This is a genomic window from Paenibacillus polysaccharolyticus (genome assembly GCF_023714295.1).
Lineage (GTDB): Bacteria > Bacillota > Bacilli > Paenibacillales > Paenibacillaceae > Paenibacillus > Paenibacillus polysaccharolyticus_A.
The window spans coordinates 1-57,671 of the sequence record NZ_JAMAUN010000018.1; the positions used below are offsets into that span (position 1 = coordinate 1).

55 protein-coding genes, 1 rRNA gene and 1 riboswitch (1 of these 57 running past the window's edge) are annotated in these 57,671 nt (G+C 46.4%); of the genes, 53 read left to right on the forward strand and 3 right to left on the reverse strand.

Translation table 11 applies throughout. From position 1 onward, the window contains the following. Positions 1-6: 6 nt before the first annotated feature. Positions 7-123 (forward strand): 5S ribosomal RNA (gene rrf, locus M3629_RS26900). A gap of 232 nt (positions 124-355) precedes the next feature. Beyond that, positions 356-796, forward strand: coding sequence for a hypothetical protein (locus tag M3629_RS26905; RefSeq protein WP_251511907.1), 441 nt, complete (start codon positions 356-358; stop codon positions 794-796). A 295-nt stretch (positions 797-1,091) separates the two neighbouring features. Here the strand turns inward: M3629_RS26905 and M3629_RS26910 are convergent, their stop codons facing one another. Continuing rightward, complete coding sequence (locus M3629_RS26910; RefSeq protein ID WP_251511909.1) at positions 1,092-1,616, reverse strand: hypothetical protein; 525 nt, start codon at positions 1,614-1,616, stop codon at positions 1,092-1,094. 412 nt (positions 1,617-2,028) lie between these two features. On the opposite strand from M3629_RS26910, the gene M3629_RS26915 reads away from it, so the two are divergent. The 10 genes from M3629_RS26915 (at position 2,029) to rsmI (ending at position 10,391) form a co-directional block, all read left to right on the forward strand. Beyond that, entirely contained in the window at positions 2,029-2,214 is a 186-nt protein-coding gene (locus tag M3629_RS26915) for a sigma factor G inhibitor Gin (RefSeq protein ID WP_090924590.1), read from the forward strand. Positions 2,215-2,402: 188 nt separating this feature from the next. Further along, on the forward strand, positions 2,403-4,181 hold the full coding sequence (locus M3629_RS26920; protein WP_251511911.1) for an aminotransferase class I/II-fold pyridoxal phosphate-dependent enzyme: 1,779 nt from the start codon (positions 2,403-2,405) through the stop codon (positions 4,179-4,181). A gap of 332 nt (positions 4,182-4,513) precedes the next feature. Further along, positions 4,514-5,164 carry a dTMP kinase gene (gene tmk, locus M3629_RS26925; protein WP_251511913.1) on the forward strand — a complete coding sequence of 217 codons (651 nt, stop codon included), beginning with the start codon at positions 4,514-4,516 and terminating at the stop codon, positions 5,162-5,164. 62 nt (positions 5,165-5,226) lie between these two features. Further along, on the forward strand, positions 5,227-5,556 hold the full coding sequence (locus M3629_RS26930) for a cyclic-di-AMP receptor (protein ID WP_047914178.1): 330 nt from the start codon (positions 5,227-5,229) through the stop codon (positions 5,554-5,556). Between the two features lie 358 nt (positions 5,557-5,914). Then, a complete protein-coding gene (locus M3629_RS26935; RefSeq protein ID WP_251511915.1) occupies positions 5,915-6,358 on the forward strand; it encodes a YaaR family protein in 444 nt (147 codons plus the stop codon). 9 nt (positions 6,359-6,367) lie between these two features. Further along, entirely contained in the window at positions 6,368-7,339 is a 972-nt protein-coding gene (holB, locus tag M3629_RS26940; RefSeq protein WP_251511916.1) for a DNA polymerase III subunit delta', read from the forward strand. A 114-nt stretch (positions 7,340-7,453) separates the two neighbouring features. Beyond that, on the forward strand, positions 7,454-8,254 hold the full coding sequence (locus M3629_RS26945; protein WP_090924595.1) for a PSP1 domain-containing protein: 801 nt from the start codon (positions 7,454-7,456) through the stop codon (positions 8,252-8,254). Positions 8,255-8,282: 28 nt separating this feature from the next. After that, positions 8,283-8,651 carry an initiation-control protein YabA gene (locus M3629_RS26950; protein ID WP_184190182.1) on the forward strand — a complete coding sequence of 123 codons (369 nt, stop codon included), beginning with the start codon at positions 8,283-8,285 and terminating at the stop codon, positions 8,649-8,651. Between the two features lie 75 nt (positions 8,652-8,726). Continuing rightward, the gene (locus M3629_RS26955) at positions 8,727-9,506 is read left to right on the forward strand and encodes a tRNA1(Val) (adenine(37)-N6)-methyltransferase (protein WP_154892098.1); all 780 of its coding nucleotides are present in this window, start codon (positions 8,727-8,729) and stop codon (positions 9,504-9,506) included. After that, entirely contained in the window at positions 9,507-10,391 is an 885-nt protein-coding gene (gene rsmI, locus M3629_RS26960; RefSeq protein WP_251511918.1) for a 16S rRNA (cytidine(1402)-2'-O)-methyltransferase, read from the forward strand. Between the two features lie 237 nt (positions 10,392-10,628). Here the strand turns inward: rsmI and M3629_RS26965 are convergent, their stop codons facing one another. After that, positions 10,629-10,883, reverse strand: coding sequence for an AbrB/MazE/SpoVT family DNA-binding domain-containing protein (locus tag M3629_RS26965; RefSeq protein ID WP_017691383.1), 255 nt, complete (start codon positions 10,881-10,883; stop codon positions 10,629-10,631). A 328-nt stretch (positions 10,884-11,211) separates the two neighbouring features. Between M3629_RS26965 and M3629_RS26970 the strand changes: the two genes are divergently transcribed. The 13 genes from M3629_RS26970 (at position 11,212) to M3629_RS27030 (ending at position 24,241) form a co-directional block, all read left to right on the forward strand. Continuing rightward, positions 11,212-12,489, forward strand: coding sequence for an HD domain-containing protein (locus M3629_RS26970; RefSeq protein WP_251511919.1), 1,278 nt, complete (start codon positions 11,212-11,214; stop codon positions 12,487-12,489). A gap of 371 nt (positions 12,490-12,860) precedes the next feature. Then, a complete protein-coding gene (locus M3629_RS26975) occupies positions 12,861-13,628 on the forward strand; it encodes a TatD family hydrolase (RefSeq protein ID WP_251511921.1) in 768 nt (255 codons plus the stop codon). Between the two features lie 241 nt (positions 13,629-13,869). Beyond that, a riboswitch (cyclic di-AMP (ydaO/yuaA leader) is annotated at positions 13,870-14,123 on the forward strand. A 269-nt stretch (positions 14,124-14,392) separates the two neighbouring features. Then, a complete protein-coding gene (locus M3629_RS26980; protein ID WP_251511923.1) occupies positions 14,393-15,577 on the forward strand; it encodes a ubiquitin-like domain-containing protein in 1,185 nt (394 codons plus the stop codon). A 155-nt stretch (positions 15,578-15,732) separates the two neighbouring features. Then, positions 15,733-16,278 carry a ribonuclease M5 gene (rnmV, locus tag M3629_RS26985; RefSeq protein WP_251511924.1) on the forward strand — a complete coding sequence of 182 codons (546 nt, stop codon included), beginning with the start codon at positions 15,733-15,735 and terminating at the stop codon, positions 16,276-16,278. 4 nt (positions 16,279-16,282) lie between these two features. After that, positions 16,283-17,185, forward strand: coding sequence for a 16S rRNA (adenine(1518)-N(6)/adenine(1519)-N(6))-dimethyltransferase RsmA (rsmA, locus tag M3629_RS26990; protein ID WP_435368283.1), 903 nt, complete (start codon positions 16,283-16,285; stop codon positions 17,183-17,185). Between the two features lie 57 nt (positions 17,186-17,242). Next, positions 17,243-18,139, forward strand: coding sequence for a sporulation peptidase YabG (gene yabG, locus M3629_RS26995; RefSeq protein ID WP_251511926.1), 897 nt, complete (start codon positions 17,243-17,245; stop codon positions 18,137-18,139). A gap of 198 nt (positions 18,140-18,337) precedes the next feature. Continuing rightward, positions 18,338-18,613, forward strand: a complete 276-nt coding sequence (veg, locus tag M3629_RS27000; protein ID WP_090924605.1) for a biofilm formation stimulator Veg — start codon at positions 18,338-18,340, stop codon at positions 18,611-18,613. A gap of 251 nt (positions 18,614-18,864) precedes the next feature. Continuing rightward, positions 18,865-19,041: a small, acid-soluble spore protein, alpha/beta type gene (locus M3629_RS27005; RefSeq protein WP_251511928.1), complete on the forward strand. Its 177-nt coding sequence runs from the start codon at positions 18,865-18,867 to the stop codon at positions 19,039-19,041. A 148-nt stretch (positions 19,042-19,189) separates the two neighbouring features. Further along, entirely contained in the window at positions 19,190-20,044 is an 855-nt protein-coding gene (gene ispE / locus M3629_RS27010; protein ID WP_251511985.1) for a 4-(cytidine 5'-diphospho)-2-C-methyl-D-erythritol kinase, read from the forward strand. A gap of 97 nt (positions 20,045-20,141) precedes the next feature. Beyond that, positions 20,142-20,969 carry a pur operon repressor gene (gene purR / locus M3629_RS27015; RefSeq protein WP_251511929.1) on the forward strand — a complete coding sequence of 276 codons (828 nt, stop codon included), beginning with the start codon at positions 20,142-20,144 and terminating at the stop codon, positions 20,967-20,969. A gap of 188 nt (positions 20,970-21,157) precedes the next feature. Continuing rightward, on the forward strand, positions 21,158-21,442 hold the full coding sequence (spoVG, locus tag M3629_RS27020; protein ID WP_017691372.1) for a septation regulator SpoVG: 285 nt from the start codon (positions 21,158-21,160) through the stop codon (positions 21,440-21,442). 354 nt (positions 21,443-21,796) lie between these two features. Then, positions 21,797-23,188, forward strand: coding sequence for a bifunctional UDP-N-acetylglucosamine diphosphorylase/glucosamine-1-phosphate N-acetyltransferase GlmU (gene glmU, locus M3629_RS27025; RefSeq protein WP_435368284.1), 1,392 nt, complete (start codon positions 21,797-21,799; stop codon positions 23,186-23,188). A 99-nt stretch (positions 23,189-23,287) separates the two neighbouring features. After that, entirely contained in the window at positions 23,288-24,241 is a 954-nt protein-coding gene (locus tag M3629_RS27030) for a ribose-phosphate diphosphokinase (RefSeq protein WP_017691370.1), read from the forward strand. A 108-nt stretch (positions 24,242-24,349) separates the two neighbouring features. On the opposite strand, the gene M3629_RS27035 is transcribed toward M3629_RS27030, so the two are convergent. Further along, on the reverse strand, positions 24,350-24,550 hold the full coding sequence (locus tag M3629_RS27035; RefSeq protein WP_090924609.1) for a hypothetical protein: 201 nt from the start codon (positions 24,548-24,550) through the stop codon (positions 24,350-24,352). Positions 24,551-24,666: 116 nt separating this feature from the next. Here M3629_RS27035 and pth point away from each other — a divergent pair, with 116 nt between their 5' ends. The 28 genes from pth to pabA all read left to right on the forward strand — a co-directional run. Continuing rightward, entirely contained in the window at positions 24,667-25,227 is a 561-nt protein-coding gene (gene pth / locus M3629_RS27040; RefSeq protein WP_251511931.1) for an aminoacyl-tRNA hydrolase, read from the forward strand. Positions 25,228-25,337: 110 nt separating this feature from the next. Further along, positions 25,338-25,568, forward strand: coding sequence for an anti-sigma-F factor Fin family protein (locus M3629_RS27045; RefSeq protein ID WP_251511933.1), 231 nt, complete (start codon positions 25,338-25,340; stop codon positions 25,566-25,568). Positions 25,569-25,905: 337 nt separating this feature from the next. After that, complete coding sequence (mfd, locus tag M3629_RS27050; protein ID WP_251511934.1) at positions 25,906-29,433, forward strand: transcription-repair coupling factor; 3,528 nt, start codon at positions 25,906-25,908, stop codon at positions 29,431-29,433. After that, complete coding sequence (locus M3629_RS27055; RefSeq protein ID WP_251511936.1) at positions 29,417-30,562, forward strand: peptidylprolyl isomerase; 1,146 nt, start codon at positions 29,417-29,419, stop codon at positions 30,560-30,562. The genes mfd and M3629_RS27055 overlap by 17 nt, the downstream gene beginning before the upstream one ends. Before the next feature lie 341 nt (positions 30,563-30,903). Next, complete coding sequence (gene spoVT / locus M3629_RS27060; RefSeq protein WP_251511938.1) at positions 30,904-31,446, forward strand: stage V sporulation protein T; 543 nt, start codon at positions 30,904-30,906, stop codon at positions 31,444-31,446. Positions 31,447-31,871: 425 nt separating this feature from the next. Beyond that, the gene (locus M3629_RS27065; protein WP_251511939.1) at positions 31,872-33,569 is read left to right on the forward strand and encodes a putative polysaccharide biosynthesis protein; all 1,698 of its coding nucleotides are present in this window, start codon (positions 31,872-31,874) and stop codon (positions 33,567-33,569) included. Between the two features lie 318 nt (positions 33,570-33,887). Beyond that, positions 33,888-35,381, forward strand: a complete 1,494-nt coding sequence (gene mazG / locus M3629_RS27070) for a nucleoside triphosphate pyrophosphohydrolase (protein WP_251511941.1) — start codon at positions 33,888-33,890, stop codon at positions 35,379-35,381. Between the two features lie 303 nt (positions 35,382-35,684). After that, a complete protein-coding gene (locus M3629_RS27075) occupies positions 35,685-35,957 on the forward strand; it encodes an HU family DNA-binding protein (RefSeq protein WP_090924617.1) in 273 nt (90 codons plus the stop codon). Further along, the gene (locus tag M3629_RS27080; protein WP_090924618.1) at positions 35,957-36,235 is read left to right on the forward strand and encodes an RNA-binding S4 domain-containing protein; all 279 of its coding nucleotides are present in this window, start codon (positions 35,957-35,959) and stop codon (positions 36,233-36,235) included. The genes M3629_RS27075 and M3629_RS27080 overlap by 1 nt, the downstream gene beginning before the upstream one ends. Positions 36,236-36,419: 184 nt before the next feature. Further along, the gene (gene yabP, locus M3629_RS27085; protein ID WP_123067054.1) at positions 36,420-36,704 is read left to right on the forward strand and encodes a sporulation protein YabP; all 285 of its coding nucleotides are present in this window, start codon (positions 36,420-36,422) and stop codon (positions 36,702-36,704) included. Further along, complete coding sequence (gene yabQ, locus M3629_RS27090) at positions 36,701-37,294, forward strand: spore cortex biosynthesis protein YabQ (RefSeq protein ID WP_251511942.1); 594 nt, start codon at positions 36,701-36,703, stop codon at positions 37,292-37,294. The genes yabP and yabQ overlap by 4 nt, the downstream gene beginning before the upstream one ends. Then, positions 37,287-37,622, forward strand: coding sequence for a septum formation initiator family protein (locus M3629_RS27095; protein WP_251511944.1), 336 nt, complete (start codon positions 37,287-37,289; stop codon positions 37,620-37,622). The genes yabQ and M3629_RS27095 overlap by 8 nt, the downstream gene beginning before the upstream one ends. Before the next feature lie 198 nt (positions 37,623-37,820). Further along, complete coding sequence (locus tag M3629_RS27100) at positions 37,821-38,345, forward strand: S1 domain-containing RNA-binding protein (RefSeq protein WP_056697430.1); 525 nt, start codon at positions 37,821-37,823, stop codon at positions 38,343-38,345. 500 nt (positions 38,346-38,845) lie between these two features. After that, positions 38,846-41,353, forward strand: a complete 2,508-nt coding sequence (gene spoIIE / locus M3629_RS27105; protein ID WP_251511946.1) for a stage II sporulation protein E — start codon at positions 38,846-38,848, stop codon at positions 41,351-41,353. An 84-nt stretch (positions 41,354-41,437) separates the two neighbouring features. Next, on the forward strand, positions 41,438-42,190 hold the full coding sequence (locus M3629_RS27110) for a VWA domain-containing protein (RefSeq protein WP_251511948.1): 753 nt from the start codon (positions 41,438-41,440) through the stop codon (positions 42,188-42,190). After that, a complete protein-coding gene (locus M3629_RS27115) occupies positions 42,174-43,121 on the forward strand; it encodes a protein kinase domain-containing protein (RefSeq protein ID WP_251511950.1) in 948 nt (315 codons plus the stop codon). The genes M3629_RS27110 and M3629_RS27115 overlap by 17 nt, the downstream gene beginning before the upstream one ends. 42 nt (positions 43,122-43,163) lie before the next feature. Beyond that, positions 43,164-44,603: a tRNA lysidine(34) synthetase TilS gene (gene tilS / locus M3629_RS27120; RefSeq protein ID WP_251511952.1), complete on the forward strand. Its 1,440-nt coding sequence runs from the start codon at positions 43,164-43,166 to the stop codon at positions 44,601-44,603. Positions 44,604-44,655: 52 nt separating this feature from the next. Then, the gene (gene hpt / locus M3629_RS27125; protein WP_090924626.1) at positions 44,656-45,195 is read left to right on the forward strand and encodes a hypoxanthine phosphoribosyltransferase; all 540 of its coding nucleotides are present in this window, start codon (positions 44,656-44,658) and stop codon (positions 45,193-45,195) included. Positions 45,196-45,295: 100 nt separating this feature from the next. Next, positions 45,296-47,338, forward strand: coding sequence for an ATP-dependent zinc metalloprotease FtsH (gene ftsH / locus M3629_RS27130; RefSeq protein WP_251511954.1), 2,043 nt, complete (start codon positions 45,296-45,298; stop codon positions 47,336-47,338). 295 nt (positions 47,339-47,633) lie between these two features. After that, the gene (gene nadA, locus M3629_RS27135) at positions 47,634-48,572 is read left to right on the forward strand and encodes a quinolinate synthase NadA (RefSeq protein ID WP_251511956.1); all 939 of its coding nucleotides are present in this window, start codon (positions 47,634-47,636) and stop codon (positions 48,570-48,572) included. Between the two features lie 35 nt (positions 48,573-48,607). Continuing rightward, entirely contained in the window at positions 48,608-50,245 is a 1,638-nt protein-coding gene (gene nadB / locus M3629_RS27140; protein ID WP_251511957.1) for an L-aspartate oxidase, read from the forward strand. After that, entirely contained in the window at positions 50,242-51,108 is an 867-nt protein-coding gene (nadC, locus tag M3629_RS27145; protein WP_251511959.1) for a carboxylating nicotinate-nucleotide diphosphorylase, read from the forward strand. Before nadB ends, nadC begins: the two co-directional genes overlap by 4 nt. 6 nt (positions 51,109-51,114) lie before the next feature. Further along, entirely contained in the window at positions 51,115-51,885 is a 771-nt protein-coding gene (locus tag M3629_RS27150; RefSeq protein WP_251511960.1) for a type III pantothenate kinase, read from the forward strand. Positions 51,886-51,962: 77 nt separating this feature from the next. Next, positions 51,963-52,880, forward strand: coding sequence for an Hsp33 family molecular chaperone HslO (gene hslO / locus M3629_RS27155; RefSeq protein ID WP_251511962.1), 918 nt, complete (start codon positions 51,963-51,965; stop codon positions 52,878-52,880). A gap of 23 nt (positions 52,881-52,903) precedes the next feature. Then, a complete protein-coding gene (locus M3629_RS27160; protein ID WP_251511963.1) occupies positions 52,904-53,854 on the forward strand; it encodes a peptidyl-prolyl cis-trans isomerase in 951 nt (316 codons plus the stop codon). A 398-nt stretch (positions 53,855-54,252) separates the two neighbouring features. Then, positions 54,253-55,191 (forward strand): cysteine synthase A, encoded by a 939-nt coding sequence (gene cysK, locus M3629_RS27165; RefSeq protein ID WP_251511965.1) that lies wholly within the window; start codon positions 54,253-54,255, stop codon positions 55,189-55,191. Between the two features lie 276 nt (positions 55,192-55,467). Beyond that, on the forward strand, positions 55,468-57,111 hold the full coding sequence (locus M3629_RS27170; RefSeq protein WP_251511989.1) for an anthranilate synthase component I family protein: 1,644 nt from the start codon (positions 55,468-55,470) through the stop codon (positions 57,109-57,111). Positions 57,112-57,160: 49 nt separating this feature from the next. After that, a protein-coding gene (gene pabA, locus M3629_RS27175) for an aminodeoxychorismate/anthranilate synthase component II (protein ID WP_251511966.1) crosses the window boundary here: on the forward strand, positions 57,161-57,671 show its 5' portion. It continues 68 nt past the right edge of the window; only the first 511 of its 579 coding nucleotides appear in the window; its start codon is at positions 57,161-57,163; its stop codon lies off the right edge, out of view.

Here is a 57,671-nt window from a genome sequence, read left to right on the forward strand (position 1 = left end):
TGCTCGTTTGGTGGCGATGGCGGAGGGGTTCCACACGTACCCATCCCGAACACGACCGTTAAGCCCTCTAGCGCCGATGGTACTTGGACCGCAGGGTCCTGGGAGAGTAGGACGCCGCCAAGCAAAGAACCACTGCCGATGATGTTCGGTGGTGGTTTTTATTTTGTTTATTTATAGGAGAAAGTGTAAAAGATAGCTCTGATCAAGGCGTAAAGCTCTGACAGCTTCGTTATGGGAAGGTAACATTTTTGTTACGGATGGCAGGGATAAAACCAGTATAATAGGACTATGTTAAATATGCTAAAAGTACCTGACCGAAGAGCTGGATTGTGCAGCTGTGAAAAGGAGGGTGTGTGTGTTAAGTTGGCGGAGATTTGGACTCCACTCACTTCTGTTGCTTTGTCTGGCAATTGTTCTTGCAGGATGCGGTGAAGCTTCAGGATCTGTATGGATCTCATATGAAGGTGCAGTTAACGAAAAGAGTTTCCCTGTACCCAAAGTAGCGAATAAATCTGACCAGTCCGAAAACAATTCGGATATGGATTATGTTCGATATACGTTGTCTGGAATTAGTGAAAGCACGAGTTTGCCTGAGGTATATCTTAACGAGATTAAAAGTTGGGGTTGGACAGAAAGAGAAGCAAAGCGTTCATCCAATGTCTCAAGTAATGTGCATGTTTTCTCTAAGGACGGCCATATTGTACAGTTGGCTGTACATGATGGTTCGTTTACGTTAATGGTTCCCAGAAATGAAACGACTCAGACCACAGTAAAGTCATTGGAAGAAGATGATTAACGGATTGATGTGAAGTGTACGATTTAACATTGTGATGTTCAGATAATTTGAAGTTCTCATCGATGGCGATGAGGGCTTTTTTTGTGTTACTGCAAGTTGAAAACTTCCGTACATGCGGGTTAGTTAAGTATAAGTTGTATTGAGTGAGGCCAAAGTGAGTTAGAGGAGCTTAGTAACCATTCAGGATGTTAAAGGAGAACACACTATTTATGTGGATAAAAGGAAAATAGAAGCATAAAAAAGGTTATCCACTGTGGATAACCTTTTTTGGAGAGGGATAGCCAATAGAACTATTTTATTGCAAGTAATAAGAGATATCCTGATCATTCAATTTTACAAGACCGTCTTTACGTCCACGAGATAAAATGATTATTACGTATAAGCGAGGTCCGAGTAACCATAGATGCCAGAATATAAGGGAAATTGTGAAGGATACTGGAGACCATAGCAGGCACACGGTAATGATACATAATCCAATCCAGCTCATATTCAGATGAACTCGGACAAACATGCGATAACTAAAGTGCTGATCTGGTATATAGCCAAACCAAGGCATACGCAGGTTCCAGTGCCAACGCTTGGCATACGAAGTACGAACGAGTAACAATATAGTCCTGGCAATGACATAATGGATCCAGACGGTGATCGGCCCTGCCAGTAAAAAGAAGAAGAGGCCGTTCCAGGAGAATGCAAGCAGATTAAAGATGAGCATGATAACAGGTAGACACAGGTAGCTGTAAATAACGCTACGAGCGATAGGTTTTTTTTTCAAAAGGCGATACTGATAAAAGGTTGCCTTATTCTCCGGTTCGGCGATCATACGATTTAAAATCCTCCTTCAAGTTACGAGTAAGTAATAGAGTGGTCTATGCATATGTATGGAGAGATAAAGGTGTAGATGAAATAATTAGTGTTGCAGATAGGACTTTGTTATCGTTATCATATCTTATTTATCGGCTGAGTTTCCAAGTTTTTTTAAGGTTATTATATTGTAGTTCGAATCAGTTTGAATCTGCATGGAGAAATCCCTTGTTGTTTCATGGAAGCAGGAGAGGTTGCAGGTTCAAGAATAAACGGAACTTTGAACAATACATTGTATATTTTCTGTACAGACACCTATTAAGGGAGGAGCGAATATATATATTTTATAGAAAGAAAGCACTATGAAAATGTTTAAAATAATAGAAACTGTGCAATACTGATAGTAAACGTAAAACAAGGTGGGATGGTTCATGGAAGAACATGCCGAACACACATGTATCATTTGCGAGCAACGGAAGAGAGAAGGCATTTTTATTGTATCTGAATTCATATGTGATGCTTGTGAAGCAGAGATGGTACACACCGATGCGCAGGATGCGAAGTATAACTTTTTTATTCATCAGATGAAACAGATTTGGGTGCAGAAGAACGCTTAAGGGCGTTATATCCTTCACTTTGATTTTAGAAATGCACATGATTAATTTTAATGAGTATATAGGGGGCCGAGAGGCCTTTTTTTGTTGGAGAGGGGATTACCTTGTTTGACTTGTGAAGAGAGCGTATGCTGAAATAAAGATGGAACATGCAAGTTTTACGAAAATAATAGTTACAGGATGGATATCTCATGAAAGAACATAATGCACCAGGTTTAGGGAAAAATAGAGCTCCTTTATATGAAACGTTGCTTGCATATCGTGATTCGAAGCAGCGTTCATTTCATGTGCCAGGACATAAAAATGGACAAGTCTATCATCAATGGAATAATCAATCCGAGGGGACAGAAGATGCTCTGCAAAAAGGGATAGTAGATCATACAGAAACCGAGGATATTTTAGGAATAGAACAAAGGAGACAGGAGGAAAATGTAAAAGAGGGAGGACAGGCTGTTGTTTCGGCAGATTATTCCCTGAGGACCAGAGATCAATCCAAACATGTTGTACCCGTACGTGCTTATCTGGACATGATGGAGATGGATGTTACGGAGATTACGGGTACGGATGACCTCCATCATCCTGAGGGAGTGATCAAGCAAGCACAGGGATTGGCGGCAGATTGTTTCGGTGCCGAGGAAAGTTTCTTCCTCGTTGGAGGAAGTACAGCAGGCAATCTTTCTTTATTACTCACGATCTGTGATGAACCAGGGAGTATCGTGTTAGTACAGCGTAATGTACATAAATCAGTTATTCATGGGCTAATGTTAGCGGGCGCAAGGGCAGTATTTCTGGAGCCGTGGGTTGACCCTGAATCTGGTCTTGCTGTCATGCCGTCGATTGAGACGGTCCAGGCTGCTGTCCAGAAGTACCCTGAGGCTAAGGGTGTATTTGTCACGTTGCCAAATTATTATGGCATGGGCACGAACCTGACGCCCATTGCTGAGGTTTGCCACAAGGCAGGCATGCCACTACTCGTGGATGAAGCGCATGGCGCGCATTATGGGCAGCATCCGGAGTTGCCTGCGTCTGCACTGTCCTGCGGAGCGGACGGTGTAGTGCAGTCGACGCATAAGATGCTGGCCGCATTCACCATGGGAGCCATGTTACACATTCAGGGACCGCGATTGAATCGATCACTGCTTCGGCAGCGTCTGGCCATGGTGCAAAGCTCAAGCCCATCCTACCCGGTGATGGCTTCGCTTGATCTATCGCGCCGGCTATTGCATGTGCACGGCGCGGATGCTTTCACGGCAGGGCTTGCTGCCGTGAAAGCATTGAAGCGCGGCCTTGCCGAGTTGCCGCGCTTCCAGCTGCTGCAGCCTGCGGATTCGCTGCAGCAAGAGCCGGCCTACGGCATTGACAATCCGGCAGCGATGCCTGGCCGCACAGGATATACCGCACAGGACCCATTTAAGGTCGTCATATATGACGACACAGGGGGACTGAGCGGTTACGGGCTACAGCAGCAGCTAGAAGCTTACGGCTGTGTGCCAGAGATGAGCGACGAACGATACGTCGTCCTGCTCTTCAGTCTTGGCTCGACATTGCAGGATGCCGCGCATGTGTTGCAGGCTTTACGGCATATTAACGATGCCCAGAAGCTAGAGAATTCACTGGAATCATCAGAGTTTGTTAGGATGGCTTCTCAAATTCAAACGGATACTCCAAACTATGTTTCCACGTGGAACAATTTAGAAGAAATTGAACTCTTATCTGAGCCAGTTGCCTTCTCCTTGCAACCCATCATAGAGAGGGATATGATCGAGGTTCCAATTGAAAGCTGTGCCGGATATCAATCGGCGGAGATGGTTATTCCATATCCTCCAGGTATTCCTTTGGTGTATCCCGGCGAACGAATAAGTTCAAAGATTGCCGAGAGAATTCGAATTCTACGGGACGTAGGAGCCAAGTTTCAGGGAATATCAGATCATACGTATCAGAAATTAAAAGTCATGAAACCCGAGGCATAGGAAAAGTACTTATGCAGATCCCAGCAAGCCGTGCCCTGCTTCAAGACAATGGTGGTGGGATCTAGGATCAGAAATAATGTTGAGCATGGATTCCACTTTCCAAGATGATAGCGTATGGTTGAAAAAGGACTAACGTTTCATGTTGGAGGAAAAGCCACCTTATAGTATGATAGAAAGAAAAACTAGCTTGTATTATTTCTGTGTTATTAAATGCAGTTGTTTAACGATACACCTCTGGGCGAAGGAAATCATATCTTGAAGCAAGAGGGTCTAGGCACATGCATAATAGCCATGAATGGATGCAGCAATGAATACAGAAAGCAGGGAAGCATATGCAGGGCAGAGGTAAATTCATTACGCTGGAAGGAGGAGAGGGTTCGGGGAAAACAACGATGATCGGCAGGATCGGTTCTTATTTTGAAAAACGGGGTATACCCTACGTAGTCACAAGAGAGCCTGGCGGAATTGAGATTGCAGAGAAAATACGTAGCATCATCCTCGACCCTCTTCATACAGCGATGGATGCACGGACCGAAGCACTGCTCTATGCTGCCGCTCGCAGTCAGCATCTAGCAGAGAAGGTAGAACCTGCACTGCAAGCTGGAAAAACCGTGATTTGTGATCGTTTTGTAGACAGCAGTCTTGCTTATCAAGGGTATGCGCGCGGCCTCGGAATTGAGAATGTGTGGTCAATCAATCGTTTTGCTATTGGAGATGATCTGATGCCGGACATGACACTTTACCTGGACATTGAGCCAGAACAGGGACTTGGTCGAATTGAGGCTCATGATGGTCGTGAAGTCAACCGTCTCGATCTGGAGAACCTGGAGTTCCATCGCAAAGTACGTGAAGCTTACTTTTTGCTTCAGAAACAGTTCCCTGAACGCATCAAAGTTATTGATGCTTCGCAGACCCCAGATGAGGTGGAGAAAGCAATGATTATGTCGCTGGAAACGGGAATTTTGAAGGATTTTGACGAGTAATTGTCTAATATATAGACAGGGCATTTTATTAGGAGTGCTTATTCTAAAGGAGGTTATGCAGGATGAAACTGATTGTTGCGATAATACAGGATAAAGACAGCAACCGATTATCCAGCGCATTGGTCAAAGCGAATTTTAGGGCAACCAAGCTGGCCAGTACGGGTGGATTTTTGAAGGCAGGCAACACGACGTTTATGATCGGTGTCGATGATAGTCAGGTCGAATCCGTTATGAATGTCATTCGCAGCAGCTGTAAGGTTCGTGAACAGCTCGTAACTCCGGTTACACCGATGAGCGGAACGACCGACTCTTACCTGCCGCTACCTGTTGAAGTCCAAGTCGGTGGAGCAACCGTATTTGTTCTTCCAGTAGATCGTTTCGAGCATTTCTAATCCGTTTCCACAGATGAAATCCATGAGTGTTTTTCATTTATCGATAGCATGACTGCATCTTGCATGATGATAACGAACGATGTAAAAGAACGTATTCCGTATGAATTACGTGGCACTTATGGACGCCCTTGTTGATCGCAACAATCGGTTCACTCTCTCCAAAAGAAGACTTTACTTTGCAGTGATGTACTTTCTTTGGGGAGAGGCGACTTCGGGCAGAACGTAGATAATATCAATTTTATCTACTATTATATATCCAGTGCATCTCAACCCATAAGGTCCATCTTACGCACAGGCGCAATGCGCTCTGTGCTGATGTGCGATTGGCCTAACGATGGTATAGAAAGCAGGCGTATCCATGAAAATCAATCCCGGATTCAGACCGCTACAGAGTGGAATCAATACGAATGATTCAGGTTCTAAGCCGGTTCAATCCAAAAGTTTTTCTGATATGATGAATCACCAGGGGGAGAGGGCTTCTCAAGCAGAACTCAACCGCCGATTTAGCGAAATTCAACTTCAGGGTGACCGTTTGGCTCGATCCATGACGATTCGCGAACTGAAAGCATATAAACAGCTTGTCAAAAGATTTCTGGAAGAAACAGTCCGCCGCGGTGTATCGATGAAAGAGACACGGGGTTGGGATCGCCGGGGCAGAGGTAAACGATACAAACTTATCGATGAGATTGACTCGGCTCTGTTATCTATGGCGGATGAATTATTGGATACAGAAGAAGGGAAAATCTCTCTTTTGCAACAAGTAGGAGAAATTCGTGGAATGCTTATTAATTTAAGCTTCTAAGGAGGAAGTATGTCCTTTCAACAAATTATGGGCCAACAGGCAGCCAAGCAATTGTTACAGAGCAGTCTGAAACGCCAGGCGATCAGTCATGCGTATTTGTTTAGCGGTCCATCCGGAAGTGGACAGTTACAGACAGCTAAGGCGTTTGCCAAGGCAATCTTTTGCACTGAGCTTGAGGATGACGCCTGCGGACAATGTCTTGAATGTCGCAAAGTAGAACATGGAAACCATCCAGACCTGACAATGCTTGCGCCGGATGGCAATAACATTAAAATAGATCAGATCAGGGATTTGCAGCGTATTTTCTCCTATAGGTCGGAAGCTGGTCATCCCAAAGTATATATTATAGAGCAAGCTGAGAAAATGACAGTTCAGGCTGCAAACAGCTTGTTAAAATTTCTAGAGGAACCTCAGGTTCCCGCAGTAGGTATTCTGATTACAGATAATGGACAGGCTATGCTATCTACAATCCGTTCACGTGCTCAGATGGTGCCTTTCAGTGCACTAAATCCGGAGGACATGCTTCAATCGTTGATTGAAGAAGGTTTTCCTGCCAATCTGGTGAGGCCAGCTGTCCATTTGACGTCAGGACTGGAAGCATGTAGAGAAATTCTCCAGCAGAATTGGTTTGCAGAAATTAGAAACGTAATGTTACAATTAGGGAAGGAGTCCCTGGGCAGAGGAAGTACATCTTTGATCTCGGCACAGCAGAAGCTTTTCAAAACAGGACTCTCGGAACACCTGGACATGCTGCTTAGTTTGTTCCATTTGTGGTTTAGGGACATGCTGTATGTTCAGTATGGTAGGCATGAACATATCGTTTTTATAGATCAGTTAGACATGCTGTCTCAGTTGGCACATACCCGCAGCACAGAGCAGTGGGTCTCCTATATGGATTTGGCCGCGGCATGCAGAAAAAAATTGCGTTTTAATGTCAATGGCCAGCTTTGTCTGGAGCAATTTTTGATCGGTTTGGCATAAGGCTGGAGGATCGTGTGGGTTCCAATCCTATGCAAACGGTTATAACTTCGGCGGGTTCCCTAAGAAGTCAGGGCTTCAGACGAAGTGGGGTTGGCTTACAAGGGGGTTAATTTTTTGTACAGTGTAGTGGGTGTCCGTTTCAAAAAGGCGGGCAAAATTTATTACTTCGATCCCCTGGACCTTCCCATTGAGAAAGAAAACTGCGTGATCGTGGAAACGGCGCGAGGGGTTGAGTATGGTAAGGTTGTCGTGGGCAAGAAGGAAGTGGGCGAGGCTGATGTGGTTTTGCCGCTCAAAAAGGTTATCCGCGTTGCAGGCGATACAGATGCCCGTGTGGTGGATGAGAACAAGCGTGCAGCCAAAGAAGCATTCGGTACTTGTTTAAATAAAATTAGAGACCATGGCCTCAAAATGAAGCTGGTCGATGTAGAATTCACGTTTGATCGCAATAAAATTATTTTTTATTTTACAGCAGAAGGTAGAGTCGATTTCCGCGAGCTGGTCAAGGACCTCGCAAGCATCTTCCGGACACGAATTGAACTGAGACAGATTGGTGTTCGCGATGAAGCAAAAATGCTCGGTGGAATAGGGCCTTGCGGTCGTGTGTTGTGCTGCTCCTCCTGGCTGGGAGATTTTGAGCCTGTGTCTATCAAGATGGCTAAAGATCAGAGCCTGTCACTGAATCCGACGAAAATTTCAGGGTTGTGCGGAAGACTTATGTGCTGTCTGAAATTTGAGCATGACAATTATGAGAGCGTGAGAGAAGAGCTGCCAGCTGTAGGCAAACTGGTCGTCACCTCAATGGGTGAAGGCAAAGTTGTCGGAATTAATGCAGGTAACCGCACGGTACATGTTCAACTGTTCGACATCAGTAAAGTCAAAGAACTTCCGCTGGATGACGTCGTTATCAAGTAAACCATAAAGGTTGCTTCGGGGTGGAAACTTGGAAAAGAAAAATCTGTTTACGCACATTCATGAAATGGAAACCCAAATGGGTCAGTTGCACGGTGATTTAGCAGAATTAAAAATGATTGTCAAAGAGTTGCTGGAGGATAATCAGCGGCTTACCATTGAAAATGAACAGTTACGCAAACTGCTGAAGCGTGAAGCGCCGGCAGATCTGCCGATCTCATCTGCTCTTGCTCCTGTCGCAAGACCGGCTGGTCCAGCTGCAGGTGAAGATGTAGTGGGCGAAGGTTATGACAACTTGGCTCGGCTGTATCATGAAGGATTCCATATCTGCAACGTCTACTATGGACATTTGCGGACGGAAGGCGATTGTCTGTTCTGCCTGTCTTTTTTGAATAAATGAAGTGACCGTAGGGATTCCCTACGGTTTTTTTTCAAGGTTATAAACGTTTAACGTACCGGAGGATGAGAGTACCCTATGACAGACCAAGAAGTAATTTTAAAGGAATCGGAGCGGGTCGATGATCTGCTTTCTCATAATTTGCGAATTATTCAAAGTGATGAAGTGTTCAGTTTTTCTATGGATGCTGTATTGCTGGCCCGATTTGCTTCTGTGCCCAAAAGAGGACGTGTTCTGGATTTGTGCACAGGAAATGGGGTCGTGCCTATATTACTGACAACACGTACACAGGCAAGCCTGGAAGGCATTGAGATCCAGCCCAGATTGGCCGATATGGCACGCCGGAGTGTGCAGCTGAATGAATTGGGTGAGTCCATCCATATTCGTGAGGGAGATTTGCGCGAATTGGTTAAAGAAACAGGACATGCAGTATATGATGCCATTACGGTGAATCCCCCGTACATGCCGCTGAATGGAAGTGACCTCAAGATGAACACCCATCAGGCTATGGCACGTCACGAAATCGGATGTACCCTTGAGGAAGTCATCCAAGCATGCAGTCGTCTTGTGCGTAATGGTGGCAAAGTATCCATGGTTCATAGACCGCAACGCCTAGGTGAGATCATATCATTAATGCGCGAATACAAGCTGGAACCCAAACGTATTCGTATGGTGCACCCGCGTGCTCATCTGGAAGCGAACATGGTGTTAATTGAAGCAATGAAAGATGGCAAGCCGGAGGTACGCATGTTGCCGCCACTTATTGTTTACAATGAACAGGGAAGCTACTGTGATGAGATTATGGAGATCTACTATGGTCAGCAGGATGTTGAACGCTCGAAGGAAGGAGGAAACTAGATGTCTTTACAAGTGCAGAAAAGCTTTAATGAGCAGGCCGAACATACAGGTAAGTTATATCTGGTTGGGACACCGATTGGAAACCTGGAGGATATGACCTTCCGGGCCATCAAGACGTTACAGGCCTGCGATATTATTGCCGCTGAAGATACTCGTCAGACGCGAAAGTTGCTCACTCATTTTGAGATTACACCTTCAATGTTGTTCAGCTATCATGAGCACAATAAGGGGGCAAGTGGACCTGAACTGATACGCTATATAATAGAAGGAAAAAATTTGGCACTGGTAAGCGATGCCGGTTTACCGGCTATTTCTGACCCAGGTTCTGATCTGGTAAAGCTTGCAATTGAAGCCGGAATTACGGTCATACCGATTCCTGGTCCGAATGCAGCATTATCTGCACTGATCGTATCCGGATTACCTACGGAAAGGTTTACCTTTGGTGGTTTTTTGCCACGAGAGAAAAAGGACATACGTAAGGTGCTGGAAGCTTTCAATGAGTCCAATGGTACGTTGCTTTTCTATGAGTCCCCTCACCGGATTCGCAAAACGTTAATGTATCTGGAGGAAATTTTGGGCGATCGTTCCATTGTACTGGCTCGCGAGTTGACGAAGCGGCATGAGGAATTTGTAAGAGGTAGTCTGAAGGAGTGCATAGAATGGCTCGAAGAGCACCCACCTCTAGGTGAATACTGTTTGTTGGTTGAAGGAATTAGGGAAGAGGAACGCAAGGCTGAACGGGAGGCTTGGTGGCAGGTTTTGTCGCTGGAAGAACACGTGGAACACTATGAAAATGAAGGAAACAGTCGTAAAGATGCGATGAAAAAAACAGCAACTGATCGAGGTTTGGCAAAACGGGATGTATATAATGCGTTGATTGTGTAGTGTAAATTTAAAAATTCCAAATTTAGTTTTAATTACCTTAAAGAGAGATTAAAATAAACCTTAATATAACCTTAAAATGTAAAAAGAGCAGCACACCAAAATGTGAAATATATGTGTCTGCTCTTAAGGGTGGATAAAAAAAGACCCTCCAGCAGTGCGATAACACCGGGAAGGCCATGAGGAAATATAATAGGGTTAGAATTAACGATTTGAATAATTCCAGTATGCTGTTTTTTCTTATTTTGCTACAGGTGCAGGGATTTCAGAAATACATTCGTTACAAACGATTTTACCTTTGAAGTAAGTTACGTTCTCAGCATTACCACAGAAGATACAAGCTGGCTCGTATTTTTTGAGCATGATGCGCTCACCATCAACGTAAATTTCCAAAGCATCTTTTTCGCCAATACCAAGTGTACGACGCAATTCGATTGGAATAACCACCCGTCCCAGTTCATCCACTTTTCTTACAATACCTGTTGATTTCATCATTATAATCAGTGCTCCTCTCAGCTAACTATCATTGTCATTATTCGACATTATTTTATGTTTTATGATACTCATCATACCAACGATTCCCAAAACAGTCAACCTTAAAATTAGCTTAAAATAAAGGTCGTTTTTCTTAAGCTTACTGGTGGTAAGGGATTAAGAGCAATTTTTCATATTTAAACATCCATGTCAGCTTTGTCGATTTGGAAAACGACAAAAGTGCTTTATTCGACAAAATTCGTCATTTCATGTCGAAACATTGGTGAAAATTGAAGCTGGACACGCTATTCTTTATGACAAGAGAACAATTTATAAGGAGTGAATCGAAATGGAACATCGTCTGACGGAAGAGAAAGTATTTAAAGATCCGGTACATAATTATATTCATGTGCAAGAACCGATGATATGGCAATTAATCAACACACCTGAATTCCAGAGGCTACGCCGTATTCGTCAATTAGGGACATCTTATCTAACTTTTCACGGGGCAGAGCATAGTCGTTTCTCCCATTCGTTAGGTGTATACGAAATTACCCGAAAAATCATCTCTCAGTTTGAACGTAGCCATTATTCGGATTGGCCCAAGGAAGAAAAGCTGGTGACGTTGTGTGCCGCCTTGCTTCATGATCTCGGACATGGACCATTCTCACATTCGATTGAAGAGGCTTTTGACATGAATCATGAGGATTGGACATGCCGCATTATCAAGGGTGATACCGAAGTAGGGGCGATTCTAAGACGGTATGCTCCTGATTTCGATGAGAAGGTAGCTTCCGTTATCCAGAAGACGTATGATAAACCGATTGTTGTGAATCTGGTAACCAGCCCGCTTGATGCAGACCGAATGGATTACTTGCTCAGGGATGCCTACTTTACAGGAGTAAATTATGGCACGATCGACTTGGATCGCATTCTGCGCATGCTGCGTCCATTCCATGGGCGAATTGTAGTTAAAGAATCCGGTATGCATGCTGTGGAAGATTATCTGATGTCACGATACCAGATGTATTGGCAGATTTACTTCCATCCTGTGACGCGCAGCTCCGAGATAATATTACGACAAATCTTTAAGCGGGCAAAAGAACTTGTGAAGCAAGGTTTTCCATTCCGTTTTATGGTAGAGCCACTGCCCAAACTTTTTCATGGAGAGATTTCAGTTGATGAATATCTGCAGCTAGACGAATCGTTAATTCAAACAGCCTTTATGCAGTGGCGTAAGGAGGACGATTCTGTTCTGAGTGAGTTATGCGAACGTTTTATGGATCGCAAGTTATATAAATATGTGGAGCTCGAACAGATCGACTTGGAGATCATTGAAGAGATTCGGGAAGCTTTTGTACAAGCAGGATTGAATCCCGAGTATGATCTTGAAATTGATTTTCCGACGGATAATCCGTATGATGTGTTTCGTCCAGATCAATCTACCGATAAGCAAATTCTACTACTGGATCGGCAGGACAAGTTGCATGAGTTGTCAGAAGTTTCCGATATTGTGCGTTCCATCAGTGGACTTCATCTGGGCAAACATCATTTGTATTATCCGCAAAATAAAGTGGATGCCATCGTTCATGAATTACCGTCCCATATACGCCCCTATTTTCTGTAACCTTGAGTGGATGCAGCAAGGTGCAACATTTTGATATCAAAAGACTTTCTAAGAGAGCTATTTTACATGATACAGTAATCTGCTTTAATGGGGAGGATATGTAGATCGACATAATTTTGTAATCCAAGTGAGTAAATATACAGTTTCTAACGCCTTTTCTTGCAAGATATTGATTTGACTTTTTATTTTCCTTCTATATATAGTTGCTTGAGTGCTAAAACTGAAAATACTGAAATTGATGCTTGTCCCAATCATTTAAAGTTGTAAAAAAAAGAATTTCAAAAGCAAGAAATTCCTTAAAACGAATAAGAGGAATTCCTTGAATAAATAATTGGCATTTGACTTTCGACATGAAGGGAGAACGAGAAAGCATGTTATTCGACACGCATACTCATCTGGATGCACCACAATTCGACGAAGACCGAGAGGACATGATTCAGCGGGCTGTCCAGGCGGGAGTGACTCGCATGATTAATATCGGGTTTAATCGAGAGACCATTCCAACGACGATGAAGCTGGCCGAAACGTATGATTTTATCCACGCAGCAGTAGGATGGCACCCGGTAGATGCTATTACGATGCAAGAGGGTGATCTGGAATGGATTGCATCATTGTGCAAACATGAGAAAGTGGTAGCGATTGGAGAAATCGGTCTAGACTATCATTGGGACACTTCTCCTAAGGAGGTGCAGCACCGCGTATTACGACAACAAATTGCATTGGCACGGGAATTGAATATGCCCATTGTCATCCATAGTCGGGATGCTCATGAGGACATTGTACGTATTTTACGCGAGGAGAAAGCCGGAGAGGTTGGAGGTGTGATGCATTCATTCTCAGGTAGCTGGGAAACGGCAAAATTGTGTCTGGATTTAGGGTTCCATCTGTCCTTTGGAGGACCGGTCACTTTCAAAAATGCGAAGCAACCAAAAGAGGTGCTCGCTAAGGTTCCGATGGATCGATTTTTCTTAGAAACGGACTCCCCGTATCTGACACCGCATCCTTATCGTGGAAAACGAAATGAGACAGCGCATGTACGTCTGGTTGCTGAGGCAGCTGCGGAAATTAAAGGCATTTCGGTAGAGGAAATTGCCGCAATTACCACCAAAAATGCCATGGAACGATTTGGGATTCGTTAAGAAAACGAGTAAATCAGGTGAAAAAGGGAGATACAAAGAGTTAATTTGCTCTTTGCATCGAATAATTGAAGAATATTACAATATTTTAACCAAATATTTAGAAAAACGTACTTGATCCGCGCTTTACAACATGCATCAAAACAGGATATCATCTTTTCAGTGAATTGTTGCGCGGAAAATTGGACAGATGTTCGGGGGATGAACAAAGGGACACTTTCCGATGAGACAACATTACTTTCATGAATCAATCTCGCTGAGTCTCCGTTAACGGAGAGCGGGGGAACCAATAGGGCTTAAACATCGGTGAATCTAGCCGGTGCGCATCGTTCGCTGACCCAAAAGCAGTGGAATGTTTTGCGAAGCCGTATTTGATTTCTTCTTTGGGTCTCGGGGTGAATTCAAGGGCATCCGCCATGAGCGGGTGACCTAAGATAGGGCGGCTCTCTTTCGCCCGAACCCGACAGCTAACCTCGCAAGCGGAAAAAGAGAGGCAACCTCGTGCATGAATTTCCGATATTCAAAATCATTCGGAAGCCACGAAAGGGTCTCTTACACTCTTTCTTTGGCTTTTTTTGTTTTGAATAAAAGAAATATCGTCATCATACGGTAGGTATTCAGGAGGATGACATCATGTTGCGAAGAGGGGTTCATGGTGCAGAACCGGTCATTATCTCTGATCTGTGTTCTGTAGAAAAATTGTTATAGTCGCGTCAAAGACATCATGCATTACTTTAGACGGCGAGGCTATGAAGGAGGACGGAGAAGTGGGCATATTCCAACCAGAAGAGACCCATGAGTCACGATCATCCAGTAAGTCTTTCGCGTTGCGGTGGAAGCATGAGAACTTGCGTCAAATGGCACTGATCGCGATATTCTCAATTGCGCTTGCAATCATGATCTTGTTAGTCGTTTACGGTCAGGCCGGGAAGCAGGTTTCACTGGTTATTGACGGCAAAGCTCAAGTGGTAGAGACTCGTACAGGAATGCTTCAGGAAATGCTGGAGGAGCAGTCGATCACAGTCAGCCCTCACGATAAGGTATCCATGCCCATGAATGGGGCGATTACCGACGGAGACCGAATCGTTATTGAGCGGGCCGTTCCAGTTAACATTACGGCAGACGGAGACACCAAGACTCTTTATACAACCGATTCGTCGGTACAGGGTGTAATTCAGCAAGCAGGTATTGAAGTTGCAAATCATGATAAAGTGTATCCAGCGCTTGGAACCGCAATTAAGGCGGATATGAAGATTCGTGTAGTGCGTGTAACAAAGCATACAGTGGATGTGAAACACCCGATTGCTTACAAGGTTGTGAAAACGGCAGATCCTAGTTTGTTCCAAGGGGATAACCGTGTTGTTGTGAAAGGCAAGGAAGGCACAATCGTGCAACATATCGAAAAAGTATTTCAAGATGGAGAACTCGTCTCCAAAAAAGTGGTGGGTAAGACGGTCGCCTCCAATCGTGTAGATAAAGTAATCGCGGTAGGTACGAAGGCTAAACCGGTTGTGAAGGAACCTGAGGTTCAATTGGTATCGGCCAAAACTTCAACTGCCAAAAAAGCTGTAACAACGAACTCGAAGAAAACATCTGCCTCGGGCAGCAAGGTGATTACGGTCTCCGGGAACTCTTTTAAATATTCTAAAGTTCTGAAAAATGTATCGATGACAGCCTACTCTTCGGAAGAGCCGGGCATTGGTACTAAAACAGCTTCCGGTACTCGTGTAACGGAAGGGCGCACCATTGCAGTTGATCCCAAGGTCATTCCAATCGGCTGGTGGGTATACATTGAGGGCCTCGGCTTCCGTCGTGCGGAAGATACAGGCGGCGCTATCAAAGGCAACAAAATTGACGTTTATTATGACAGTGTGAAGCACGCCCTGAATTTCGGACGTAAAAAAGGCAAAACGGTCTATGTCATTGGTCCGGTTAAGCCGGAAGCGAACTAAAATCGTTTTACTTTGAAATGGGAATGCTATAAAATAGTTGCATGAATGATTCATGCGGAATATGCGGCGGAGGGGCCTGACTTCAGTCTCCTCCGCCGTTTGGCAGAGAAGAGGATATTCCTCTTCTTTTTGCGTTAGAAAGGAAGAAAAGGAACATGATAAAAGAAGTGATTGTTGTGGAGGGGCGTGACGACACGGTAGCGATTCGTCGGGCGGTCGAAGCAGATACGATTGAAACCGGAGGCTCTGCCATTAATCAGCGTATTCTGAAGCGAATTGCACTTGCTCAAGAGAGACGTGGCGTCATTATCCTGACGGATCCGGATCATGCGGGAGAGCGTATCCGTAAAATTATTGCCAATAAGATTCCTGGTTGCAAACATGCCTTCATCCCAGAAGCGGATGCAACGCGTAAGGGAGATATCGGGGTAGAGAATGCTTCACCGGAAGCGATTCGTCATGCACTTGCTCGCGTACACACCTCCTATGAGGGTGCACCTAGTCTAATCGATTGGGAGGATCTCATCGAAGCGGGACTAATTATACACCCTCAAGCAGCCGCACGCCGTATGGAGATGGGTAACATTCTTGGTATCGGGTATTGTAACGGCAAGCAGTTCCACAAACGGCTGAGTGTATTTCAAATTACAAGAGAAGAGTTCTCCGGCGCGTTAGCGCAAATCGAACGTGAAGGAATGTGAGCATATGAAGGATATGGAGCAAACCATTGAAATAGCAACACCCAAACGTACCAAAGAAATTATTCAAAAGCATGGATTCTCTTTCAAAAAAAGTCTGGGTCAGAACTTCTTGATCGATCAAAATATATTGAACAAAATCGTAGGCGCAGCTGATTTGGACGAGTCCAAGGGAGCGCTGGAGATTGGTCCGGGTATTGGAGCACTTACAGAGCGCCTTGCGCGTATAGCGGGTCCTGTTACAGCGGTTGAGATTGACCAGCGCCTGTTACCGATTCTTGGAGAAGTGATGGAACCCTACCCTAACGTACGCGTTCATCATGGAGATGTACTTAAGCTGAATCTGGCAGAACTGTTTGCCACGGACTTTGCCTCCGTTAATAAGGTAAGCGTAGTGGCCAACTTGCCCTATTATGTAACGACTCCGATCATGATGAAGCTCTTGGAAGAAAAGTTGCCAGTGGATAGCATTGTGGTCATGATACAGAAGGAAGTAGCCGAGCGCATGGCGGCTGCACCAGGTTCCAAAGATTATGGTAGCCTAAGCATCGCCGTGCAGTATTACAGTATGCCAGAACTGGTCTGTGTTGTGCCGCCTACGGTATTTATCCCACAGCCGAATGTAGAGTCTGCGGTAATTAAGCTGAAGGTGCGTGAGCAACTGCCAGTACAGGTTCCGAACGAAGCACACTATTTCGAGGTGGTACAGGCTTCATTTGCCCAGCGGAGAAAGACAATCTCCAATAATCTCAAGGCTCGTTTCTTCACCAAGGAGAACAGGGAGCAGGCAGACCTTCTGTTAGAACAGGCAGGCATTCAACCTTCACGGCGTGGTGAGACATTGAGTCTACAGGAATATGCAACCCTTAGCACCGTAATGTGGGAAGCTGGGGTTCGCGGCGAGCTTTAATTTCAATGAACCAATCCGGGTCTCTGCCCATACGATGGGGTAGAGGTGATAATGGTGATGAATATCGGAGACTTGGTCGTTCGGAAGTCATACGGCGGCGATGTGACATTCCGGGTAGAAGGACTCCAGTCGGATGCTGCGGTCATTAAAGGGACCGAGTTCCGCTTGCTGGCAGACTCCCCGGTGAACGATTTGATACAGGTTCCTTATGAACCACAGAGTGCAAAGACACGTCAGGCACATATTAAAGCTCATCAGACGCTCTCACGCTTGCAACAGAATCGCATGGAGCAGGCTGAGCGCAACCGGGAAGGTCTGATGCAAGAATGGACTGCGCAGCAAGAGCCCGCCTATTTTGAAATGCCCGGGAAGGTATTGCATCTGGACGGCGACCCGAATTATCTGAAGAAAAGTATGAATCTATATGAGCAGCTGCGTGTTCCTGCAGAGGGGCAGTATGTACATGAGTCGGCAATGGCAGATACGTTATATCGTTTGCTACCCAAAGTTCGTCCGGATATCGTTGTGATTACGGGCCATGACGGTGTGTTAAAGACACGCCAGCCCTATGATCTCTACAGTCTGGGGAGCTATAAAAATTCGCAAAACTTTGTCTCGGCTATTCAAGTTGCAAGGCAATACGAGCGTCATCTGGATGCGCTGACGATTATTGCAGGAGCATGCCAGTCTCACTTTGAAGCACTGCTGCGTGCGGGTGCGAACTTTGCTAGTTCGCCAGGGCGAATTCTCATCCACGCACTTGATCCGGTTTACGTGGCTGCTAAGGCCTCCTTTACGTCTGTTCGTGATACCGTAAACATGAATGATGTACTGCATAACACCATTAGTGGCATCCAAGGTGTAGGCGGTGTGGAAACGAAGGGCAGTTACCGGGTAGGTTTGCCGGGACTTAACGATTTATCTACGCTAAAAGTGAATCCATCCGCAGTATGATTTGGTCATGTGGCAGGACAATAATGACGTCATACGAACTTCATATTGCGATTCAAAAAGGGCCCTGAAAAGGGCTTTTTTGTTTTGCGAAAAAATTCATTGACAATGAGTTTTTAGTGCTGATATAATATTTAGTTTTGATTTGACATTGACTGTAAAATACAGTATAATGGACAAGAAAAGAGGTGGACGTCCACAATGGCTAAAAATACGCTGTTGGATATCAAACGCAATCTCGATGCACATATTGGTCAGAAAATCACGCTGCGGGCTAATGGTGGCCGCCGTAAGACGATTGAGCGTACAGGTGTATTGGAAGAAACGTACCCTTCTGTTTTTATTGTAAAGCTTGATGAGGAACAAGAAACCTTCAAGCGAGTATCATACAGTTATGCGGATATACTTACGGAGTCTGTGGAAGTCATGGTCTTTGACCCCGGCAGCGAGACTAGCTCTTACAACATGGAGACGTAAGCTTTGGTTTACGGGCGATTCACCTATTAGGTGGATCGCTTTTTTTGTATTCTTTTAATAAATTCAGTTTCTCACAAGCACGAAACCATACATATGCAGGAATGACTACGGAATGTAGGCGGCATACTATGTGAACAAGTCGGGAAAAGCTCACTGTCAAGGCAGGGAGGTTGAACCAAGACTTGGGGATGAACAAATTCGTATCGCGGGGACTCATTGTGTATTGAATAAGATTTGGAGGAGGATGGTTCATGAGTCGAAGAAGAAAAAGTGTCATGTCGGAAGAACTGAAGTACGAACTGGCTAAGGATTTGGGATTCTACGATACTGTTCAACAGGAAGGTTGGGGCGGTATTAAAGCCAAGGATGCCGGTAACATGGTGAAACGAGCGATTCAAATGGCTGAACAGGCAGCGCGTAAATCATAATCAGGTTTATCCAGAATGGAGAGCGGGGCAATTCTCAAAAACCACCCCGCTTTTTCCCCATAGATGTGGAATACAAATGACTTGACAGCCCCATTTTGATATAATATGTTAAGTTGTCTTAGGGAAAAGGTGAGGACGGGTGAACGTCTTGAAAATTTACGAAAAAGCGCCTGCTAAAATTAATTTGATGTTGGATGTTCTACATAAAAGAAGTGATGGATTTCATGAAGTTGAAATGATCATGACGATGGTTGATCTGGCCGATCGACTGGAGATGTCGGAACTTCCTAGAGATACGATTGTCATCTCAAGCCAGGCGGGTTATATCCCGCTCGATGAGAAAAATTTGGCGTTTCAGGCAGCAAGATTGATTAAGGAACGTTATAACGTACGTACCGGGGTTCACATTCATCTGGACAAAAAAATCCCGGTTGCTGCTGGCCTTGCCGGTGGTAGCAGTGATGCAGCAGCAACGCTGCGCGGATTAAACCGTCTATGGCGGCTGAATATACCAGATCAGGAGTTGCAAGAGCTGGGCGCAGAATTGGGCTCGGATGTTCCATTCTGTATCACAGGCGGCACTGCAGTGGCCACTGGGCGTGGGGAGAAGTTAACCCCGATTCCTAACCCGCCTCAATGCTGGGTTATTTTAGCTAAACCTCCAATCAATGTGTCTACAGCAGATGTATATGGACGATTCCGCAGTGACAAGATTGTTCGGCATCCGAGTGCATCCCGAATGGAACAGGCCATTCGCAGTCAATCCTTTACAGAGGTCTGCAATCAGATGGGCAATGTCTTGGAGGATGTGACGCTCAAGCTATATCCGGAAGTGCAGCATCTCAAGGATGCGATGATTCGTCTTGGAGCAGACGGAGTATTGATGTCTGGCAGTGGACCAACCGTATTTGGGCTTGTATCCAAGGAAGCCAAAGTAGCACGTATTTATAACGGACTTCGGGGGTTCTGCAAAGAAGTCTACGCTGTAAGGTTGTTAACGTAAGTTTACTATTTATAATGTACAAACACGTATAAAGGTGGTATATTTTTAAATAATTATTCGGATTTGGATGTTTCCGTGATCGTGAGGATGGATCTCTGTGAAGAAGTTAAAACGAAGCTCAAGGCTGGTTGAAATGACGCAATACTTATTATCCAGACCACATACGGTGATTCCACTCACCACATTTGCCGAACGTTATGGTGCTGCCAAGTCGTCCATCAGTGAGGACCTGGCTATTATCAAGGAAGTGTTCGAAGAAGGTGGGTCAGGAGAACTGCATACGCTGGCAGGGGCTGCTGGTGGAGTGAAGTGGATACCGAAAGTATCGGAAGAGCATGCTCTTGCTTTTGCTGAGCGGCTGTCTACACAGCTTGCGCAACCGGATCGGATTTTACCAGGAGGGTATCTGTATATGTCCGATCTTCTTGGACAGCCGGCCCTGATGAATGAAGCGGGCAAAATCTTTGCAACGGCTTTTGGCGATATGAATATTGATGTAGTCATGACGGTTGAAACCAAAGGCATTCCGCTAGCTTATGCGACTGGAGCCCAGCTTAACCTTCCTGTTGTACTCGTTCGCAGGGACCATCAAGCTACGGAAGGATCGGCCGTAAGTATTAATTATGTATCGGGATCGCACAAAAGTCTGCATACCATGTCCCTATCTCGCCGGGCGATGAAAGAACATTCCCGTGTACTGATCGTGGATGATTTTATGAAAGCCGGGGGTACCGTCCAAGGCATGATTGATCTGCTTGCAGAGTTTAATGCTACGGTGGCGGGAGTTGGTGTGTTGGTGGAATCAGGTTCAGTAGATTCAGAGGAGCGTCTGCTGACGGATTATGTATCTCTCGCGAAGCTGACGGCGGTTGATGCCAAGACCAGACACATTTCTGTCTCGCCAGGTAACTATTTTAACCTGTAGAATAATGACGAATTACATGTCGGGAAAGGTTCTTTTCCATCGACCTGGCACTAACGTTGTCGAATTGTGTATTAAATAAAAAAATTCCTGAAATTAGGATATTTTTATGGTCATAAAAAGAAGGAGTTCGTATAGGCTGTGTGGAATTATACACCAAGTTCTGATGGAAAAAGGTGGTGAACACACACATGCAAATTACGGATGTCAGACTCCGCCGCGTTAACTCGGAAGGGAGAATGAAAGCTATCGCATCCATTACCATCGATAACGAATTCGTCGTTCATGACATTCGTGTCATCGATGGTAACAACGGAATGTTTGTTGCAATGCCGAGCAAGCGGACTCCTGACGGAGAGTTCCGTGATATCGCCCACCCGATCTCTTCTGGTACGCGTGAGAAGATTCAGGCAGCAGTATTAACTGAGTACGATCGTGCAGCTACTGAGGAAGAAGTCATTGAAGAAGGTGCCTGAGAACATTATTGGGGTTCGAAGGAAAAGAGAGCCATGTCTTATGGCTCTCTTTTCTTTTTGATCGGAATAAGATATATTCAGTATTGAGTTTATTCAAAAGAGAACCGGAGCGCATCCTGCGTTCGGTAGCAGAGCGGCATCTTAGGAATCGTTGGGATTCAGTTAAGCTCGCAGGTACACGGCGTTACGATGAGGTCATGATACACTCGTGACTATGTTGTTACGCGTGATTACAGAGACAGCAGGCGATGAACAAGACCGGCTTGAAGCCGGCTGAATGATTCTCATTGGAGATGGAATGTGTAAGGTATTCAATGGGGTTTTCAGAACAGGAGGTCGTTAATTTTGAAACGCATGGCAATTGTTCTTGCCGCAGGGCAGGGCAAACGAATGAAATCCAAATTGTACAAAGTACTGCATCCCGTATGCGGTAAACCGATGGTCGGACATGTGCTGGATGCAGCACTTCGCGCAGGCGTTGAACGTAGCGTAGTTGTTGTCGGTCATGGGGCCGAAGCGGTGCAGTCATTTTTAGGTTCCAGAGCAGAGTACGCACTTCAAGCGGAACAACTCGGTACAGGTCATGCCGTGAAACAGGTAAAATCCTTGCTCGGTAATGAACATGGGTCAACGATTGTAGTCTGTGGCGACACACCACTCGTTACCAGCGAGACTCTGGAAGGTCTGATGAAGCTGCACGAGGAAAGCGGCGCAGCGGCTACAGTACTCACAGCTGAGCTCGACATTCCGAAGGGATATGGACGCGTGATCCGCGGGGAAGATGGTTCTGTACAGCGAATCGTTGAACAAAAGGATTGCACACCGCAAGAGGATGCCGTAAAGGAAATTAATACAGGCACGTATTGCTTTGATAATGCAAAGCTGTTTGCGGCTCTGGAGAAGGTAACGAATCATAACGCTCAGGGCGAGTATTATCTGACAGACGTCGTTGGCATTTTCAAGAGCGAGGGAGAAGTCGTCGAAGCTTATATGTCTGACGATATCGCAGAATCCATCGGAGTTAATGACAGACTTGCCCTTTCACAAGCAGAAGCATACATGCGCGAACGTCTGGCTGTGCGCCATATGTTGAACGGGGTAACAATTATTGATCCTTCATCGACATATATCGGAGCAGATGTTACGATTGGATCAGATACAGTACTGTATCCGGGAACCGTTCTTAAAGGTACTACTTCGATTGGCGAAGCATGTCATATCGGTCCTCATGCAGATATTGAGGATAGTATTATCCAAGATGGTGCTGCGATTAAACATTCGGTGCTTTCCCAGGCAGAAGTTGGCCCGGATGCAACCGTAGGTCCTTTTGCCAATCTGCGCCCTGGCACCAAGTTAGGCCGTAAAGTAAAAATTGGTGACTTTGTTGAAGTGAAAAATGCTACAATTGATGAAGGATCTAAAGTGTCACATCTCAGTTATATCGGGGATGCACAGGTAGGTAAGAACGTAAATGTTGGTTGCGGGGCAATAACGGTCAATTATGATGGATATAATAAGGCTGTAACAACCATTGAAGATGATGCTTTTGTAGGCAGCAACGTTAACTTGATTGCACCGATCACGGTTGGAAAAGGCGCTTATGTCGTTGCGGGCTCTACCGTAACACATTCCGTTCCTGAGAATGATCTGGCGATTGCTCGTCCACGTCAGGAAAACAAAGCAGGTTATGCGGAGAAAATCCGCGGACGTGCAAAAGCCAAGAAACAAAACACCAAACCCGAATAAGGGGTTTTGATAACCAATTGCCTCCCGCTACCCGGGAGGTGCCGACATGTCGCAGACGCTTATAGATTCCAATGAACCAGCACGGAGGGTTTTTATTTTATGACTTATTTTGACTCGAAATTAAAAATATTTACTTGCAATTCTAACCCCAAGCTTGCTCATCAAATTGCTGATTATATCGGGATTCCTATGGGTGAATCTCATACAACCAGCTTTAGTGATGGCGAGATTCAAGTGAAACTCTCCGAGAGTGTTCGTGGCTGTCACGTATATATCGTGCAGTCAACTTGCTTGCCGGTTAATGACAATCTGATGGAAATGCTGGTTATGATTGATGCATTGAAACGTGCATCGGCCAAAACAATTAACGTTGTTATTCCGTATTACGGTTATGCTCGCCAAGATCGCAAAGCACGTTCACGTGATCCGATTACGGCCAAGCTTGTTGCCAACCTAATTGAAAAAGCAGGCGCAACACGTGTAATCGCAATGGACTTGCATGCGATGCAGATTCAGGGGTTCTTCGACATTCCAGTCGATCATCTGCTGGGAGTACCGATTCTGGCTCAGTATTTCCGCTCGAAACAGATTGAGAACCCGGTTGTTGTGTCACCTGACCACGGTGGTGTGGTTCGTGCGCGTAAACTGGCTGATTTCCTGAATGCACCGCTTGCGATTATCGACAAACGTCGTCCTGAGCCGAACGTCAGCGAAGTTATGAATATTATCGGTAATATCGAAGGTAAAACAGCGATTCTGATTGATGACATCATTGATACTGCCGGAACAATTGTACTGGGAGCGAATGCTCTGATGGAAGGCGGCGTGAAGGAAGTATACGCATGCTGTACTCACCCGGTATTGTCTGGCCCTGCGATGGAACGTTTGGAAAATGCGCCGCTGAAGGAAGTCATTGTGACGGATACAATTCCAATTACACATGCAAATCCAACAAGTAAGCTTAAAGTGCTCTCTGTGGCACCATTGCTTGGGGAAGCGATCATCCGGGTTCATGAGGAATTGTCAATCAGCAAGCTGTTTGAAATTGAATAGGATGTCTGCATAAAGTAGTAGAGGGGTTACGTCTTCCGGTTGAACGGAAAATGTAACCCCTGTCGGCGTGCCGTTTTTAATGTGATAGAAACCAACCGCGCTGGCGAATTAATATCCCGGGCGGGAAATAAAGCGGAAGCGACGTCTGTGAAAGAGCGTATCAGCAATTTCGACAAATTGACTATCGAAACGGGTAATCACACCAATCTCGATATGGGTGTCACGATCATACACCTGTACAGGTACGTGATGTTCCAGATGATAAATAAAGTCACTATGTTGAGTCAGTTGTCCGTTATCTTCGCGCAAAACCCGCTCACCTTCCTAGGTGGATAAATGTTCGATACGTACTTTCCTGATATTATATGAAATATAACATTCGAAGTCTATGCCTCACTTAATGGATGATCAAAGGAGGGAACAAGATGAAGTGGATTGTCGGACTTGGTAATCCAGGCTCAAACTATGCTAAAACCCGGCATAATATCGGTTTTATGGCACTGGATCGATTGGCAGATCGCCATAACATTTCCATTACACAAAACAAGTGTAAAGCACTGATTGGAGAAGGCAACATTGGAGGCGTCAAAACAGTACTGATCAAACCGATGACCTATATGAACCTTTCGGGTGAGTCGGTTCGAGCATACATGGATTTTTATAAAGTGAGTCTGGAAGACTTAATCGTGGTATACGACGATATGGATACAGAGATCGGCAAGGTGCGCTTGCGTTATCAGGGCAGTGCCGGTGGACATAATGGGATCAAGTCCATTATTCAACACACGGGTACACAACAGTTTAACCGGGTTCGTATGGGGATATCAAGACCTGATCCGGGACATGCCATTGTAGATTATGTACTGTCAACGTTCATGAAAAAAGAAAAAGAATCGCTAGAGCAGACGATTGAGCAAACATGTGATGCGCTGGAATATAGTTTAACGAATACGTTTGAGCAAACGATGGCCAAATTCAACGGCTGATACATTGCAGTAACAAGGCTAGTAACACTGGAAAAAAGATTATTATGACGACTTCGATTTGGACAATCTGGGCATACTGGATGTATAAACCATGTTCAGGAGGCATAATTATGTCAGTGAATTATGTATGTCGGCATTGCCGTACCTTTATTGGCCAGATTGATTCAGCCAAAATCACAGAAGCGCAGCTCGGTTTTCATTTCTTGACCCCCGACGAGCGGAGGGATATAATAGCGTATAATTCCGGTGGTGATATTACCGTTCGAGTTACATGTGATTATTGTAAGGAAGCACTTGAAAACAACCCCGAGCTGAGTCTGCTGGCGAATCCGTTACAGTAGTTGTGGCCTGTTGCGAGTTTGTTGAAGTTACGATTGTTGAATGTTGAAAAATGACAGAGAGGATGACCGCGGTTACAGCGGTTCGCCTTTTTATAGCCTTGGCAGCCTGCTGAGGCTTCTTTTCAGTTGGGACAGAATTATAGGTTTATTCAAGCCCTGTAATTGAATTTAGATTGGTCCTGTAGGAACAGATGTGGAAATGTTTGGAGTAATCCTTTATGATGAAACAGGACAAAAAGGAATAAGTATCCAGTTTTTAAAATTTCCAACGACCGAAGATGCTGCACAATGTGTGCAATAATCTATAATCAAGAAAGTTATAAGAGAGGTGCCCCTTTTGTTACAAGCACTCATACAGGCTTTTTCTAAAGATCCGGACTTTGCGTCCATTACAGCCGGGGTGAATTCCGGCATGAAGGAGCAATTGGTTTCGGGACTGTCCGGTTCGGCTCGTCAGATTATGCTGGCTTCGCTGCACCAAGAGATGGATCGACCACTGCTCGTCGTGACACATAATATGTTTGCTGCACAAAAAATAGCGGAAGACTTACAGGAAGCGCTTTCAATGGATCAAGTGTTGATCTATCCTGCAAACGAACTTGTGGCTGCTGAGGCGGCGGTATCTAGTCCAGAGACACTCGCTCAGCGTATAGAAGTACTGGTTCGTTGCGCCCAGGGATTCAGGGGCATTGTTGTCATTCCCTTTTCCGGGGTAAGGCGTTATGTACCACTGCCGGAAGTCATGGCTGATGCTCATATCCAAATTAAGCAAGGCAGCACGCTTCAACTGGATTCGTTCCTGCTGGAGATGGTCATGCTTGGCTATGAGCGTGTAGAGCGGGTTGAATCTCGCGGAGAGATGAGTGTACGCGGAGGCATTATCGACTTCTATCCAGTAACTTCATCGATTGCATATCGGGTGGAGTTATTTGACGACGAAATCGATTCCATTCGCACATTTGACCCTGCGGATCAGCGTTCCATTGAACGGATAGAGGAAATTACGATTTTGCCATGTAAAGAATTAATCGCTGATCGGGAACGAATGGAGAAAGCAGCCGACACGGCAGCAATTCTACTGGAGCAGCAGCTGGAGAAAATGGCAGATCGTCAGGCCAAGCTGCGGTTGCGGGAAGAGATGCACCGGGAGATTGAGCTGCTGCGCCAACATGTCTATTTTTCGGAAATGTACAAATACATTTCCCCGCTTTATCCTGAAAATAAAACGATTTATGATTATATGCCAGAAGATACGATCCTGGTGATGGATGAGCCGGCGAGATTATCGGAGACCTCGAAACAACTAGACAGGGACGAATCAGAGTGGAATTTGCATCTGATGCAAAATGGAAAAACGCTTCCAGATCTTCCGTTATCGGCAGATGGGGATGATTTGCTTTATGAGCGCCCATTCCAGACCATCTTTATGTCGATCTTTTTACGCCAGGTTCCGCATACACAGCCACAGAACATATTGAATTTTATTAGCCGGGGCATGCAAGATTTCCACGGACAGATGAACGTGCTGAAGGCGGAGATGGAACGCTGGCAGAAGGCCGGGGTTCATGTATTAATGCTGGCTAATGGTGAGGAACGGATGGATCGGATGCGCCGAGTATTGCAGGATTATGACATCCCTGAGCCGGAGATGTTGAATGGCAACTTGCAAACTGGTTTCGAGATGCCATCCATTCACCTAGCGGTCATCACAGAAGGTGAGATGTTCTCGCAGAAACAGCGTAAAGCCCGCAAGCCTATTCGCAACATTGATAATGCGGAGCGCATTAAATCTTATAGCGAACTCAAAGTGGGCGATTATGTCGTTCATCAAAATCACGGGATTGGTAAATACCTCGGGATTGGTACGCTTGAAGTTGCCGGTATTCACAAAGACTACATGCACATTCTGTATGCAGGCGGCGACAAATTGTCTGTTCCGATCGAACAGATTGATCTTATTCAGAAGTATGTGGGTTCCGAAGAGAAGGAGCCGAAAATATACAAGCTGGGCGGTAACGAGTGGACACGGGTTAAAAATAAAGTTCGTTCCTCCGTTCAGGATATAGCCGATGATCTGATCAAACTATACGCAGAGCGTCAAACGTCCAAAGGCTATGGGTTCGACAAGGATTCCGCAGAACAGCAGGAATTCGAAGACATGTTCCCTTACGATGAGACACGTGATCAGATGCGCGCAATTGAAGAAATCAAAAAGGATATGGAACAAAACCGTCCGATGGATCGTTTATTGTGTGGAGACGTTGGTTACGGGAAAACTGAAGTTGCGATTCGGGCTGCATTCAAAGCGGCAATCGAGGGCAAACAGGTAGCGGTGCTTGTTCCAACAACGATTTTGGCCCAGCAGCATTATGAAACGTTCCGTGAGCGCTTCTCCGGTTATCCGTTTAACATTCATGTCCTTAGCCGATTCCGTTCCCGCAAGGAACAAAATGAAACAGCCAAGGGAATCAAAGCGGGTACAGTTGATATTGTAATCGGTACGCATCGCTTGTTGTCGCAGGATCTGGTATTTAAAGATTTGGGATTGCTTATTGTCGATGAGGAGCAACGCTTTGGTGTAACACACAAGGAGAAGCTGAAGAAGCTCAAAACAAATGTGGACGTGTTAACCCTCACGGCAACACCGATTCCGCGTACTTTACACATGTCCATGTTGGGTGTACGTGACTTGTCCGTGATTGAGACACCGCCAGAGAACCGTTTCCCCGTTCAGACCTACGTGGTAGAGCATAGTCAGGCTCTTGTTCGTGAAGCGATTGAGCGTGAGTTGGCGCGTGGTGGTCAGGTATATTATCTCTACAACCGAGTACAAGGCATTCAGGAGATGGCAGCCGAAATCTCGGATCTGGTGCCAGAAGCCAAAGTGGGCGTAGGGCATGGCCAGATGACAGAAACCGAGCTGGAGAAGACGATTCTCGACTTCCTGGACGGAGAGTATGATGTACTGGTGAGCACAAGTATCATTGAAACAGGTGTGGACATTCCGAATGTAAATACACTCATTGTGCATGATGCAGACAAAATGGGACTCTCCCAACTGTATCAGTTGCGTGGACGGGTAGGACGGTCTAATCGGATTGCCTACGCGTATTTCACATACCAACGGGATAAAGTGCTCACTGAAGTTGCCGAAAAGCGTCTACAATCGATCAAGGAATTCACAGAGCTTGGATCAGGGTTCAAAATTGCAATGCGAGACTTGTCCATCCGTGGAGCTGGTAACCTGCTCGGAGCAGAGCAACATGGCTTTATCGCTTCCGTCGGGTTCGATCTGTACTCACAAATGCTGGCAGAAGAGATTAACAAACGCAAAGTCACCATGCTTGGTGAAGAGCCGCTTCCTTCCGACCAGTGGAATACAACGCTTGACCTCAGTATTGATGCCTACTTGCCATCGGATTATATTTATGACAGTATTCAGAAGATTGAGATCTATAAAAAGGTCGCAGTTATTGCTTCCTTCGACGATGCGATGGAACTTGAAGACGAATTGGTTGACCGATTCGGTGATTTGCCGGAGGCTGTAATCAATTTGATGGCGGTGGCCCGCCTTAAAGTGTACGGCAAAATCTATGGTATTGAGTCCATCACACAGCGTGGGGATGATCTCACAGTCAAGTTCTATGAAGGACGTGAACACGCCTTTGAGTTGTCAAAAATCGCACACATTGGAAATCAGTTCGAAAGACGTGTACAATTTGAACAAGGACCCCATATGCTGATTCATGTCAAAGGCAAGGGTCTTGGGGATAAGCAACTGATGGAGCTGGTAGAAAAGTTTCTGGAGTCCATGAAGACTGCTTTTAAATCAAAGGGGGAACTAAAAGATGTTAGCAAAGTATAAAAAAGTGGGAAAAGTGCTATCCGTAGGTATGGTAGCAGTACTGTCCCTGTCCTTGCTTGCTGCATGTGGCAAGAAGGAAGAAGCAAAAGCACCGGAATCAACAGATAAGAGTGCTGTTGTAGCTACGTATGATGGTGGCACAATTACAGCGAATGAATTCGACATGGAACAACGTGTTATGAAATTCCTCTATCCAGAGTATGCACAAATGATGGATATGGATGATTTTAAGGAATACTTGGTGAAGCAAGAGATTGCTTATGAATATTTGAGTGGCAAAGCGAGTGAAGAAGCCAAAACGGCCGGAGCCAAAACGGCATCCGAACAATTCGACAAAATGAAGGCTTCTGTAAAGGAAGAGCAATGGACAGAAATGTTGAAGGCTCAGAATTTGACAGACCAGAATATTAAAGATTACATGACCCGGATCATGACGGTAATCAAAGATAAAGAAACAGGCGTAACCGAAGATGCGATCAAGGCAGAGTTTGAGAAAAACAAAGATCAGTTCACAACGGCATCTGTACGTCACGTGCTGATCGGATTTACGGATTCAAAAACGCAGAAAGAACGTAAGAAAGAAGATGCATTGAAATTAGCGAAAGAAGTAAAAGCTAAACTTGAAGGCGGAACTGATTTTGCGGAAATCGTGAAAAAATATTCGGATGACAGTGCCTCTGTAGCGGATGGTGGATTGTATAAAGATACACCTGTTGCAACATGGGTAGAGGCTTTCAAAGAAGCTGCGAAAACACTGCCATTGAATAAAATCAGTGATCCGGTTGAAACAGAGTACGGTTACCACGTTATGAAAGTGGAAGCTCGCACAGAGGCAGATTTCTCCAAATTGACAGCGGAGCAGAAAGACACACTGAAAAGTCAGCTGGCTGCTGCGGAAATCGATACGTTTATGCAAAAAGAGCTAGATAAAATCGTTAAAGAAGTGAAACTTCCTAAGACCGAGAAGAAAGAAGAAGGTACAACAGGAGGTACGACAGGAACAGGTACCGAAGGTACGAAAACAGATGAATCCAAAACGGATTCCAAAGGTACAGATACGAAAACAGATCAAGGTACAACAGGAACGGACAAAGATGCAAAAACCGAAGAAGGTACAAGCAGTAAATAATTTCATTTACAGTGATCCTAACATGCATTCCAGAGAAGCTTAAGCAGCTTGCTGAGAGGGTTATACTCACCGTAATATGGACAACCTATAACAAAGCATGGAGAGAACCGACGGTTCATTCTCCTGCTTTGTTTTTTGTTTACATGGAGTGTAGAACGAGCGGAGATTGAATTTTTTTTTTTATAAAAAGTTAATTACGATATTCTGTAAAGCATGTATAAGGATATGGGAACAGATGAATACTATGGTCAAGAAATCACACTAAACGTTCTGGGACTTTCCTCTACCCATTAAGGAACAGTAGTTGAAAAATCTTCTCGAGAAAGTGGGGCAACATGTAAATGAAAGCTACTGGTATTGTCCGCCGTATAGATGACCTGGGTCGTGTGGTCATTCCAAAAGAAATCCGTCGTACGTTACGTATCCGTGAGGGAGATCCACTTGAGATTTTTGTGGATCGGGATGGAGAAGTTATTCTTAAAAAATATTCACCGATTGGCGAACTTGGTGATTTTGCCAAAGAATATGCAGAATCGCTGTATGAGAGTACAGGTCACGTTACGATGATTTCTGACCGGGATACGATTATCACGGTGGCAGGCGGCTCCAAGAAGGAATATTTGGATAAACAGGTAGGCAGCATTGTCGAAAGCTGCATGGAGAATCGCAAAACGATCATGGAAGCAACAGGCGGCACTTATGAGCTTAGCAAAGATCATGACGAGACGTTATCCTCTTTTGTTATTGCGCCAATTATCTCCGGTGGTGATCCCATTGGAACCGTTATCCTGTTCAACAAGGATGACTCCGTGAAGATGTCTCAGATGGAAACCAAGATGGCTGAGACTGCTGCGGGATTCCTTGGCAAACAAATGGAACAATAGAAAGCAGATGGACTCCTGTGAGCCTGAACCGGGCATACGGGAGTTTTTGCTTTTTACATATAAGTTGAACTACAGGTATTTACACAAGTACTCCGATGACAGAATAAACTGGAGAGTAGCGGTTATCCCCAGATTTTATGGATTCCCTTCTCCAAAGCGAAAATCCGTTGATAAAGGCGAAGTCTATGCTTCCGATGTAGCTTTCCTTTCAGAAAGCTTTTAGCTTCGCTTTTTCAGTTTTTTTCTGTCTTCTTAAAAAAATATTTCACCTTACATAGATGGGGTGGAGGCTAGAGGCTTTGATCTGATCACAAGTTGATGATCAGAGGATGTTCGTATTGAGTGCCTTCTGGCAGGTATAATAGCTAGGGAGCTGTATGCTTTGTTTGAATGCCAGAATACACATGGAAGGAACCAGGAAATCGATGAAACAGCCATCTTCAGGCACTAGGCTACTACAAGGTGCGTTTATCCTTGGGCTTGCTGCCATTATCTCCAAAATCATTGGTGCTTTTCAAAAGATTCCTCTTCAAAATCTAGGGGGAGACGGTGTCTTTGGTATCTACAATACGATCTATCCATTATATATGCTTATTATTACGCTGGCTGCGGCTGGGTTGCCCTTGGCTGTATCCAAATTCGTAGCCGAACAGAATGCCCTCGGCAGACCAGACGAGAGCCGAAGAATTATACGACTATCTTCGATGTTGCTCGGCGGATTAGGCATGATTACCGCAGTGTTGATGTATGGAAGTGCACCGTGGATCGCAGTTCTGATTGGGAATCAGCATGTGATTCCTTCCATTCGTGCAGCATCTTTAGCCTTGTTATGTGTTCCACTAATGACAGGTTTACGTGGATACTTTCAGGGAATGCAGCAGGTGGTGCCTACCGCTGTGTCTCAGGTAGTTGAACAGACGGTGCGGGTCACGGTCATGATTGTGGTGTTACTGTGGCTTATTCGTCAGGATGCTTCGATTGAAACGGTTGCTTCAGGGGCAATGTTAGGCTCGGTAGCAGGAGGGTGTGCGGGGCTCATCGTCATGTTGGGATTCGTGTATAGACATCGGCGGAAAGAGCGGAAGAGCAAGATGATCAAGGGACAAGCATTGTATGCGGAATCGGAGCAGCGGAGGAGTATTAGTGAGACCGGGCCGTCCGCCAATGCTTTCCGAGAACGCTCAAATACCGAATGGATACGTATTTTGCTTATTTATGCCATTCCGGTTTGCCTTGGCTCAATGGCAGTGCCTCTGATGAATCTGGTGGACACCTTTACCGTTCCACGTCTGCTACGCGGTGAAGGGCTGGATGACTTGCAAACAATGGTGTCCTTCGGCATATACAACCGCGGATTGCCGCTGGTGCAGCTGGTGACGATGCTTGCCACGTCACTTTCGGTGCTGTTTATTCCGGCGATGGCCGAAGCGCGCCTGAAGGGCGGGCCAGAAGCCGTCAGGCAGCAAGCGGGCATAGCGCTTCGCTGGTTCTGGCTGATCGGTCTGGCAGCCTCCGCTGGACTTGCGGTTCTGGCAGACCCGATTAACCGCATGCTGTACGGGGATGCCGCAGGCACCGAAGCATTGCGGTATATGGCGCTGACGGCTGCAGGCAGCACCGTCAGCATCATCGCGGCGGCGCTGCTGCAAGGCCTCGGCGCCGTGCGCGCTCCTGCGTTCAGCATGCTGGCCGCCGCAGGCGTCAAGGTGCTGCTGAACGTCATGCTCGTGCCAGCGCTGGGCATCAGCGGCGCGGCCCTTGCAGGCGCAGTCGCCTATATGCTGGCGGCTGGCCTGAATGTGGCGCTGCTGGCGCGGCTCACCGCCATGCGCTCTGCCCCTGGCGCCGTTCTGGCGAAGCCGGCGCTAGTCATCGCCGCCATGAGCCTGGCGGCACTGGGCATGGCCTGGGCCGCCGGAGCGATGTTCGGCGGCTTGGGCATCGCAGCCACGCATCGGCTGGCTGCGATGGGCGTGAGCCTGCTGGGCATAGCCGCAGGCGGAGCCGTGTTCGTGCTGGCCGCGGCCCGGACAGGACTGCTGACCGCCACAGAGCTGGCGGCCTTGCCGAAGCTGGGGCCGCGTCTGGCGAAGTTGCTAAGCAGACTGCGCGTACTGCGCTAGCCAAATCATAGCTACTATGGTGTATAGTTACATGCTACACCTCTTATGTTATCGCTCTGCCTGAGAGCAATTCCGCAGTGCTTTCTATCGCCCGCATGAGTGAATGGAGCGCCACAGAATACGAACAGCAAGAAACACGCAGATGTCATTGCAGTTGAAATTATAGGATATCGACAGATTCTGGTATAATACGTTTAATTATTGAGCGCCATCCTGTTCATTTGAGAAGAGAGAAGCTTATGGGCATTTATTGATATACCATATGGGCGATAAGTAGCCTGCAAAGGACAGGATGGTTCGGATGGAGGTTTAAGCGCAATGAGTGCAGCTTTAACAGTGGTAGGTCTAGGATCGGGAGATGCAGACCAACTGACGCTAGGTATTATTAAAAAAATGAAACATGCAGCTACGTTGTATGTACGCACACTGGATCATCCAGTGTTGAATGATTTACAGCAGGAAGGGCTAGAGATGACGTCATTTGATACCGTCTATGAGTCCAAATCCGCCTTCCCGGAAGTGTATGATGAGATTGCCGACCGATTGATTGAGGCTGCTCGGAACGGGGATGCAGGTGCTGAGATTGTCTATGCCGTACCAGGCCATCCAATGGTAGCCGAAGCCAGTGTTCGGCTTTTGAAAGAACGCTGCCCGCAGCAGGGCATCTCATTACGTATTATGGGCGGCGAGAGTTTCCTGGATGAAGCCTTTATCCGGCTTGGTTTCGATCCTATTGAAGGCTTTCAACTGCTCGATGCCAGCAGTCTGAGTCCCGAACTGATCCAACCTCAGCTACATACGTTGATTGGACAAGTCTATGACGGTTTTACTGCATCTGATGTGAAGTTATGTCTAATGGAGATATACCCGGATGATTATCCGGTGTTTGTGGGCCATGCACTTGGCGTACAAGAGCAGGAAGTCATCCATAAGGTACCACTGCATGAGTTGGATCGCACTCCTGGTTATGGCAACCTGTCGCTGATCTATGTGCCCAAAAATACAGATGATGCACTACGCCGCCGTTCTTTCGCACGATTGCACGAGATCGTAAATATTCTCCGTAGTCCGGGTGGCTGTCCATGGGATCAGGAGCAAACACACCAATCGATTCGTAAAAACCTGATTGAAGAGACATACGAAGTGATTGAAACCATCGATGAGGATGACCCGGATCACATGAAAGAAGAACTGGGTGATCTGCTGTTGCAAATTATGCTGCATTCTCAGATGGAGGAAGAGGTTGGCACATTCAACGTATATGACGTTATAGAAGGACTGAATGACAAGTTGATTTTCCGCCATCCGCACGTATTTGGCGATAATCAAGCGGAAGACGCGAATGAAGCCTTGCAGAACTGGGAACAGATGAAAGCAGAGGAGAAAAAACGTAAAGGCCAGGATGTACAACAAAGTTCCGTACTGGATGGTATCCCGCGTGATCTACCTGCACTTATGAAGGGATATAAGCTTCAGAAGAAAGCAGCCAAGGTTGGTTTTGATTGGGATAATGTGGAGGGTGTATTTGCCAAAATTGAAGAAGAACTGGCTGAACTGAGAGAAGCGGTACAGCAAGGACATGATGCGGAAGCACGCAAGTTGGAACTTGGCGACGTTTTATTTGCCACGGCGAATGTAGCACGTTTTATTGACACAGATCCGGAGGAAGCTCTTGCTGCTACAAACCGCAAGTTTGTCGCGAGATTCCAATACATCGAGGATCGGTTGCGTGAGCAGGGGAAGACACCTGCGGACAGTACGGTAGAAGAGATGGAGCAATTCTGGCAACAGGCGAAGAAAGCCGGGCTCTGATTTGTGCCAATTGTAAAAATACCCAAATATCTTATTCCATCAGACTAGGCAGTGTGATATGATGATACGAACGTGTGTTCAACATTATATCGAGTCTGGTGTTTGAAGCGACATCATTTCGGGTACTGGACTTAGATGATTCTCTGCTGCAACGGCAAAAGCTAAAAAAAGTCGTTGGTCAAGGCAGGAATTTAGCATGAAAGCCAGAATACATGTGTAGTAACCGTGCGAGAATCGACTTGGTTATCCTAAAAACAACCAAGGCTCGCAGATACTTTTTTTTTAATTTGGGAGGCTTTTAACATGAACAAAACAGACCTGATTAACAACATTTCAAACAAAAGCGGTTTGACAAAGAAAGATGTCGAGTCCGTATTGAACGGCTTTTTAGGAGAAATTACGGATGCGCTTGCCAGCGGAGACAAAGTACAATTGATCGGCTTTGGCACTTTTGAGACCCGCAAACGTTCCGGTCGTACGGGGCGCAACCCGCAAACAGGGAATGAGATTGTGATTCCTGAGTCCACTGTTCCTGCATTCAAAGCAGGTAACAAACTTAAAGAAGCTGTAAAGTAATGCGTCTTGATAAATTCCTTAAGGTATCTCGGCTGATCAAACGCCGCACTGTAGCCAAAGACGTTTCTGAGCAGGGACGTGTGCTGGTGAATGGACGGGAAGCTAAGCCCAGCGCTGCTGTAAAAGTAGGCGATGAGCTGACGGTTCAGTTCGGTCAGAAGCTTGTCACCGTGAAGGTGGAGCGTCTTGCTGAGAGTACCAAGAAGGATGAGGCGAGCAGCCTCTATACCTTGGTTAAGGAAGAGCCGATCGCCAAGGATAACGGAATGGACTGGTAACAGGACTTCCATAGAATTGTTTGATTTTGTTTATATCATTTGAATAAAGTGCCCCCCGTTACCGGGAGGGTACTTTTTTATGTTTACGTTCCAGATGCAATAATAATAATGATCAGTCAGAAGGTAGTTCTAATCTCGGTTGCTCATCCATAAGCTAGGTACTAAAGAAGGAGGGGTACATGCCATGGTTGAGCACGGAAAAGCTAAACAACACTATCTAAACATGCAAAATCGCAAACTGCTGGATCTGACAGGGGTTTCGAATGTGGAGAGCTTTGACAGTGAGGAGTTCTTGCTTCAGACCGAACTTGGGCATCTGACGATCCGGGGGCACAATTTACATATCAAAAACCTGAGCTTGGAGGAAGGTCTCTTATCCATTGAGGGTACGGTCAGTTCGCTTCAGTATCTTGATCCCGGTTCCCAGTCTAAAAATAGTAAAGGCCTGTTTGGCAAGATGTTCCGATGATTCTGGATGCGCAGTGGATTACACTGACCTGGATGATGTTATCGGGAGTTGTGATGGGTGTAGCTTATGACAGTTACCGGGTACTGTCAGGGCAGCTGCGATTTCCGAGGTGGAGCATCCATACGTTAGACCTGTTGTATTGGGTCGCTTCCGCACTGTTCGTTTTCCGGATGCTGTATGCCGGAAACCACGGACAGTTGCGGTTTTATGTCTTTTTGGGGCTGATTATCGGAGTTTGCTTCTATTTTTGGCTTTTAAGTGTTACAACCCAGCGTTTTGTGGTAATGTTAATTAAACTCGCGAGAACACTCATCCAGTGGTGTGGACATATCCTTAACATCCTGATTGTTTTGCCAGCGAAGGGAATATACAGATTGTTTCGCGTATTATTTGGCTTCGTCATCGCGATTCTGCTATTCCTGGGCAAGCTGGTGTTACAATGTTTAATCCCTTTCGGCAAGTTGTTCCGTTGGATGTTTAGGCCGCTCCTAAGATATTGGGTAACGCCTGGGTGGATGATCCAAGCGGGTACAAGAATTGCAGCGATATGGAAACGCTGGTTTCAAGGAGGTCGTCCGGGGAATGAGTAGAACACCTGTGGGCAGTAAGAAAAGTCCAGCTAATCAGGGGAAATCTGCTGGTGCACGAAGGCGCCTGATGCTGTGGCTAACATTTGTAGCTGTTTTTGCGATCTGGGCAGGATATACTTTCCTGGTACAGAATGCGCAAATTTCGGACAAGAGTGCTTACTTGGCCACACAGCAAACTTCGCAGCAGGATACGCAGAAACAGCTTGAGCAGCTGAAGTATGAGGTCAGTCGGTTGAAGGACCCTGAATACATAGGACAGCTGGCACGAAAAAAAGGGTACTACCTCCCTGAAGAAACACCAATTCAGGTCGAAGGGTCAGGGAACTAGTGGAATCCAGACTTTTGCTGAGAAAGGTTTGTTTCCCATGAGTCTTATGCGCGTAAACCGGAAAAAATAGGCTCTACAATAGGTTAGTGCTCAGTTGACCTTGGTTTATGGCATAAGGTATAATTACAAGTAGCGCAGCATGATTTTGGCATTCAAAAAATCGGGTTGTATATTTTTAAGGGAGGATCATTTTATTCTATGGCAATTGAAGTGGGCACCAAGTTAGAGGGCAAGGTGACAGGAATCACGCATTTTGGAGCATTTGTGGATCTGTCAGGAGGTGTCACGGGTCTCGTTCACATCTCGGAAATCGCCGACAATTACGTCAAAGATGTCAACGACCACCTGAAGCTGAATGACCAAGTCACAGTAAAGGTTATCAACGTTGACAAAGACGGCAAGATCGGACTTTCCATCAAACAGGCTGTTGACAAACCGGTAGAGCAACAAACTCAATCCAGACCCCCAAGAGCTCCTAGACCGGAACGCAGTGGAGGAGATCGCGAACGATTCAGCGGCGGCGGCCCAAGTGGTGGCCAAGGTCGTGGTGGTGGCGGTGGATTTAACCGTGACCGCGGAGGCCGTTCTTTCAAGCCCGCAGCAGGCAAACCTTCATTTGAGGATAAAATGTCACGCTTCCTGAAAGATAGCGAGGAACGGATCTCTTCGCTCAAGAAGAATACAGAAGGCAAACGTGGTGGCCGCGGCGCTAAGCGTGTGTAATCTGTTTCAACCTGATTTGAATATATAAGTAAAACCGTTAGCCCTATGGCTAACGGTTTTTTTGTGCTTCTTTTTATAAGCTGATGACCATTTCGTATTTTGATGAACATCGGAGAAGAGTGGATTTGATTTCAGTTAGGGCGCGACATAATTTCTTCATGATTTTCATTGTACAGAGGAGAATAAGAACATTTGTCGTCTCTTATTTTTAACCGACAGGTTTCCATGGCATTCCCCAGTTATTCTGCTCAGATCATGGCGACACCCTATAACTTCTCGTTCAAAATCAGACAAGCCAGCGTTCAACGGGCTGCTCAAAAAAGCTGGAAAGCACAATAAGGCCGAGGGTTTACACCATCGCGCCGAAGCGGTTTCTTTTGTCGTAAACTTTTTCAAGCTCGTCCAGCTATTCTGACAAACTACGTCCACTATTCTATCTATAATCAGAACCATCGAGAATGAAACACGAAATCAAATTAATCGAATGGGGTGCCTTGAGCATGATGGAGAAGTGGAATGTCATTCAATTTCCGGGGATGAAAACAGGCAAGGGAGGTGCTGCAGCCCGGGAAGAGCTGTCGGTACGTCTGAAACAATGGCTGGGTTCCCGCAAGGCTGTCCAGGCTGTGGTATCTCGCAAGTGGGTGTTGCTCCTTACTTTTATGGGATTCTTACTGGGAAAGGCGATGATCCTGAATGAATTATCTCCTTTTGCCATTGCATACTTTGCTGTCATTGCTTTTATGCGCAGGGATTACATCATTCCAGTTGGTGCAGCGCTGATCGCGGGAAGCCTGTTTGCCCCATTTCCGGTTTCACTAATTGTGGCATCTGAGATCGCCATCTTCTATCTGCTGTTCCGAGGGCTGGAGTCTTATGATCGTTCTGAACTATCTTATGCACCTACAATGGTGTTTACGACAACTTTTATGGTGAAGCTATTCGCTGTTGTGATTGGGCCTTCATTCAGTTGGTATGCGATGATGATGCTCACCATGGATTCCGTGCTAAGTTTCGTATTAACCCTTGTCTTCATTCAGGCCATTCCGATTTTTACGTATCGCAAAAAAAAGTTCAGCCTAAAGAACGAGGAGATCCTGTGCCTGATCATTCTGCTGGCTTCCGTGATGACTGGCGCAGTGGGATGGACCATTCAGTCTCTTTCGGTGGAACATATGCTTTCCCGGTATCTTATTCTCGTCTTTGCGCTGGTGGGCGGAGCTCCCCTCGGTGCATCGGTTGGAGTGATTACAGGGTTAATTCTGAGCCTCGCCGATATGTCTGCTGTGTATCAGATGAGTCTGCTTGCTTTTGCCGGGATGTTAGCGGGTATGCTTCGTGAGGGGAGGCGTATGGGGGTTGCCCTAGGAATGTTGCTCGGTTCGTCTATTCTATCGATATATTTGGGCGGTCCGAGTGACGTGATGAATTCCTTGTGGGAAACGTGCGCAGCTATCGTGCTGTTTATGTTAACACCAAAAAGCATGTTTGCAGCCATCTCCAAATACGTACCAGGCACACAGGACCATACCAAATCCCAGCATGAATATGCGAAGCGTATTCGGGATATTACGGCCGAGCGAGTAACACGTTTCTCACAGGTATTCCGTCAGTTGTCACGCAGCTTCGATCAGATGTCCGGTACGGGGGAGCCGGTACACAAAGAAGGCGGGATGGATCACTTCATGAACGCCGTTGCTGAGGGAACTTGTGCAGGATGCTTCAAGCGTGCGCAATGCTGGGATGCAAAGTTTATTCAAACGTATAGCTATATGACCGATGTGATGAGCTCTATTGAGGCAAACCCGGAGATGTCAGGGAAGCAAATTCCGACGGAATGGAACCGGGTGTGTGCCAAGCCGGAGGAGGTACTTGAAGTGATGCGTGCCCAATATGGTCTGCATCAGCATAATATGCAATGGAAACGCCAGATTATTGACAGTCGTCAGCTGGTTGCCGAGCAATTGTCCGGAGTATCCCAGGTGATGGAAGACTTGGCCAAAGAAATTCAACGTGAAAGTGAGGAAATGGTACAGCAGGAAGAACAAATTCGGGATGCGCTGGAGTCACTGGGACTATCCATTCATTCTATAGAGATTATTAATCTGGAAGCAGGCAATGTGGAGATCGAGATCGTACATGCGTATACAAGAGGTTTCGATGAATGCCGTAAAATGATCGCTCCGCTGATCTCTAACGTGCTGGACGAGCATATTGCTGTGTTACATGAGACCATGACTGATCCCCGTCAGGGACTGGCTACCGTAACCTTTGGTTCAGCGAAGACATTCGAGATCACAACGGGTGTAGCTGCCGCCGCCAAAGGAGGCGATGTGATGTCGGGAGACAGCTTTAGCACCGTGGAACTCGGTAATGGTACTTTTGCGGTGGCACTTAGTGACGGGATGGGCAATGGGGAACGGGCTCGCATGGAAAGCAGTGCTGCATTAAATATTTTGGAGCAACTGCTTCAATCGGGCATGGATGAGAAATTAGCAATTAAATCTGTTAATTCTGTACTGATGCTTCGTTCTCCGGAGGAGATGTATGCCACAGTAGATATGGCACTGATCGATGAGTATACGGCAGAGACAACGTTTATGAAAATCGGTTCGACCCCAAGCTTTATTAAACGTGGACAGGAGGTTATTCAAGTTTCAGCGAGCAATTTGCCGATAGGTATTATTAAAGATATCGAGGTGGATCTGGTCACACTTCAGCTACAGCCGGGTGATATCTTGATCATGATGACAGATGGCATCTATGATGCTCCAGGATACGCGGTCAATAAAGAGTTATGGATGAAACGACTTATTCAGGAGATTCATACGGATGATCCGCAGGAACTCGCAGATTGCTTGCTTGAGAGTGTTATTCGCTATCAGCAACAAGAGATTTTAGATGATATGACAGTTGTGGTCGGCAAAGTTGAACATTATCGCCCAGAGTGGGCTACCTTGCGTGTGCCTGGTATTAATCGTATGGAGCGCCCTCGCACTGTAAGTTAAATCAACTCAAATCCGTTTGAACTCTCTCCAATCTGGCAATGCTAGTCATAGAGTTGGAGAGTACGAAAAACGGAGGGATATCGGATGAAACAAATTTTGTTAATCACCGACGGTTGTTCCAATGTGGGGGTAAGCCCGGTACTGGCAGCGGCGGAGGCACGCGAAGAGGGTATTACAGTTAACGTTGCAGGTGTAATTGATTATGGCACGATTGGCGAGCTGGGTAGTCGGGAGATTGAGGATATTGCGAGAGCTGGCGGAGGCATTAGTCAGATTGTAGGAACAAGACAGCTTGCGCATACGATGCAGATGATGACGAGAAAAACGGTGGTTCAGACCATTCAACAGGCGGTTAATAGAGAGTTAACACAAATTTTGGGAGAGAATGGAACCAAGACAGTAACGGATCTGGAACCATCCCAGCGCTCGCAGGTTGTAGAAGTGATTGACAATCTGACGGAAAATGCCGCCCTGCAAGTCACGCTTCTGATTGACGTCAGTGCTAGTATGAAACCGAAACTGGCAGCAGTAGAAGAGGGGATTAGGGATTTGATGTTAAGCCTGCAGGCACGAGTAGGCAAAAGTCGTTTAGCTGTATTTCATTTTCCAGGACGCCACAGCGGAGAGGATGCGGTTATGGACATCGACTGGACCGATGATCCCGGGCGTGTTCGTTCCTTGTTCGGACGGTTGCAGACAAAAGGTGCAACGCCGACAGGCCCTGCAATTCAGAAGGTGATTGATTTTTACCGTTATGGTACACTGGAGGAACAGCAGGAAATAGAAGGGAACTATCGCATTGAAAGAGAAGGGATGCTCGGTGACAACGTTGTCTGATGCCTCTTTCCCGCCGGGAACCGTCATTACGGGGAAATGGAACCGAAGTCGGTATACGATTCGAAAGTTGCTGGGCAGAGGTGCCAATGGGGTTGTTTTCCTCGTCCAGCGTGGAGAGAATGGCAAGCATTATGCGCTCAAAATGGGATTTGACCCGGTTGATCTGCAATCGGAGATCAATGTACTCAAATCATTTCAATTACAGCGTAATCATGAAGCCCTTCGGCAGAGCGGCATTCCTTCCTATCTTAAAGATGTGGACGATTATGCCGTTCGTGGACGGGATATTCCTTTTTATGTGATGCGCTACGTTAAAGGTGAGGCTCTTCATCACTTCATTCGGCGTCAGGGAACGGACTGGACACTGCTGGTTGGATTAAGATTGTTGCAGCGGCTCGCTCAATTACATCAGGCAGGCTGGGTATTTGGTGATCTCAAACCTCAAAATGTACTCGTGTCCGATTACGGGCATGTCGAGCTGATTGATTACGGTGGGGTAACGTCCATTGGGCGAAGTGTTAAACAGTTCACGGAATGGTATGACCGTGGATTTTGGAATGCTGGCAGCCGAACTGCAGATGCTACATATGATGTGTTTGCCTATGCGCTTTTGATGATTCACATTTTGGAAGCGGACGCGCTGAAATCTTTGGCTGCAGACGGCCTCCCGCAATTGCGGAGTGTGAATCAACTCGTGATGTTGGTGGAAAACAGCGAACGGCTGGCTCCTTTTCGTAGATGGATCATTGATGCTCTCCAGGGACAATTCCCCAATGCAGATCATGCTGCAAAATCTTGGAAGGAATTAATGGCACGTCCTACACAGATGCGCCGGCGTTCCAGAAGCAGCACACCGCGATGGTTGAAAAACGCATTTGCCCTATCGGTAATTTTACTTATCGGTGTACTTATTTATGCACTGCGTTTTTGATTCGGGCATGCATATACATAACGCAAGGAATGAGGAACAGTTATGGAAGCTTTACGCTGGGAGACACTGGTGAATAACGTACTGGATGCAGCGGAAGAGCATCAGTTATGGGTTCCCGGGGACCGGATTGTCGTCGCTGTATCGGGCGGGCCGGATTCGGTAGCTTTTTTGCATATCATGCATGAGATTAGCAAGCAACGTATGCCGCTTGAATTAATCTGTGCCCACGTACATCATGGGTTTCGAGCTGAGTCGGATGAAGAAGCCCGCCAGATGATGGACTTGGCACGTCGGCTTGACCTTGCATTTGAGTGGGTCAAAGCTGACATACCTTCCTATATGAAACAAACAGGTCAAGGTCCACAGGAGGCAGCGCGTAATCGGCGTTATGCCTTTTTACATGAAGTGGCTGATAAGTATGGTGCAGCCAGCATTGCTTTGGCACATCATGCTGATGATCAGGCCGAGACGGTTATGCTTCATTTGCTACGAGGCAGTGGGATATCGGGACTGGCAGGCATGAAGTTCAAACGTCGTGAAAAAAATGTGGAACTTATCCGTCCATGCCTTCGTATAAACAAGACGGACCTTGTAGAAGCTTGTAATACACAGGGTTTTACTTATTTTCGTGATGAGAGCAATGATCAACGAAAATATCGGCGTAATGCGATTCGTCTGGATGTGCTTCCTTTTTTGGGGCAATATAATGGACAACTCACGCCGTCACTGAATCGACTTGCCGAAATTGTGGGTGACGAAGACGATTTCATGGAGCAGAGTACTCATGACACATACAGGTGTCTAGTGCAGGTGAACGGCGGAAGGCAGACCTTTGAGGTGCCTTCCTTCTTGAAGTTACATGTCGCTTTACAACGAAGGTTGATTAAACTAATATTGAATTATCTGCCTTTGGACAGTGATTTTGTCGACTTTACCCGTATTGAAACTATTCGGCGCAAGGTCATGGAGACCGAGGTGACGACCTGGAGCCTGGATATAGGACAGACACTTGTATGTGCCCGAGAGTATGATCTGATCACTTTTGGCAAACGGACAAGTGCACAGGGTCAATCTTACGAGTATCGTCTTGCACAATGGAGCGGAACTTATGAGCTTTCACTCACCGAGATTGACCGATATATTCGGTTGACGCCGATGAGTCCCGAAAACTATCATGTACCTGAATCGGCTGATCAAGCCGCATTTGATGCGGATGGGCTTCAGATGCCGTTGATTGTACGTTCACGGTTACCTGGAGATACCATGAAGGTAATGGGATTAAACGGAAGCAAAAAGGTGAAAAATATTTTCATCGACGAGAAAATTCCCCCATCTGTCAGACCCCGCATTCCTGTGGTGTGCGATGGAGCAGGCAATGTCATCTGGTTACCGGGCGTTCGCCGGTCCGATATGGCTCCTGTCAGGGAGAGCACTTCCGCAATCCTGTACATGACTGTAGGCGATTCAGCGATTCAGGGGTAGTGGTTATGGTTCAGGTAAGGCTTTCATAGTATAACTTAGGAGGTTCGCACAGTTGCAGAACGACATTCAGGAAGTATTGATCAGTGAAGAAGAAATTCAGAGTAAGGTTAAGGAATTAGGCGCAACACTTAGTGCCGATTATGCTAACCGGAACCCTTTGGTCATTTGCGTGCTCAAAGGTGCGTTTATATTTATGGCTGATTTGGTTAAAAACATAACGGTACCGGTTGAGATGGATTTTATGGCCGTATCCAGTTATGGTGCGTCGACCAAATCATCCGGTGTTGTCAAAATCATCAAGGACCTGGATGTATCGGTTGAAGGACGTGAAGTTCTGATTGTCGAAGATATTATCGACAGTGGACTGACCCTCAGCTATTTGATCGAACTGTTGGAAAACCGCGGTGCTGAAACTGTCCGCGTGGTAACACTGTTCGATAAACCATCCGGCCGCAAAGTGGAACTTGAAGCTCATTACACTGGCTTTGATATCCCTGATGCATTCATCGTGGGATACGGTTTGGATTATGCCGAGCAATACCGGAATCTTCCTTATATCGGGATTCTGAAACCAGAAATCTACACAAGCTAATATCTTGTAAGGCCCAAGCCTTAAGCTGTTCTTGGCTTCTATTGAGAAGCCATGTCGGGCTATGTTAAAATAATTAAAGTGTCTCGAGAGGAGGTAGGGGATGAATCGGTTCATCCGGAATTCTGGTTTTTATTTGATTCTTTTTTTAGTTGTGGTGGGTTTAGTTAGATTTATCACAGATGGAAACGATGTTATAGAAAACCCTAGATATGATCAGTTTCGTGCTGAGGTTAAAGCCAACAATATCGCCGAAGTGACTGTTCAATTCAACGGTCAGACATATCTCGTGACCGGCCGATACAAACAAGCACCTGATGGGGCCAAATCAGAAAATTTCTCAACGTATATTCCTCCTACGGATGAGGCAATTAACGAACTTGTAGCTGCAAGTGAAGCTAACAAATTTGAATATCATCAGGAACCAATGAAAGGTGACAGCATCTGGTTGACGTTGCTGACTTCCTTTATTCCTTTGATCATTATGTTCCTGCTGTTCTTCTTCCTGTTTAATCAGGCTCAAGGTGGCGGCGGTAAGGTAATGAACTTTGGTAAAAGCCGTGCTCGCCTCTACAATGAAGAGAAGAAGCGCGTTACATTTGAAGATGTGGCGGGGGCAGACGAGGAGAAACAAGAGCTTGTTGAAGTCGTAGACTTCCTCAAGGACCCTCGGAAGTTCGCAGCCGTTGGGGCACGTATTCCGAAGGGCGTATTGCTCGTAGGACCTCCAGGTACAGGTAAGACATTGCTTGCTCGTGCTGTAGCTGGTGAAGCAGGTGTACCATTCTTTAGCATTTCCGGTTCCGACTTCGTTGAAATGTTTGTCGGTGTCGGTGCATCACGTGTACGTGACTTGTTCGAAAATGCAAAGAAAAACGCGCCTTGTATTATCTTTATTGACGAGATTGATGCAGTAGGACGTCAGCGTGGTGCTGGTCTGGGCGGCGGTCACGATGAACGTGAACAGACCCTTAACCAATTGCTCGTTGAAATGGACGGATTCGGTGCAAACGAAGGTATTATCATCGTTGCCGCAACGAACCGCGCAGACATTCTAGACCCTGCGTTGTTGCGTCCAGGACGTTTTGACCGTCAAATCACAGTGGATCGTCCAGATGTTAAGGGCCGTGAAGCTGTACTGAAAGTACACTCCCGTAATAAACCACTCACGAAAGATGTGAGACTGGACATTATTGCGAAGCGTACAACAGGTTTCTCGGGTGCAGACTTGGAGAACTTGCTGAATGAAGCGGCATTGCTTGCGGCGCGCCGTAACAGAAAAGATATTTCTATGCGTGAAGTGGATGAGGCGATTGACCGAGTCATCGTTGGTACAGAGAAGAAAAGCCGTGTCATCAGTGATCGGGAGAAACGCATTGTTGCTTATCACGAAGCAGGCCATACCATCGTAGGATACTTCCTGGAACATGCTGATATGGTACATAAAGTGACCATCATTCCGCGCGGACGTGCGGGTGGATATGTAATCATGTTGCCAAAAGAAGACCGCATGCTCGTTACCAAACAGGAGTTGCTGGATAAAGTAACAGGACTTCTCGGGGGTCGCGTGGCGGAAGAATTATTTATCGGTGAGATCGGTACCGGTGCATATAGTGACTTCCAGCAAGCGACAGGTATCGTGCGCAGCATGGTTATGGAATACGGTATGAGTGAGAAACTGGGTCCAATGCAATTCGGAAGTTCACAAGGACAGGTGTTCCTTGGACGGGATATCGGTCATGAACAGAATTACTCGGATTCCATCGCATATGAGATTGACCAAGAGATGCAACGCTTTATTAACGAATGTTATGAAAAGTGTAAAGCATTGTTGATCAAACATACGAAAGAAATGCATCTGATCGCCGAAACATTGCTTGAAGTAGAAACATTGGAAATGGATCAGATCAAGCAATTGATCGAAACAGGTTCATTGACACCAAAAGCAGAAGGCGATAACTCAGGAGAAGGTACGCCAAATGAAGGCGGCGAGCCAATCGTTGATAACATCGGCGATGTTCGCGTTCGCATTCAGGGCAAAGATGAAACATCTGAGCCACCGGCTGGAGATATTCCAAACGAGGCTCCTGACTTGGATAAAGGGAACAATGATCCTAATGATGGCGGCACGAAGCCAACATCTTAATATGTCAGATGCCCGGTCATGTTATCGGAAAGAAAGAGAGCCCTTGCGGCTCTCTTTTTTTGTAGTATTTATTCAAGTGTAGAAGAAACAGATAATCAAGAGCTAGATGGCGAACCGGATAGCATAGGGGGGATAAGGCAGGGTATCCTGCCTTTTTTCATTTATTGACAGAGTCGTGAACGTTGTGTACATTAGTTGTTAAACCGCTTGTGATTCGTTTCACCAGCGAACATTACGACATAGGTTAGCCCATGAAACAGCGCTTGACGCTGTCCCGATAAGGAGAGGATCACAGGTGGAAGCTCTGGCTTTAGAGCGCAAGGCTGAGATGAATCGTGAGCTGCGTGAGCGGCTGATGGTACTCAAGAAGGAACGTAATGCCATTATTCTTGCTCATTATTATCAACGTGATGAAGTACAGGAAGTCGCAGATTTCCGTGGAGATTCTTTCCTGCTGGCCCAGAAGGCAGCACAAACAGATGCGGATGTTATCGTATTCTGTGGAGTTCATTTTATGGGTGAAAGCGCTAAAATTCTAGCTCCGGGCAAAACGGTTCTGATTCCTGATGAACGTGCGGGCTGTCCAATGGCAGATATGGTGAACGTGGATGGATTACGTAAGCTGAAGGCACAACATCCGAACGCCAAGGTAGTCACCTACATTAATTCCTCGGCTGAGATCAAAGCAGAAACAGATATTTGCTGTACATCAGCGAATGCTGTTCGTGTAATCCAGTCTGTGGATTCCGAAGAAATTATCTGGGTACCGGACAAAAACCTGGGACATTATGTGCAGCAGCACACGGACAAAAAGATGATCATCTGGGAAGGTTATTGCAATACACACGATATGCTCACGGTAAAAGATGTTGTTGAGATGAAGGCCAAATATCCGAATGCGGAGTTTGTGGTGCACCCGGAATGTCGCCCTGAGGTTGTAGAAATGGGGGACTTTGTAGGCAGCACAACAGCGATTCTGGATTATTGCAAGAAATCTTCCACTAAGGAATTCATTGTCGGCACGGAGGATGGCACAGGATATCAACTTCGGCTCGATAGTCCCGATAAACAGTTCCATTTTGCAACCAAGTTCCTGGTATGTCCAAACATGAAGGTCAACAACCTGAAGAAGCTGGTTAAGTGCCTGGAAACGATGAAACCGCAGATTTATGTCCCACCGGCTGTTGCTGATAAAGCCAGAGAATCACTAGAGCGCATGTTACTGGTGAAGTAACATGCGTTACTCTTGCTCCGAGACAGGTGAATAAGATGATACCGCAATATTTATATGATTTCGACCTCTCTGCGCTGCCGCTGGTAGAGACCGATGTACTGGTGATTGGTTCGGGCATTGCCGGTCTGTTCACGGCTATTAAGGCCAGCGAGCAGCATCGTGTACTGATGATTACGAAGAAGTCTTTGCTTGAGAGCAACACCAGATATGCGCAGGGCGGGATTGCGGCTGTTATTGCTGAAGATGATTCGCCTGCGTATCACTTGCAAGATACTCTTGTTGCCGGAGCGGGGTTGTGCCGATCCGAGGCAGTTGAAGTATTGGTGAATGAGGGCCCGGACGGTGTCAGAGAACTGATTCGTCTGGGGACATTGTTTGACCTGGAGAACGGCGAGTTGGCGTTGACGCAGGAAGGTGCGCACAGCCACCGCCGTATTTTACATGCCAACGGAGATGCAACAGGATATGAGATTGTAAGAGCACTCGCTGTTGAGGTTGACGAGCATCCGGGCATCGACGTTTGGGATGAGCACTTTGTGGTGGATCTCATTACGGATCAAGGGGAATGTATCGGTGCTCTGATTCTAAAAGAAGATGGCTCCAACGTGTTTGTTAAAGCGAAAGCAACGGTGCTCTGCTCTGGTGGTGCAGGACAGTTGTACCGCTATACGACGAATCCGGATGTAGCTACAGCTGACGGGGTGGCTATGGCATATCGTGCGGGAGCTATAGTTCGTGATATGGAATTTATCCAGTTCCACCCCACATCCTTATGTTACCCCGGAGCTCCACGCTTCCTGGTGTCTGAAGCAGTACGCGGGGAAGGTGCATACCTCCGCAACGTGAAGGGTGAACGTTTCATGGAGAAGTACCATCCGCAGCTTGAACTGGCACCCCGTGATATTGTAGCTAGAGCGATTGTCAGCGAGATGGAACTGACGAACAGTACCTTTGTTTACCTCGACATTACCCATGAGCAGCCGGAGGTGGTGAAGCATCGTTTTCCTACCATTTATGAAACTTGTATGCGTTACGGTCTCGACATGACTACAGATTGGATTCCGGTTGCACCTGCGGCGCATTATATGATGGGCGGAGTAAAGACGGATTTGAGTGGTGAGAGCAGTATCCCCCGTTTATTTGCCTGTGGCGAGGTATCCTCTACTGGTGTGCACGGAGCTAATCGACTAGCGAGCAATTCCTTATCTGAAGCGATTGTGTTTGGTCGCAGAATCGTGGAACGTATCCATTCGTTGCCGGCACTCGAGGAATCACTTGGAAGAGATATGAAATCTCCGAGTAAGGAAAATAAAAATATTAACCATGCAAAAGAACAACAACATTCTAAGCCGGTATCAGAAAGACGTTTACGTCTGCAAAAGATGATGGTTCGTCAAGTGGGATTGCGAAGAAATAGAACCCATCTCAGGCAGGCTGTAGATAAACTGAAGCAGGAGTTGTCTTTTTTTGATCAAAAGCTTACACAAAGAGAAGAACTGGAGTATGCCAATCTTCTGACTTGTGCATGGCTCGTAACTGGCGGAGCACTGCACCGTGAGGAAAGCCGAGGAGCACACTACCGTGAGGACTTCCCGTCAAGGGATGATGAACTATGGCAGAAGCATAGCCTACAGCAGCGAGAACAAGCGATTGTGGAGGAATGGATGTCATGATACTGAACGGTTACAATGAGGAACTAATTGAGACGATTAAAGGCTGGCTACGCGAGGATGTAGGTGCAGGGGATGTCACAACGAATGTGACCATTCCGGCAAACAGCCAATCTAAGGCAGTAATTCATGCCAAAGATCATGGGGTTATTGCGGGCATGCCAATTGCTGAACTTGTTTTTCAAGTCGTAGATCCAGAGCTTCGTTACACGGCAAAAGTAAATGACGGTGATGCAGTTACTCCTGGCACCATTTTGGCTGAAGTCGAAGGGAGTACACATTCCCTCCTGACAGGAGAGCGTCTTGCTCTTAACCTGTTACAGCGTATGTCGGGTGTCGCTACCCGTACACGTTCCTACGTGGATGCTCTTGAAGGTTTGAAGACCAGACTTGTTGATACGCGCAAAACAACACCAGGTCATCGCTTGCTGGAAAAGTATGCTGTACGTGTGGGGGGCGGAGCCAATCACCGGTTTGGATTGTATGATGCTGTTATGATCAAAGACAATCATATTAAAGGTGCAGGCAGCATTACAGAAGCTGTTGAGCGAGCACGGGCAGTTATTCCGCATACGATGACGATTGAAGTGGAAACGGAAAACATAACCCAAGTACAGGAAGCCTTGCAAGCAGGGGCAGATATCATTATGCTGGATAACATGCGGCCAGATCGGATGCGAGAAGCAGTCGCTCTGATTCATGAACAGGCTCCGCATGTGAAGATTGAAGCATCCGGCAATGTATCGCTTGAAACGATTCGTGGGATTGCGGAAACAGGAGTGGATGTAATTTCGGTTGGTAGGTTAACCTATTCTTTTGAGAGCCTGGATATCAGCCTGGATTTAAACGAAAAGAAAGAGGGGTGAACCTCTTTGATTCTAGTCGTAGACGTGGGCAATAGTAACATTGTGCTTGGGGTATATCAGGGTCGTGAACTGTTGCATCACTTTCGTCTGAGCACATCTCGTCAGTCCACAGTGGATGAATACGGCGTATTGATTTATAATTTATTTCATATGTCTGGTATCTCTGCCCGCGACATTGAGGGTGTCATTATTTCATCAGTGGTTCCGCCACTGGTGAGTGTCATCGAAACGATGTGTGTGAAATATGTGGGTAAAAAACCACTGCTGGTTGGGCCTGGTATTAAAACAGGCCTGAATCTACGATATGAGAATCCGCGCGAAGTTGGGGCGGATCGGATCGTGAATGCCGTGGCGGCTGTGGAGAAATACGGCGGTCCTCTTGTGGTCGTTGATTTTGGTACAGCCACGACGTTCGACTGCATTGATGAGAAGGGCCATTACCTGGGCGGAGCGATTGTACCCGGTATTCACATTGCTACCGAAGCTCTATATGAGCGAGCGGCGAAGCTACCGCGAATTGAGCTGGAGAAGCCGAAGAAGGTGATTGGGCGTAATACCGTGCATGCCATGCAGGCAGGCATCATCTATGGTTATGCCGGCCAAGTGGACGGCATTGTTGAACGAATCCGCGAAGAGATGAAGGCCGATCCTATGGTCATAGCCACAGGAGGTCTTGCTACTCTGATTGCAGAAGAGACCCGAAGCATTGAGAAAGTTGATCCACTGCTTACGCTTGAGGGGCTACGTGTCATCTACGAGCGGAACCGAGAAAGGTAGACATACAAAGGGCGGCATACAGCAGGCTGGGATTACAGCTTAAATGTTGAGCCGTTTTTTTCTGTTACGATATTAAAATGACACGCCAAAGGAGGCTGAATGACTTGGAAAACAACAACAAACATGACCGGTTGATCCGTGGTACAGCAATGAATGGAAAGGTAAGAGCGTTTGCCGTTCAGACCACAGAACTGGTAGAAGAACTGCGCAGAAGACATGATACGTTTCCCACGGCTACAGCAGCTATGGGGCGTACAGTAACGACAGCAGCCATTATGGGCGCGATGCTTAAAGGTGATGAGAAACTGACCATACAAGTGAACGGAGATGGCCCAATCGGTCAGATCGTAGCTGATGCCAACGCCAAAGGTGAGGTGCGCGGTTATGTATCCAATCCACATGTGCACCTGCCGAGCAATCGTTTTGGTAAATTGGATGTAGCGGGGGCAGTAGGTACAGAAGGTTTCATTAATATCACAAAGGATTTGGGTCTGAAAGACCCGTATCGTGGCAGTATTCCGATTATCTCGGGCGAACTGGGCGAGGACTTTACGTACTATTTTGCACAGTCGGAACAAACACCTTCGGCGGTTGGAGTGGGTGTCCTCGTCGATACGGATAACTCGGTTATCGTTTCAGGCGGATTTATTATTCAGCTTCTCCCAGGTCTCACCGACCCTGAGATTACAGAAATTGAGAATGCCATTGGTGCCTTGCCCCCGGTGACAACTTTGTTGAACGAAGGTCTCGAGCTAGAGGAATTGTTGCGCCGTCTCCTGCCGGATGTGCAGGTCATGGGCGAACTGGATATTCGTTTTAGCTGTAGTTGTTCGCGTGAACGTCTGGAGCAAACCTTAATCAGTCTTGGTCAGTCCGAACTGGAGCAATTAATTGAAGAAGAGGGGCAAGCTGAAGTGGTTTGCCAATTCTGTAATGAAGCGTACGATTTCAACAAAGAGCAGCTAGAGGCCATCCTAGAACAAGCCAAGAATTGATCGATGCGGGGACGGGATGAGGTATGACCAGACAGGAAAAAGGATTATGGACAGCCGTTGTGATTCTTACACTTGGTGTGCTCGTAATGGGTACGGTTATGGCGATGCAGGTACTTCATCAGGGAAAAGAAGATGCAGATACACCTCATGATGCCAATAAGGAAGAGGGAAGTACGGTTGCAACGATTAATGGCGAAGTGATCACAGATAAAGATTGGACGGATGCATTAAAACGACGTTATGGTAGTGAGATCCTTCTACAGATGCTGAACCGGAAAGCAGTATATGCAGAAGCGCTTCAACGCAATTTGGTGGTTACTCCGAAAGAGATTGCAAGAGAAATGGCTGAAGCGATGGATGGGTATGATTCAGAGAAGTCATATTATGATGCCATGAAATCACAGCTCGGCCTGTCGAAGCAGGATCTCGAATTAGAAGCAGGTTACCGTTTACTGCTCGAAAAGATTGCTACCGCCGGTATTCAGGTGAAGGATGACGATATTCAACAATACTGGGTGGAGCATCGAGAAGACTATATCACTCCTGAGAAATATGATCTGTCTATTATTGTGGTAAAAGAAAAGTCTGACTCAGAGGCTATATTAACGGAGCTTCGGAACGGGAAAGATTTCGAAGAAATGGCTCGAACCGAATCAGAGGATAGTTACTCCCGAGATGCGGGAGGTAAACTAGGGTGGATCGATCAGAACGACCCTTTCCAACCTAAATCCATTTTGCAAAGGGCTGCCAATATGTCAATCGGTGATATTGCTGGTCCAGTGAAAGTTGAGAACGGTTATGCAATCATCAAACTGAATGACAAAGAAGAACGCCAGGAGCAGTCAGCAAAGGAAGTACATGAAGAGATTCGTATGGAGCTGGCCTTAAGTCAGGCTGATCCACTTCCTCAGGTAGAGCAGATGCTGCGCGATAAATACGAGGCTGTGATCATCTCCGAAATTCCTGCCTCCTGAAACGATAAATGACAACGATCATGCCTTATAGAACCTGCATCTTGATAAAAATACTTTGTCTACGGTCTCAGGACCCAAGGCAAAGTATTTTTTTGATTACTCATATTGACAATGACGTGTAACGTTGATAAGATGAAAATAATCAAATACCTACTCGTTTACTCGGATATAAATCAATCATGACACGATGTGTATGAAATTAGATTTTTCAATGTGATAAAGAAACTTCCGGAAAACTCGGCGCTACCTCTACCTGTATGCGTGGTTCTTTATGCAGAAAGGAACGGATAATCACCGGATTTCCGCAGTTCTTCATAAACATCCAGAGGCTTATTGGCACAGATCGCATAAGGTTACAGGAGTTAAGTATCATCTATACCACTAAGGAGGGCATTCATATGGCTAAAGTAGTTAATAACGTAACTGAACTCATCGGAGGTACTCCGCTTGTCCGATTGAACAATATTGTACCTGAAGGCAGTGCTGAAGTATTTGTGAAGCTGGAATACCAGAACCCAGGATCAAGTGTTAAAGATCGGATCGCCATTAGCATTGTTGAAGAAGCGGAAAAAGAAGGCAAGCTGAAACCAGGTGGTACGATCATTGAAGCAACAAGCGGTAACACGGGGATCGGCCTTGCGATGGTTGCTGCTGCTAAAGGCTACAAGGCTGTTATTGTAATGCCTGAGACGATGAGCTTAGAGCGTCGTAACTTGCTTCGTGCTTATGGTGCTGAGCTTGTACTCACGCCTGGAGCAGAAGGAATGAATGGTGCAGTCAAAAAAGCCGAAGAATTATTGAAAGAAAATCCGTCCTACTTCATGGCGGAGCAGTTCAAGAACAAAGCGAACGTGAAAATTCACCGTGAAACGACAGGTCCTGAAATCGTTGAAGCGATTCAGTCTGTTGGTGGCACACTTGATGCATTTGTTGCAGGAATCGGTACTGGTGGAACGATTACAGGTACGGGGGAAGTGTTGAAAGAAGCATTCCCTGGAATCAAAATTGTAGCCGTAGAGCCAGCAGCATCACCAATTTTGGCTGGGGGTAAACCTGGTCCTCACAAAATTCAGGGGATTGGAGCAAACTTTATTCCTGAAATTTTGGATCAAGAAGTATACGACGAGATCATTCACATCGAGAATGATGATGCATTTGAAACAGCTCGTGCTGTTGCGAAAGAAGAAGGTATTCTATCCGGTATTTCATCCGGTGCAGCGATTCGTGCAGGACTTCAAGTAGCAAAACAACTGGGCGCAGGTAAACGCGTTGTCGTTATCGTGCCAAGTAACGGTGAACGTTATCTGAGCACGCCGCTCTACAATTTCGAGGGGTAATTCATTACAGGGATCAAGGTTAATCCTTCAACGGAACGGCTTGTTATTCCGAAATAGCCCATATCTGTCCTTCCTGCCCTGACGGGTAGGGAGGATTTTTTGCGTAATGCTTTTAAAAGCAACAGCGCTTTAGTATACTATCAAACAATAAGAACTATATAAGTTGACTACTCGTGTGCACAGCTTATTCTGCATTGGGGCGACTGTGTGACTTATATATGGTCAACTCTCATATAGTGACACATAGAAGGGCGGCGGGCCGCAGTGACACACCTGATGACAACATATGCCGACTGGGAAGCATGGGCTGGACAAGGTTGGACAATGTTACCATATATAACGAAGTCAGATGAGGGACCATATCATGGCGGTTTACCGCTAACGTGGGAGGCAGCGTGGCAACAAGCATCTGCTAATGCTATTGTGCTGGAGAATGGCAAAGGCGGGAGATTTACTTTCCTCGGCTTAAATCCAGTATCGATTATATACGGCAAAGGGCAGGAAGCTACAATTTATGACGTGTTTCAAGAAACAAGTCGAACAGATCAGGGTAAACCGCTGGATGTACTAAAACGATGGACGTCACCTTACCGAGCACCCAAGGTTGACGGAGCACCAGATTTTGCAGGCGGTTGTGCCGGATACCTCAGTTATGATGTGGCCAGATCACTGGAGAAACTACCAACGATTGCTGAGGATAATCCTGCACTTCCAGATTACTGGTGGATGCGCTTTGAGGAAATATGGGCTTACGATCATGAGCAGCAGGCTCTTTTCTGTATGGTGCATCTGGAAGTGAGTGCTGAACAGCAGGAGCAGGCCGATCTACAGAGTCTCTATGCTGCGGCTGGGGAACGTGCTGTAGCCATGCAGCAACGCTGGCTTCACATTATGGGTTTCGCTCAGGCAGAAGAGCAACAACAAGCATTGGAGCTCCGTCACAGGCGGGTTCATCTTGCTCTACGGACAGAAGAGTTCGAACGGGAAACAGAAGGGTGGAAGACATCATTTCCACAAGAGGATTTCGAACAAGCTGTTCTTCAGGTACAGGAGTATATCAGGCAAGGTGATGTATTTCAGGTTAATCTGTCCCTTAGGCATGAAAAGCAGCTCCAATCCAGTAGCGAGCATATCTATGAATGGTTACGTATTGTGAACCCATCACCATATATGGGGATGCTTCGCAGTCCCGAATTCCAATTGGTCAGTGGATCACCAGAATTGCTCGTCAAAGTGGAGAACGGCAAAGTGAGTGCGCGGCCCATTGCCGGAACACGAAGAAGAGGGCGAGATGAAGCAGAGGATCAGGCGATGGCAGATGAATTGCTTGGCAGCGAGAAGGAGCGAGCCGAGCATATTATGCTGGTTGATCTGGAGCGCAATGATATTGGGCGAATTGCTGCGTATGGATCAGTTCATGTGCCTGAATTAATGACAATCGAGAGATATTCGCATGTTATGCACCTCGTTTCACAGGTGGAAGGCAAGCTGGCCGAAGGATTAACTGTGTTTGATGTCATCGCCGCAACGTTTCCTGGTGGGACGATTACGGGTGCTCCGAAAGTACGCACGATGGAAATCATTGAAGAGCTTGAGCCGGTAAGACGTGGACCGTATACAGGGTCCATTGGATGGATGGACTATAGTGGCAATATGGAGCTGAATATTGTTATACGTACTCTTGCAATCAAGGATGGGACGGGTTATGTGCAGGCCGGTGCAGGTATTGTCATTGATTCCGATCCATATCGCGAGTACAGGGAGTGTTCCAACAAGGCTAGAGCAATGATGCGAGCTGTGAACTACAGTGAACGAGCCGAGGCTGATTCAGCACAGGCATCGGTTGGAGTAACCACAACGCGAGCTGAAAACACACGATCAGAACGGAATGAAACAATTAAACTTAATAAGTTAACATAAACAAGGCATCTGCCGTAATCTGCGGTGGAATATGAGGAGGAGCAGACTTATGATTCTGGTTATCGACAATTACGATTCCTTTACCTACAACCTGGTTCAATATCTGGGTGAATTGGGGGAGACGGTGGACGTTCGCCGCAATGACGAGATTGATCTGGCAGGTATTGAAGCACTGGCACCGGATCATATTCTGATCTCTCCGGGTCCATGCACGCCGAATGAAGCGGGGATCAGCTTGGCAGTTATCGATCATTTCAAAGGGAGCATTCCCATCTTTGGCGTTTGTCTTGGACATCAGGCAATCGGGCAGGCATTTGGAGGAAATGTCATTCGGGCGGATCGGATGATGCATGGCAAAACATCGGAGATGCATCACCATGGTACATCGGTATTTACGGGGCTGCCTTCTCCCTTTACGGCAACTCGGTATCATTCATTGATCGTGGAACGCAGTAGCCTGCCGGATTGTCTGGAGATTACAGCGGAAACAGCTGAAGGAGAGATTATGGGTCTGCGTCACAAAACGTATGCGATTGAAGGGGTGCAGTTCCACCCGGAAT

Excerpts from the sequence above, each read along its gene's own strand:
- M3629_RS26910 (WP_251511909.1), bottom strand. The coding sequence starts at position 1,616 with ATGATCGCCGAACCGGAGAATAAGGCAACCTTTTATCAGTATCGCCTT.
- M3629_RS26915 (WP_090924590.1), top strand. The coding sequence starts at position 2,029 with ATGGAAGAACATGCCGAACACACATGTATCATTTGCGAGCAACGGAAG.
- M3629_RS26920 (WP_251511911.1), top strand. The coding sequence starts at position 2,403 with ATGAAAGAACATAATGCACCAGGTTTAGGGAAAAATAGAGCTCCTTTA.
- tmk (WP_251511913.1), top strand. The coding sequence starts at position 4,514 with ATGCAGGGCAGAGGTAAATTCATTACGCTGGAAGGAGGAGAGGGTTCG.
- M3629_RS26930 (WP_047914178.1), top strand. The coding sequence starts at position 5,227 with ATGAAACTGATTGTTGCGATAATACAGGATAAAGACAGCAACCGATTA.
- M3629_RS26935 (WP_251511915.1), top strand. The coding sequence starts at position 5,915 with ATGAAAATCAATCCCGGATTCAGACCGCTACAGAGTGGAATCAATACG.
- holB (WP_251511916.1), top strand. The coding sequence starts at position 6,368 with ATGTCCTTTCAACAAATTATGGGCCAACAGGCAGCCAAGCAATTGTTA.
- M3629_RS26955 (WP_154892098.1), top strand. The coding sequence starts at position 8,727 with ATGACAGACCAAGAAGTAATTTTAAAGGAATCGGAGCGGGTCGATGAT.
- rsmI (WP_251511918.1), top strand. The coding sequence starts at position 9,507 with ATGTCTTTACAAGTGCAGAAAAGCTTTAATGAGCAGGCCGAACATACA.
- M3629_RS26965 (WP_017691383.1), bottom strand. The coding sequence starts at position 10,883 with ATGATGAAATCAACAGGTATTGTAAGAAAAGTGGATGAACTGGGACGG.
- M3629_RS26970 (WP_251511919.1), top strand. The coding sequence starts at position 11,212 with ATGGAACATCGTCTGACGGAAGAGAAAGTATTTAAAGATCCGGTACAT.
- M3629_RS26975 (WP_251511921.1), top strand. The coding sequence starts at position 12,861 with ATGTTATTCGACACGCATACTCATCTGGATGCACCACAATTCGACGAA.
- rnmV (WP_251511924.1), top strand. The coding sequence starts at position 15,733 with ATGATAAAAGAAGTGATTGTTGTGGAGGGGCGTGACGACACGGTAGCG.
- rsmA (WP_435368283.1), top strand. The coding sequence starts at position 16,283 with ATGAAGGATATGGAGCAAACCATTGAAATAGCAACACCCAAACGTACC.
- yabG (WP_251511926.1), top strand. The coding sequence starts at position 17,243 with ATGAATATCGGAGACTTGGTCGTTCGGAAGTCATACGGCGGCGATGTG.
- veg (WP_090924605.1), top strand. The coding sequence starts at position 18,338 with ATGGCTAAAAATACGCTGTTGGATATCAAACGCAATCTCGATGCACAT.
- M3629_RS27005 (WP_251511928.1), top strand. The coding sequence starts at position 18,865 with ATGAGTCGAAGAAGAAAAAGTGTCATGTCGGAAGAACTGAAGTACGAA.
- spoVG (WP_017691372.1), top strand. The coding sequence starts at position 21,158 with ATGCAAATTACGGATGTCAGACTCCGCCGCGTTAACTCGGAAGGGAGA.
- glmU (WP_435368284.1), top strand. The coding sequence starts at position 21,797 with ATGGCAATTGTTCTTGCCGCAGGGCAGGGCAAACGAATGAAATCCAAA.
- M3629_RS27030 (WP_017691370.1), top strand. The coding sequence starts at position 23,288 with ATGACTTATTTTGACTCGAAATTAAAAATATTTACTTGCAATTCTAAC.
- pth (WP_251511931.1), top strand. The coding sequence starts at position 24,667 with ATGAAGTGGATTGTCGGACTTGGTAATCCAGGCTCAAACTATGCTAAA.
- M3629_RS27045 (WP_251511933.1), top strand. The coding sequence starts at position 25,338 with ATGTCAGTGAATTATGTATGTCGGCATTGCCGTACCTTTATTGGCCAG.
- M3629_RS27055 (WP_251511936.1), top strand. The coding sequence starts at position 29,417 with ATGTTAGCAAAGTATAAAAAAGTGGGAAAAGTGCTATCCGTAGGTATG.
- spoVT (WP_251511938.1), top strand. The coding sequence starts at position 30,904 with ATGAAAGCTACTGGTATTGTCCGCCGTATAGATGACCTGGGTCGTGTG.
- M3629_RS27065 (WP_251511939.1), top strand. The coding sequence starts at position 31,872 with ATGAAACAGCCATCTTCAGGCACTAGGCTACTACAAGGTGCGTTTATC.
- mazG (WP_251511941.1), top strand. The coding sequence starts at position 33,888 with ATGAGTGCAGCTTTAACAGTGGTAGGTCTAGGATCGGGAGATGCAGAC.
- M3629_RS27075 (WP_090924617.1), top strand. The coding sequence starts at position 35,685 with ATGAACAAAACAGACCTGATTAACAACATTTCAAACAAAAGCGGTTTG.
- M3629_RS27080 (WP_090924618.1), top strand. The coding sequence starts at position 35,957 with ATGCGTCTTGATAAATTCCTTAAGGTATCTCGGCTGATCAAACGCCGC.
- yabP (WP_123067054.1), top strand. The coding sequence starts at position 36,420 with ATGGTTGAGCACGGAAAAGCTAAACAACACTATCTAAACATGCAAAAT.
- yabQ (WP_251511942.1), top strand. The coding sequence starts at position 36,701 with ATGATTCTGGATGCGCAGTGGATTACACTGACCTGGATGATGTTATCG.
- M3629_RS27095 (WP_251511944.1), top strand. The coding sequence starts at position 37,287 with ATGAGTAGAACACCTGTGGGCAGTAAGAAAAGTCCAGCTAATCAGGGG.
- M3629_RS27100 (WP_056697430.1), top strand. The coding sequence starts at position 37,821 with ATGGCAATTGAAGTGGGCACCAAGTTAGAGGGCAAGGTGACAGGAATC.
- spoIIE (WP_251511946.1), top strand. The coding sequence starts at position 38,846 with ATGATGGAGAAGTGGAATGTCATTCAATTTCCGGGGATGAAAACAGGC.
- M3629_RS27110 (WP_251511948.1), top strand. The coding sequence starts at position 41,438 with ATGAAACAAATTTTGTTAATCACCGACGGTTGTTCCAATGTGGGGGTA.
- tilS (WP_251511952.1), top strand. The coding sequence starts at position 43,164 with ATGGAAGCTTTACGCTGGGAGACACTGGTGAATAACGTACTGGATGCA.
- ftsH (WP_251511954.1), top strand. The coding sequence starts at position 45,296 with ATGAATCGGTTCATCCGGAATTCTGGTTTTTATTTGATTCTTTTTTTA.
- nadB (WP_251511957.1), top strand. The coding sequence starts at position 48,608 with ATGATACCGCAATATTTATATGATTTCGACCTCTCTGCGCTGCCGCTG.
- nadC (WP_251511959.1), top strand. The coding sequence starts at position 50,242 with ATGATACTGAACGGTTACAATGAGGAACTAATTGAGACGATTAAAGGC.
- hslO (WP_251511962.1), top strand. The coding sequence starts at position 51,963 with ATGACACGCCAAAGGAGGCTGAATGACTTGGAAAACAACAACAAACAT.
- M3629_RS27160 (WP_251511963.1), top strand. The coding sequence starts at position 52,904 with ATGACCAGACAGGAAAAAGGATTATGGACAGCCGTTGTGATTCTTACA.
- cysK (WP_251511965.1), top strand. The coding sequence starts at position 54,253 with ATGGCTAAAGTAGTTAATAACGTAACTGAACTCATCGGAGGTACTCCG.
- M3629_RS27170 (WP_251511989.1), top strand. The coding sequence starts at position 55,468 with ATGACAACATATGCCGACTGGGAAGCATGGGCTGGACAAGGTTGGACA.